Below are 56,978 nucleotides of genomic sequence, written 5' to 3'. Positions count from 1 at the left end.
CACAAAATAATCGGCGGCAATTAGGGTGCTTCGATTCAAAGATCCTAAGCTTGGACCAAGATCCACCAATATATAATCATAGTCAGAGTCAACCTTATCAATTAGCGAAGAAAACCAGTTTGTTTTTCTGAATGCACCAATCTCACCTCCTGATATTTTAACCCACGCCTCACCTAGCCTGTCCTCTAATGCAGATAACTGAGGGTGCCCCATTATCAGATGAACGCCAAATCTATTTACATCTTTACAAACAATATCTTCTTCGAAAAAAATTGACGGATCATCATCAAGTATAGGTTGAATAACATCTAAGATTGTCTTGTAATTTTGTGGGGAATCCCAATATCTTTCTGAAACTACATCTCCCCCCAAGATTAGTAGCGTTGAATTGCATTGAGGATCCAAGTCAATATATAAAACTCGCTTGTTTAATCCAGTAGCAAGACCTGCAGCCACATTTGTCGAGGTGGTTGTTTTTCCTACACCACCTTTGTTATTAAAAAAGCAAATTGTTTTAGCCATTTTTATCCCTAAAAAGAGGGGCAATAACATTGCCCCAGTTTATCTTAATTATTTGCATCACTCTCAGTGTGTGCATCTACAACTACTGATTCAATTTCTATCCTGTCTACCCGCTGCAAACCGCGGGGCAGCTTGGCGCCGCGGCGGCCGCGTTCGCCGCGGTAGTAATCGAGATCAGAGGGTTTGAGGGTCAGCTTGCGCTTGCCGGCAAACAGGGTGACCGACTGGCCCTGCGGGATCACGGCGGCCATTACCACAAACTCCTCACGCGCCTTGACGCGAGCCGACGGAATGCTGATGAGCTTGTTGCCCTTGCCCTTGCCGAGCACCGGCAGAGTGTTGAGCGGGAACAGCAGCATGCGCCCTTCATTGGAGATGGCCATGCAAAGATCGGTCTCTGGCGAGCCGATCTTCTGGGGTGCCATCACCTGACCCCCTTCCGGCACGGTGAGCAGCGCCTTGCCATTCTTGTTCTTGCCGATGAGATCGTCATAGGTGCAGACAAAGCCGTAACCGGCATCGCTGGCGATCAGATATGGCTCGCCCTCGTTGCCCATCACCAGATGGCGCACCTCTTCCCCTGCCCCCAGCGCAAAGCGGCCGGTGAGCGGTTCGCCCTGACTGCGCGCGGATGGCAAGGTGTGAGATTCGAGGGCGTAGGTTCTCCCCAAGGTGGAGAGGAACACCGCCTGCTGGTTGCTGCGGCCACAGGCGTGGGCCAGATAGCTGTCCCCCGCCTTGTAGGAGAGCCCTGCCACATCGACGTCGTGGCCCTTGGCGGCGCGCACCCACCCCTTGTCGGAGAGGATGACGGTGACCGGTTCGCTGGGAATAAGCTCTTTCTCGGTCAGCGCCACGGCGGTGGCACGCTCCACCAGCGGGGTGCGGCGATCGTCGCCGTACTTCTCGGCATCGGCCAGCAGCTCTTTCTTGAGCAGGGTGTTGAGGCGACGCTCGGAGCCCAGGATCAGCTCCAGCTTGTCGCGCTCTTCGGCCAGTTCGTTCTGTTCGGCGCGCAGCTTGAACTCTTCGAGCTTGGCCAGATGGCGCAGTTTCAGCTCGAGGATCGCTTCGGCCTGGGTCTCGGTAATGTTGAAGCGCTCCACCATCACCTTGCCCGGCTCATCCTCGGTGCGGATGATCTCGATCACCTCGTCGATGTTGAGATAGGCAATCAGCAAACCTTCGAGGATGTGCAGGCGAGCCAGCACCTTGTCGAGGCGGAATTGCAGGCGGCGACGCACAGTCTCGCGGCGGAACTGGATCCACTCGCTGAGGATGGTCTTGAGGCACTTCACCTGCGGCCGGTTGTCGAGGCCGAGGATGTTGAGGTTGACCCGGTAGTTCTTCTCCAGATCCGTGGTGGCGAACAGGTGGGCCATCAGCCCCTCCACATCCACCCGGTTGGAGCGCGGCACGATCACCAGACGGGTCGGGTTTTCGTGGTCCGATTCATCGCGCAGATCGGTCACCATCGGCAGCTTTTTCGCCACCATCTGGGCGGCAATCTGCTCCATGATCTTGGCGCCGGAGGCCTGATGGGGCAGCGCTGTGATGACGATGTCGCCATCCTCCTCGCTCCAGACCGCCCGCTGCTTGATGGAGCCCTTGCCGGTCTCGTAGATTTTGCGGATATCGTCGCGCGGGGTGATGATCTCGGCGTTGGTCGGGTAGTCCGGCCCCTGAATGTGCTGCATCAACACATCGAGCCCCGCATTGGGGTTGTCGAGCAGCTCGGCACAGGCGTAGGCCACTTCCCGCGCGTTGTGGGGCGGGATGTCGGTCGCCATCCCCACCGCGATACCGGTCACCCCGTTGAGCAGGATGTGCGGCAGACGGGCGGGCAGCACCACCGGCTCCTTCATAGTGCCGTCGAAGTTCGGCGTCCACTCCACCGTGCCTTGGCCGAGCTCTGAGAGCAGCAGCTCGGAGAAGCGCGACAAGCGCGCTTCGGTATATCGCATGGCCGCGAAGGATTTGGGATCGTCCGGCGCACCCCAGTTACCCTGACCGTCCACCAGCGGGTAGCGGTAGGAGAAGGGCTGGGCCATCAGCACCATGGCTTCATAACAGGCGATGTCGCCATGGGGGTGATATTTACCCAGCACGTCACCCACGGTACGGGCGGACTTCTTGTGCTTGGAGAGGGCAGACAGACCCAGCTCGCTCATGGCGTAGATGATGCGCCGCTGCACCGGTTTGAGGCCATCGCCGATATGCGGCAGGGCCCGATCCATGATGACGTACATGGAGTAGTTCAAGTAAGCCTGTTCGGTAAAGGTGCGCATTGGCTGGCGCTCTACCCCGTCCAGACTGAGCTCGATAGCATCACTCATGTGATTTTCTCTTTCGGTTCGGGAGCCGCCACAGGGCGACTCCGGCTAAATGCTTGCTGGCCCTGTGCGGGCCAGCCGACGGCTTAAATGATGGCGAGGTTGCCCTTCTCTTCCAGCCATTCGCGGCGATCGCTCGCCCGCTTCTTGGCCAGCAGCATGTCCATCAGCTGCAGGGTCTCGTCAGCCGCATCCCCTTCGCTCTCTCCTGCCGGATCCATGGTGAGCTGCACCAGACGGCGGGTGTTGGGATCCATGGTGGTTTCCCGCAGCTGTTTCGGGTTCATCTCACCCAGACCCTTGAATCGGGTCACCATCACCTTGCCTTTCTTCTTCTCGGCTTCGACCCGCTGCAGCACGCCGTTCTTCTCGTCCTCGTCGAGGGCATAGTAGACCTCTTTACCGATATCGATCCGGTAGAGGGGCGGCATGGCCACATAGACGTGGCCTTTCTCCACCAGCGTACGGAAGTGCTTCACAAAGAGGGCGCAGAGCAGGGTGGCGATGTGCAGACCGTCCGAGTCCGCATCCGCGAGGATGCACACCTTGCCGTAGCGCAGGCCGCTGAGATCCTCGGAGTCGGGGTCGAGCCCGATGGCGACCGAGATGTCGTGCACTTCTTGCGAGGCGAGCACCTGACCGGCCTCCACCTCCCAGGTGTTCAGGATCTTGCCGCGCAGCGGCATGATGGCCTGAAACTCGCGATCCCGTGCCTGCTTGGCACTGCCGCCCGCGGAGTCACCCTCCACCAGGAACAGCTCCCCCTGCATGGGGTCGGCGCAGTTACAGTCAGTCAACTTGCCGGGCAGCGCCGGGCCTTGGGTAATCTTCTTGCGCACCACCGTCTTGGCAGCGCGCATCCGGCGCTGGGCGCTGGAGATACAGAGCTCGGCGATCTGCTCCGCCAGCTCGGTGTTGCTGTTCAGATAGAGGCTGAAGGCATCCTTCACCACGCCGGAGACAAACGCAGAGCTCTGGCGGGAGGAGAGGCGCTCCTTGGTCTGACCGGCGAACTGTGGATCCTGCATCTTGATGGAGAGGATGTAGGCACAGCGATCCCAGATATCTTCCGGAGTCAGCTTGACCCCGCGCGGCAGCAGGTTGCGGAACTCGCAGAACTCGCGCATGGCGTCGAGCAGCCCCTGACGCAGACCGTTGACGTGAGTACCGCCCTGCGCAGTGGGTATAAGGTTCACATAGGATTCGGCGAGGCATTCGCCCCCTTCCGGCAACCAGCAGAGCGCCCAGTCCACCGCCGACTGTTCGGAGCTGAACGAGCCGATAAAGGGCTGCTCCGGCAGGCAGGTGAACTGCTTGACCGCGTCGACCAGATAATCCTTGAGGCCATCTTCGTAGCACCACTCCAGCTTGATGCCGGTGTTCTTGTCGAGGAACTTGATGGTGAGGCCGGGACAGAGCACGGCTTTGGCTTTGAGCAGGTGCTCCAGCTTGGTGACCGAGAACTTGGGCGAATCGAAATAGCTCGCCTGCGGCCAGAAGCGCACTCGGGTGCCGGTGTTGCGACGACCGCAGGTGCCGGTGATGGTCAGCTCCTGCACCTTCTCGCCACGCTCGAAGGCGATGTCGTAGACCTGACCGTCGCGGCGCACCGTCACCTCGACCCGATCAGAGAGGGCGTTCACTACCGAAATACCCACCCCGTGCAGACCGCCGGAAAACTGGTAGTTCTTGTTGGAGAATTTGCCGCCCGCGTGCAGCTTGCAGAGGATAAGCTCCACCCCGCTGACCCCCTCTTCCGGGTGGATATCGACCGGCATGCCGCGGCCGTCGTCGATCACTTCGAGGGACTGGTCTTCATGCAGGATCACCTCCAGATTGCGGGCGTGACCTGCCAGCGCTTCATCGACGCTGTTGTCGATGACCTCCTGGCCGAGGTGATTGGGCCGGGTGGTGTCGGTATACATGCCGGGGCGGCGACGCACCGGCTCAAGGCCATTGAGGACCTCAATGGCATCCGCATTGTATTGAGTAGACATGGAGGGCCTTGCGAATTGACGTTTGGAGGGAATCTTAACTGCTAGGCGGGGGTAGAACAAACTCCCCGCATCGAAAGCTTGATCTGGAGAAGAACAAGCAGGGCGAGACCGCCCTTATTGACTCAAACCTGACTATAACCCGAGGAAACGGATGATCTGGGCGGGGTAACGCTCGAACGCCATAAAGGCGTGGTTGCCGCCGCACTCCAGCGAGAGGCGGGCAAAGCGGTATTCATCCAGTGCCTTGCGGTAGTCGAGCACCTCATCCCCCTGCTGTTGCAGCACCCAGAGGCGATCGGGGGCTGTCACAGGTACCGCCAGCGCCCGCAGCTCGTCCATATGTTCAGGCAGCAGTACATACTGCTCACCGGTATAGGGATTGGTCTGGGGGCCGAGGTAATCACAGAGCAGCTCGTGCGGGCGCACCGCCGGATTGATCAGCGCCGCGCGGCAGCCGTACTGCTCGCTCACCCGGGTCGCCATAAAGCCGCCGAGGGAGCTGCCCACAGCGCCAAGCTTGAACTCGCTGCCATAGCGGCTCTGCAAATTGGCGATGGTCTGTTCGATGGCCGCCCAGGCCGCCGCTGGCGTATTGGGCTGGGCCGGAATGATCACCTCGATGTCGGGCCGGTTGGCGGCCACCCAGGCAGCCATCTGCTGCGCCTTGGCGGAGCCCGGTGAGGAGTTGAAACCGTGCAGATAAAGGAGAACCGACTTCATGGAATGCTCTCCTCAATAACCGGTGGCGTTGGGGTCGGGCACAAACTGCCCCACCGGCAGGCGCCACACCTCGCTGGCCACCCGCCCATCCGGATAGAGGGTCAGATAGCGCCAGCCCGGGCCGGATTCATCCAGCGCGAAGCCGTCGGATAGCGGTTTGAACTGAATGCAAGTCGATGGGCTGGCAATCAGCCGCACCCCGCGGTGCACCTCGTCAAACTCCTGATGAACGTGGCCGAACAGGATGGTCTTCTGCTGCGGATGACGGGCCAGTACGGCAAACAGGTCATCGGCATTCTTGAGATTGTGCTGATCCAGCCAGGCACAGCCCACCGGTACCGCCTGATGGTGCAGGGTGATAAGGGCGTGGCGATCAGGATATTGACGCAGGGCACGGTCGAGGGCGGCCAGCTGGTGATCGCCAATCATGCCGTGAGGTTTGCCGCGCACCTGGGTGTCGAGCAGGATCACCTGCCAGTGGTCGCCCACCAGCTGTTTGGATTCGCTGATCCCGGCGGCATGGAGATATTCGGTCATCAGCGGGCTGTCATCGTGATTGCCCGGCAGCCAGTAGATGGGGCGGCCAAGGGGCGCCATCATGGAGGCGAAACGCTGATAGGATTCCGGACTGTGATCCTGCGACAGATCGCCGGTCGCCAGAATCACCTCGTAGGGGTGTTCATTGGCCTGCACCTGTTCCAGCACGGCGGCCAGACTCTCTGCGGTGCGCACAGCCAACAGCCGCCCTTCGGCACTCGCGAAGAGGTGGGTGTCGGTAATTTGCAACAGGCGCACACTGCCGTCCTGCGCCTGGGGGAGCTCTGTTTCCAAAATCACGCTTCTTTATATTTGTTCAACTGGAGATATTGATCGGGCTGGTACCATGTCTGAGACAAAATTTTAGCCATTCGGCCAGAAACAGATTTACCTGCTCCTTTTCGTCCCGCTGGTGCATCTTTTTATTGGGATAATCATAACGTGGTTGCAAACGGGAAATCTGTTGCGCTGCACACACTTCCGCCATCCGCACATCATGATACAAACGAATCTCTATCTGAGCTTGTAAATATTCGGGCAATTCGGGGTTGTGCTGGCTCAGGATCACCTGATTGGTGAAGCGACTCTCGCCAATGATGGTGAGCTGGAACTGCAGATCGTTGCCGACCCGATAGCGGCGCTCGGCGCCGACTTCCCCATCAGGCGGCAGCAGTTTCATCAATGCCATGTAGTTGACCTCGCAGGTACGCTGCAAGGACATCAGATCAGGCACATAGCGCCTGCTCTGTTGCAGGGTCAGCGCCACCTCAGCGATCCGCCAGCCAGCGGGCACGCAGCTCGCCATGGTTGAGGGCCAGCCACTGCAGGGCGATGACCGAGGCCGCATTGTCGATGCGCCCCTCTTTGAGCCAGGCGTAGGCCTGTTCGCGGCTCACCACGTGCACCCGGATATCCTCGCCCTCATCCGCCAGACCGTGCAGCCCCTCGGCCTTGCTGGCATCCACCTCGCCCACAAAGACCTCGATCCGCTCGGTGCTGCCGCCCGGGCTCACCAGATAACTGATGGCATGCTCGCAGCGGGCCACCTCGATCCCGGCCTCTTCCACCGCTTCACGGCGCACCACCGCCTCGGCGGTCTCACCTTCGTCGATGATGCCGGCCACCAGCTCCAGCAGCCAGGGGGTCGGGCTGGTCTCCAAGGCGCCGATACGGAACTGCTCCACCAGCACGATCTGGTCGCGTACCGGATCATAGGGCAGCAGCGCGGCAGCATGGCCCCGCTCGAACAGCTCGCGCACGATGGGCTGATTCCAGCCGCCAGCAAATAACCGATGCTGCAAACGATAGACATTCACCTTGAAGAAGCCGTTATATCTAGCTGATTTTTCAATGATTTTCACATCATTGGCGGCGTAATGCCGATCTTGCGGCAAGGGTTGCTGCGACATCCGGGGCTCCCGTCAGCTTGACTTGTATCAGTTTGACCATAAAATCCGAGGAACATGAATGAACGTTCATTCACTCGGCGTGCCATGGTAATGAGGGGTGGATTTTAGCAGCCACAGACCATTTGGCTAGGCGCGCGGGGAGAAAACTGCGTCCGGTTCTTGACGTTCCCGTCACCGGACCTGAGACTCTTAGCATTAAATTTTGCTTATAGTAGAGTGATTAAGCTGCAATCAAGCTTGGTCGATGACAATATTTGCCTCTCCAGCAACCAGTTTGGGTTACTACATAAGGTTAAAACGATCTATGAAAAGAACACTTTTGTCAGTCATGGTGTTGCTGGGCGTCAGTGCCGGTGCCCATGCCGAAAACCTGCTCGACATCTACCAGCAAGCCCAGATCAAAGACCCGCAGTTGCTGCAGTCCAAAGCCGTTCGCGACCAGGCCTTCGAGAAGATCAACGAATCCCGTGCCCCTCTGCTGCCCCAGATCGATCTGGGTGCCGGGCTCAATTATCTGCAAAACAAGAACGATACCCAGAGCAATACCAACGCCAAGGGCGAGGTGACGCTGTCGCAATCCCTCTATCGTCGCAGTAACTGGGTCAATCTGGATATCAGCGAGAAGCAGGCCACCCAGTCAGATGTCGCCTACAACCTCGAGATCCAGAACCTGATGGTACGCACCGCCAAAGCCTACTTTGATGTGCTCAAGGCGATGGATACCCTGGAGTTCGTTCGTGCCAACAAGGTTGCGGTAGAGCGTCAGCTGGAGCAAACCCAGCAGCGTTTCGAAGTGGGCCTGACCGCCATCACCGACGTCCATGAAGCCGAAGCCTCCCGCGACCAGGCGCTGGCTGACGAGATCAATGCAGAGAACTCGCTGGACAACAGCTACGAGACCCTGCGCGAGCTGACCGGTATCGATCACCGCAATCTGGACGTGCTGAACACCGATCGTTTCAGCCCGCAGAAGACCGCCTTCGGCTCCGACAAGTGGCTGGAGCTGGCGCTGGACAAGAACCTGCAACTGCACAGTGCCCGCATCAGCAAGGACATTGCCAAGGAGCAGATCGATCTGGCCAAGACCGGCCATGAGCCGACTCTGGATCTGGGTGCCGGACTGCAAACCAGCAATACCGATTACAAGCTGGATAGTATTCAGAGCGGCGGCAATGACAATCAGGCCAATATCGGTCTGACCTTCAAGCTGCCCATCTACAGCGGTGGCGCCACCAGCTCCAAGGTGAAGCAGGCTCAATACAACTACGTAGCGGCCAGTGAACTGCTGGAGAAGAACTTCCGCTCGGTGCAGAGCACAGTGCGCTCCTCCTACAACAACGTGAACGCCAGCATCGGCTCGGTACGTGCTTACAGCCAGTCTGTGGTCTCCGCCGACAGCGCCCTGAAGGCGACCGAAGCCGGTTACGAAGTGGGTACCCGTACCATCGTCGACGTGCTGGACTCCACTCGCAAGCTGTACGAGGCCAAGCAGAAGCTCTCCGAAGCCCGTTACAACTACATTCTCAATATCCTGAGCCTGAAACAGGCTGCCGGTATTCTGGAAGCGCAGGATCTGGTGGAAGTGAACCAGGGCCTGATGCCCGCCACGGCAAAAGCCAAAGGCTGATAGCCGCTATCGGACATGAAAAAGGCGACCGCAAGGTCGCCTTTTTGTTATCCGTATTTCGGTCGGATTGCAGCCGCCGATAGTGAGCCCCGCCAGATTGCGGGGCCAGCAGCGCGTTAGCCGCGCTCGCGGATCGTCTTGATGATGTCGGTGGTGGAGCAGCCATCCTCGAAGTTGAGAACGCGCACCTCGCCACCATTGGCGGTCACCTCGGCGTAACCGGCGATATCTTCCGGCTTGTAGTCACCGCCCTTGACCAGCAGATCCGGCAGGATCTCGGCGATCAGGCGCTGCGGGGTATCTTCACCAAATGGCACAACCCAATCCACCGCGCCCAGCGCAGCCAGCACCGCCATGCGGCGCTCGGTCGGGTTGACCGGACGACCCGGCCCTTTCAGGCGGCGAACCGACTCGTCGGTGTTGACCGCCACGATCAGGCGATCCCCCAGCTTGCCAGCGTTGGCCAGATAGGAGACGTGACCGGCGTGCAGGATGTCGAAGCAACCGTTGGTCATCACTACCTTCTCGCCGCGCAGACGAGCGGCACGAACCGCCACTTTCAGTTGGGCTTCGGACATCACGCCGAAGCCGGTCTCCTGCTCGGTATAGAGGGCGTTGGCCAGCTCGACCGGGCTAACGGTAGAGGTACCCAGCTTACCGACCACAATACCGGCAGCGGTATTGGCCAGCGCACAGGCTTCGTCCAGGCTCTTGCCTGCCGCCAGTGAGGTAGCCAGAGTGGAGATGACGGTATCACCGGCACCGGTCACATCATAAACCTCGTGGGCCTGAGCTGGCAGATGCAGCTCTGGCTGACCTTCGCGGATCAGGGTCATGCCGTTCTCGGAACGGGTGACCAGCAGGGCATCCAGCTCGAAACGCTTGACCAGATCCAGCCCCTTGGCGACCAGCTCCTCTTCGCTCTTCACCTTGCCCACCACGGCCTCGAATTCGGACATGTTGGGGGTCAGCAGGGTGGCACCGCGATACTTCTCGAAGTCGGTCCCCTTGGGGTCGACCAGCACCGGAATACCGGCGGCTCGGGCGCGCTGGATCATGCCGGGCACGTCGTTGAGAGCGCCCTTGCCGTAGTCGGAGAGGATCATCACGTCACTGTTTGGCAGTGCCTGCTCGACCTTGCTCATCAGCAGGGTGGCATCGACGGAGTGGAAGGGCTCTTCAAAGTCCAGACGCAGCAGCTGCTGGTTGCGGGACAGCACGCGCAGCTTGGTGATGGTCGGGAAGTCGGCCAGACGAACGAAGTCACAGGCCACCTTGACGCCAGCCATCTGGCCAGCCAGCGCATCGGCCGCTTCATCCTGACCGGTCAGGCCAAGCAGCACGGCATGAGCGCCAAGGGCGGCGGAGTTGAGGGCAACGTTGGCGGCACCGCCCGGACGCTCCTCAATGTGTTCAACCTTGACCACGGGCACCGGTGCCTCGGGCGAGATCCGGCCGGTGGGGCCATGCCAATAACGGTCCAACATGACATCGCCAACGACCAGAACGCGGGCTTTTTCAAACTCGGGCAGGGTGATCTTCATCTGTATCGACTCTCAAAACCTGAAAAATCAGTCGCCGATTTTATCACACTCTTTTATTTGAGGGAGAAAAAGCAAACCCGTGGTTGCCATTAAGAACGCGGCAGGAAACCCATAGTTACCCTTCGCGCCACACGGACAAGATGCAAACAGCCCCTCTGACCAGCAGATAGCCATTCGCCCCCGCCACCCCTTTTCGGCTAGAATCCCCCGATTGTTTTCGCAAGCAAAGAGATTCTCCATGGCCCATGACAACGCTCCCCGCCTCGAGCCCCGCCTGTTTCATCCCCGTTACTGGGCCAGCTGGTTTGGCCTCGGCCTGCTCTGGCTGCTGACTCTGCTGCCGTGGCGCAGCCAGATGTGGCTGGGTCGCCAGCTTGGTCATCTCGCCGCCAAAGTGCTCAAATCACGGGTGAAGATTGCCCGTCGTAATCTGGAGCTGGCGCTGCCGGAGTTGACTCTGGCCGAGCGCGAGAAGCTGCTCAAGCAAAACTTCGAGAGCGTGGGCTGCGCCGTGTTCGAGGTGGGTATCGCCTGGTTCTGGCCGGACTGGCGGATGCGCAACCTGATGAAGGTGGAAGGGGAAGAGCATGTCATTGCCGCCATGGAAAAAGGTCAGGGCATGCTGCTGCTCTCCTGCCACTTCCTGACGCTGGAACTCAACGCCCGCTGTTTCGGGCTGGTCCGCCCCGGGGTCGGGGTTTATCGCCCCAACACCAACCCGGTGCTGGAGTATGCCCAGTATCACGGTCGCTGCGCCTCCAACAAATATCTGGTAGACCGGATGGATGTGAAGGGGATGATCAAGGCGCTGCGCAACGGTGACGCCCTCTGGTACGCGCCGGATCACGACTATGGTTCCCATGCCAGCGTGTTCGTGCCCTACTTCGCGGTGGAGCAGGCGGCCACCATCACCGGCACCGCCACTCTGGCGCGGGTGAAGAACACCGTCACCCTGCCCTGCTACAACATCCGCACCAGTGAGGGTTACACCCTCCATATCGGGGCGCCCCTCGCCGACTACCCGAGCGGGGATGACATGGTCGATGCGGCTCGCGCCAACCGCGAGATTGAAGCTGCCGTGCGCAAGGCACCTGAGCAATACATGTGGCTCCATCGCCGCTTCAAGACCCGCCCCTCCCCCGAGGATGCCGGCTTCTACTAAACCGCAGCCCCCGACAGGGGATAGCTCGTAAAAACCGACAAACCGCCTGCTGGCGGTTTGTTTTTATCTGCAATCTGGCCTGCGCGGAAAACAAGCGCCCCGAACACTGCCGCTCGATAGCATCCTGCATGTTGGCGCCCATTCCCATCAATCAGCCGCAAAAGAGCCCTCATCACCAACCGTAAAAACTGAAAGCGGGTTACAAATTTATTGATTCATTGATAATCAATGGAGTGTTGCGATAGATCCATCGTCAATACCCGCTGATGAGTAATTGAGTGATTTGTCCCATTCGAATACAAAAACTAAATTTGTGATGTCAATCACCTTTTCGCGAAGGAGCGGCAAAGCTGAACTGGTGATCTAAATCACAAAAAATGGTCATTCAAAACAGAAAAGATCGAAATGTAGTCGAATTACAGCTCTCGAACGTGATCAGGATCACTGGTTTGGGAGGGGGTATCGCTGGGTATCTGAGAGCTGGATCACAAGACACCCCGTTTTCAGCCTAATTTGATATCAAGCTGGTAGATTGAAGTTGCTTAGACGACCGGGATGGAGGTTCGGCAAAACCGGCCATCCCGACTACCACTTTTAATCAAACAGGCTTAAAACGGGGTCCCGACATGTTATCACCGGATACCAAAGTCAAGATACAGAATTTTGGACGCTTCCTGTCCAATATGGTCATGCCCAACATAGGCGCCTTTATCGCCTGGGGCTTTATTACCGCCCTCTTCATCCCCACCGGCTGGCTGCCCAATGAAACCTTGGCCAAGCTGGTCGGCCCCATGATCACCTACCTGCTGCCGCTGCTGATTGGCTACACCGGCGGCAAACTGATGGGCGGTGAGCGCGGCGGCGTGGTCGGTGCCATCACCACCATGGGTGTCATCGTGGGAACCGATATCCCCATGTTCATGGGTGCCATGATGGTCGGCCCGCTCGGTGGCTGGGCCATCAAGCGCTTCGACAAGGCGATGGACGGTCGCGTCAAGAGCGGCTTCGAGATGCTGGTCAACAACTTCTCCGCTGGCCTTATCGGCATGCTGCTGGCCATCCTCGCCTTCTTCGTGATTGGCCCCTTCGTCAAGGTGCTCTCCGGCCTGCTGGCCGGTGGCGTCGGCTTCCTGGTGGAAAACCACATGCTGCCGCTCACCTCCATCTTCGTCGAACCGGCCAAGATCCTGTTCCTCAACAACGCCATCAACCACGGCATCTTCTCGCCGCTGGGGATTCAGCAGGCGACCGAGCACGGCAGCTCCATCTTCTTCCTGATTGAAGCGAACCCGGGCCCGGGCATGGGTGTGCTGCTGGCCTACATGGTGTTCGGTCGTGGTGCGGCCAAGCAGTCCGCGGCTGGCGCCTCCATCATTCACTTCTTCGGCGGCATCCACGAGATCTACTTCCCGTACGTGCTGATGAATCCGCGCCTCATTCTGGCGGTGATCGCCGGTGGCATGACCGGGGTCTTTACCCTGACCCTGTTCAACGCTGGTCTGGTCTCCCCCGCGTCGCCGGGCTCCATCTTCGCCGTGCTGTTGATGACGCCGAAAGCTTCCCTGATCGGGGTCGCCCTCTCCATCATCAGCGCCACTCTGGTCTCCTTCCTGGTCGCCGCCGTATTCGTTCGCGCCCAGCAGCCGGAAGCGGACGAGGCCGATGCCCTCGGTGAAGCCACTCGCAAGATGAAAGCCATGAAGGGAGGCAAACCCGAAACCGCATCGGCCAAGAAGCCGGGCGGCGAACTGATGGCGGTACGCAATATCGTGGTCGCCTGCGATGCGGGCATGGGCTCCAGCGCCATGGGCGCCGGCATGCTGCGCAAGCGGGTGCAGGCCGCAGGGCTCGATATCAGCGTCACCAACCGCGCCATCGATCAGCTCGATGATCAGGTGGACTGGGTCATCACTCACAAGGATCTAACCGAGCGGGCCCGTCGCCATGCGCCGAACGCTCACCATATCTCGCTCACCAACTTCCTCGACAACGGCCTCTATCAGGAGCTGGTACAGAGCCTGAGCAGCGCCGCCAACGATGATGTAGCCAACCCGCAACTGTTGGTGGCCGCCAACGACGACAGCTACGAACCGCAAGCGGCCGAGGTCTTTACCCTGAGCCGTCATGACGTGCATCTGGGACTGAAAGCGGACAACAAGGAGGCCGCCATCCTGACCGCAGGCCGACTGCTGGCCGAGCGCGGCTACGTGGCGCCCGACTACGTCAACGCCATGCTGGAGCGGGAACAGCTGGTCTCCACCTACCTCGGCGAGTCCATCGCCGTGCCGCACGGCACCATCGCCGCCAAGGAGTTTGTGAAGCGTACCGGCATCGTCATCTGCCAGTACCCGGCCGGGGTCGCCTTTGGCGAGGCTGCCGATGAGGTAGCACGGCTGGTGATCGGTATCGCCGCCCGCAACGACGAACACATGCAGGTGATAACCCGCCTGACCAATGCACTGGATGAACCCGGTCTCATCGACCGGCTGGCCAGCACCACGGATCCCCAGGCCTTCCTGGATCTGCTGGGTGCCGAACAGGCTGCGTAATCATCTTTCATCGTCTTTGGTTCAAGAGGTTAATATCATGAAAACATTGCATTTTGGTGCTGGTAACATCGGTCGCGGTTTTATCGGCAAAGTGCTGGCGGATGCCAGCCATCAGGTCACCTTCGCCGACGTCAACGACACCCTGATCGACCAGCTCAACCACCGTCAGGAGTACAAGGTCCATGTGGTGGGTGCGGATCAGAAGCTGGACGTGGTGCGCAACGTGGCGGCGGTCAGTTCCGCCGGTCACGAGGTGATCGCCCGTATCATCACCGCCGATCTGGTCACCACGGCAGTGGGCCCCAACATTCTGGACAAGATTGCCAGCACTCTGGCCAAGGGGCTGCAAGCCCGCTTCGATGCCGGCAACTTGACTCCGCTCAACGTCATCGCCTGTGAAAACATGGTGCGCGGCACCAGCCACCTCAAGCGGGAGGTACTCAAGTACCTGCCGGTCGCGTATCATGCCACGCTCGAATCCTATATCGGCTTCGTCGACTCGGCGGTGGATCGCATCGTGCCGCCCGCCGCGGCTGCCAACGATGATCCGCTGGAAGTGACGGTCGAGAGCTTCAGCGAGTGGATCGTCGACCAGACCCAGTTCAAGGGAGAGCTGCCACAGGTGGCGGGCATGGAACCCACCGACAACCTGATGGCCTTCGTCGAGCGCAAGCTGTTCACCCTCAACACCGGCCACATCGTCACCGCCTATCTCGGCAAACTGCGGGGCTACCGCACAGTGCGCGAGGCGATCGAAGATCCGGTGATCCGCAGCAAGGTGCGCCGCGCCATGGAGGAGAGCGGTGCCGTACTGGTGAAACGCTACGGCTTCGACCCGCGTCTGCACGCCGCCTACATCGAGAAGATCCTGGCCCGCTTCGCCAACCCCTATCTGGTGGACGAGATTGACCGGGTCGGTCGTCAGCCGCTGCGCAAGCTGGCGGCGGGAGATCGACTGGTGAAGCCGCTGCTGGGCACCCTGGAGTACGGCCTGCCCAACGAGCAGTTGCAGGAGGGGATCGCCGCGGCGCTCCACTATCGCAATGCCGATGACCCGCAGGCGGTGGAGCTGCAAGCCCTGCTGGCGGAGCTTGGCCCGGCCAAAGCGCTGGCCCGCGTCACCGGACTGGATGAAGAGAGCGAAGTGGTTCGCGCCATCGTCGCCCGTTACGAAACCCTGTAATAACCCTGCTTGCGGCGCATTCAGCCACCACTGATAGCGCGCCAAGCGCTTGAATGGCAAGGGAATGTGCCCCATATGATAAAAACCGGGAGAGAGGCCCACTCTCTCCCTGTCAGCTGGACCCAATGCACCTATGACCACACACCAGGAAGATGAAGTACTGGAACGACTGAATGAGCAGGATGGCCCCCGCGGCTTCTTTCTCGAAGTCGTGACCATCCTGGAAGAGGCGGTCGACTCCCTGATGCGACGCGCGTTCCGTCAGGAGGAGTATGCCGTCAAATACGCCATCGAACCCCTGCTCAACCAGAGCGGCCCCCTCGGCCAGCTGGAGGTGCGCCTCAAGCTCATCTTCGCCCTCGGCCTCATCTCACTCGAGCGCTATCAGGATATCGAAGCCTATATCAAGATCCGCGACTTTCTGGTGCGCGACCCCAAGGATTACCGCTTCAGCGACAAGCCGATCCGCGATCTGCTCGACCGCCTGCACGGGGTCAATCAGGGCGGCATGATGAAGCTGGAGCCCCCCGCCAGCGAAGAGGATTGGGCCTTCTACCAGATGCAGCTCAACCGGCTCGATCAGATGGTGCGCTCTGCACTGGTACTGGCGCTGGCCGACTGTGTCGGCGAGCTCCACAAGGAGAGCCCCATCTAATCCGGCCCCGAGGCCACCCCATCACCACGGTTGGCGTCTGGCTGGCGCCCTGCACACCACAGCCAGCCACCATGACGCCGACTGTCGCACATCTCCCCATCCCGGCCATGATGCACGCTCCTTCAGGTGTCAATCTGACCAACTTAGCCACTACACTAGCTCCATACTCACTGCCTGAATCGAGGTCTGCATGATTGCCCTCTCTCTGGCCGGGATCGCCCTGGTCTCCGTGCTGGCCCAATGGCTTGCCTGGTCGCTGCGGGTACCCGCCATCCTGTTTCTGCTGCTCACCGGCCTGACTCTGGGCCCGGTCAGCGGCCTGCTCGACCCCGATGCCCTGCTCGGGGATCTGCTGTTCCCGCTGGTCTCCCTGTCGGTGGCCATCATCCTGTTCGAGGGGGCGCTGACCCTCCATCTGGCCGAGCTCAAGGGGATCGGCAAGGTGGTGCGCAATCTCTGCTCCACCGGCATGCTGGTCAGTTTCGCCGTCATCGGCAGCGCCGGTTACTTCCTGCTGGGGCTGGACTGGCGGGTCGCCACCATGCTCGGCGCTGTGCTGGTGGTAACGGGCCCGACGGTGATCGCCCCCATGCTCAACGTGATCCGCCCCACCCGGGAGGTAGACCGCATCCTGCGCTGGGAGGGGATCGTCATCGACCCCATCGGCGCCCTGTTTGCGGTGCTGGTGTTCGAGGCGGTACGCCTCGGCAGTCAGGGGGATCTCATCAGCCATACCCTGCTGGCACTGGGCAAGACAGTGCTGGTCGGTTCCCTGATCGGGGTGGCGGCAGGCTGGCTCACCACCCTGCTCATTCGCAAGGACTGGCTACCGGTCAGCCTGCACAAATTCGGCGTGCTGGCGCTGGTGCTGGTCACCTTCAGCCTTTCCAACTGGCTGAGCCACGAGTCCGGCCTGCTGGCGGTGACCGTGTTCGGCATCTGGCTCGCCAATCAGGAGGGGCTGGATCTGGAAGAGGTGCTGGCGTTCAAGGAAGATCTCGCGGTCATCCTTATATCCAGCCTGTTTATCCTGCTGGCGGCCCGCCTCGATCTGGCACAGCTCTGGCAGCTCGGCCCCATGGTGCTGGCGCTGCTGTGCGTGGTGCAGTTTGTGGCGCGCCCGCTCTGTATTCTGGTCTCGACCTGGGGCTCGGATCTCTCCTGGCGAGCTCGCGCCCTGCTGAGCTGGATCGCCCCGCGTGGCATAGTCGCAGCGGCAGTCAGTGCCTCGTTTGCCATCAGCCTGCATCAGGCCGAGATCCCCGATGCCGACAAGCTGGTGCCGCTGGTATTTGCGGTGATCATCTCCACCGTGGTGTTGCAGAGCCTCACCTCGGCACCGCTGGCCAGCCTGCTCAAGATGCGCCAGAGCGCCCCCAATACCTGGCTCATCATAGGGGCCAACTCGGTGGCGCGGGCCATCGGCCGGGCGCTGGTGGATCAGGGGGTGCCGGTACAGCTCTGCGATCCCGCCTGGGAGTTCTGCAAACAGGCGCGGATGAGCAACCTCCCCTGCTACTTCGGCAACCCCCAGTCGGAACATGCCGAGCTGCACCTGCCGCTCACCAGCATCAGTACCGTGCTGGCGCTCTCCCCCAACCGCCACAACAACGCCCTCGGGGTACTGCACTTTGCCCACCTCTACGGCGAGGAGCAGGTCTACTCCCTGCGCTCCAGCGAGCAGCACGGCAAGGCCAACCGGGAGAGCGCCACCTTTCGCGCTCGCCAGAACCTGTTCGGCCCCGACATCAACTATGCCCGGCTGAGCGGCCTGCTGAGCCGGGGTGGCCAGATCAAGGCGACCCGCCTGAGCGAGGCGTTCGACTGGGCCCAGTATCAGACCGCCAATCCCGGCGCCATCCCGCTCTTCATCATGGATGGCAAGGGCAAGCCCCAGATCGTTACCGGCCCCGTCACCCCGCAGGCGGGTGAGCTGCTGATCGCCCTGCAGCCGCCCAGAGAGCAGGGCGCCGAATGAACGAAGCCAACAACAATCCGCTGATCGCCCCTCTACTGGTGCTGCTGCAACAGGCGGCGGGCAGCTACAAGGTGCATGAACTGATGGCGGCTCTGCGCCAGCAGGGGGCGATCCCCCGGCTGGCTGACGATGAGCAACTGCAGCTGTTTCGGGTCAACTTCCTGATCATGAACGCCCTCTACCAGTTGCAGGCCGAGCTTTATGAAGAGGGATGGTGGCTGGTGATCAGCACCCTGGATATCCGGCTCGAACCGCTGGCCGAGAACCTACAAACCAACCACGGCTTTGCCCTTGGCGAAAATCTGCGTAGCTACTATCTAGACTGGCAGGTGTTCTGGCAGACCGACCGTGCCGAAGTTGAAACCCTGCTCAACCGCTTCTGGCGCGCTTATGACGGTGAGGGGCACAAAGCCGAGGCGCTGGCCCTGTTCGAGTTGAATGAGGGGGCGAGTCAGGAGGCGATCCGCCGCCGCTGGCGGGAGCTGGCATTGCAGCACCATCCGGATCGGGGCGGCAATGCCGAGACCTTTGTCCGCATCCGCTGGGCATGGGAGGTCCTGCGGGGATGATCCCGTTGCCGCATATAAAGGGCAGGCATAGACTGGAGCTGGATATTCCCCACAGGAGAGCATCATGACAGTCAGTGAACTTCGTAAGCTCTATCAGCAACAGATCCTGCAAGAGGCCGAAATACTCCACGACGTGGCTATTCCCGGCTGGCTCATCGAGTTCAGAGGCAAGGATGGCGCCCTCTACGAGCTGACCGACACCCTCGGCTGCCCGGTCAGTTTCGGCACCGTCGAGCAGGCCCGCGAACATCTGCATCAGGTGGCCGACTGCCCGGTTCAGGTGGAGCACCTCTACCGCTTCTTCGAACGCTAGCGCCACCCACCACACACTAAAAAGGCTCCCGAGGGAGCCTTTTTGTTATTCCGGTTGCTTTCTATTCCGGTTGCTTTCTATTCCGGTTGCAGCGGTTCCGCCACCTTGCCCTCCAGCTTTCTGACCGGCTTTTGCAGGATCAGGTTGGCCGGATAGGTGACCAGATCGCCGTTGTCATCACGCACCCGCACATAGAAGAGACCGATCTCGGTGATGACGCCGGTGACCGAATCATCCTTGTCGAGGATGCGGATCCGGTCGCCAATCTTGTAGGGGAAGGCGAAGAAGATGGTGATGCTGGCGGTGATGTTGGAGAGGATCGACCACTGGGCGACCATGGCGACCCCCAATACCGCAAAGAAGGAGGACGCGAGCACCACCAGTCGGGAGAAGTCGAGCCCCCATACCCCGGCCAGCACCAGCAGGGTGGCGCAGCCGAGCAGGAAGTGGAACACATGGGCCACGTAGAGCACCCGGTTCTCGCTCACCTGCCTGCTCTGACCGAGCGCCAGCAGGCTCTTGTGAATAAGCCGCCGGATCAGGGTATGACCCAGCAACAGCAGCAGGGTCAGGCCAATTGATTGCCACATGGGTTATGCCTCCTTACCACCAGCGCCGATGTTTGAGCCAGATAGCCAGCCCGCTGGCCAGCGCCACCAGCGAACCACAAAAGACCCAGAAGGCGGTCGGATTCTCGGCCCCGGGGATACCGCCGAGGTTGATGCCAAACAGACCGGTCAGGAAGCTGGCAGGCAAAAAGAGCAGCGCCATCACCGACATCTGGTAGGCGCGGCGGTTGGTCGCCTCTGCCATCAGATTGTTGATCTCGTCTGCCAGCACAGCGGTGCGCGCCACCCCGGCATCGAGGTCATCGAGCCAGCGCCGCAGCCGATCAGCGATATCGAGCAGACGACGGCGATCATCCTCATCCAGCCAGCTGATCTTCTCGTTGGCCAGCCGCGCCACCAGATCCCGCTGCGGCGAGAGGTAGCGGCGGATCATGATGAGCTGCTTGCGGATCAGCGCCAAGCGGCCATTGGCGGGCATGTCGCGCATCAGCACCATCTCCTCCAGATCGAGGATCTTGTCGTGCAACTCTTCAACAAACTCCCCCGCCCGATCGGTCAGGGCATCACAGATCTCCACCAGCCAGTCGGCCGGGGTATCGGCGCCGCCACCCAGCTTGAGCTGGTTGAAGACATCCTGTTCGGAGAGCAGCGGACGACGACGGCTGCTGATGATGAGATCCGGGGTGATGAAGATGCGCAGCGCCACCATCTCTTCGGGCCTGTGATCCTTGTTGTGGTTGATGCCGCGCAGGATCAGCAGCACCGTCTCCCCCATCCGAACCAGCTTGGGACGATTGCTCTGGCCGAGCAGCGACTCCCTGGCCGCCTCGCTGAGCAAGGGGGTCTGCAACAGCCAGCGCGCCGAATCGGGATTGCCGTAATCCAGATGCAGCCAGCCGGGATGCGCCGCCGGGACTTCGCTTCCCGCCGTCAGCGGCGCCATGCCACCCTTGCCATCCAGAGTCAGGGCATAAATCACTTCACCGGGCACCCGATCCATCTCGTCTCCTTCTCGTTTCATATGCTGGCCCCAGCTTACACCAAAGGCGGGGCCGACTCAGCCCCGCGCCGGGAAGGGAGGCTTGTGTTAACATGCCCGCTCTCGTTTTCCATCCGCTTTAACTACAGGAAACCATGCCATGCCCATCTGGGTTGATGCCGATGCCTGCCCCATTCCGGTCAAGGAGATCCTCTACCGCGCCGCCCACCGCGCCCAGGTCGTCACCACCCTGGTGGCCAATCAGGGGTTACGGGTGCCCCCCTCGCCTTTCATCAAAACCCAGCAGGTGGAGAAGGGATTCGATGTGGCAGATCATGTCATCGCCCAGCAGGTTCAACCCGGCGATCTGGTGATCACCGGCGACATCCCTCTCGCCTCCTGGGTGATCGATGCCGGTGGCGAGGCGCTCAATCCCCGCGGCGAGATCTACACCCGCGAGACCATCAAGGCGCGGCTCGGCATGCGCAACTTTATGGAAGAGCTGCGCTCGGCTGGCGTGCAGACCGGCGGCCCGGCCCCCTTCAATGCTGCCGACAAACAGCGCTTCGCCAACGCCCTCGACAAGTGGCTGGTCAAAGGCAAGCTGTAAAGAGACCCTAAAGGCGCCCAACATGGGCGCTTTTTCGCCGTAACATCCTGATTTTTAAAATAAGAGCTGACCACAACTATCAGGCTGGTAAGATGCGCCGCCATCTTGTCCACGCCGTAATCATCATGACCGCCCAAGGGCACCTGCTCTTCTCCGTTACCTGCACCCTGATCGCCCATAAACTGCAGCTAACTCCGGCACTGGCCGATGCCAGCCTGTGGCAGACCATCCCTGCCGCGCTGTCCAGCGCCCTGTTGCCCGACCTCGACCACCCCAAATCGGTGCTGGGGCAGCGCCTGCCGTGGATCTCGAAACCTCTGTCGCGGCTGTTCGGCCATCGCGGCTTCACCCACAGTCTGCTGGCGGTCGCCGCTGCCGTCTGGGGGCTGAACCAGAGCCTGCCGCCGGACACCCTGCCCATGGGAGTCAAGGATGCACTTATCGTCGGCTACCTCAGCCATCTGCTGGGGGACTGGCTCACCCCGGCAGGCATTCCGCTCTTCTGGCCCATCAAGCGCCGTTACCGCCTGCCGGGCTGGCCGCTGCGCAGCGGCGGCGCCATCGAAACCGGCTTTTGCACCCTCACTCTGCTGGTCGCCGGCTGGTGGTGCGGCTGGCGGCTATGAGCCAGAAACAAAAAAGCCCCTGACAAAGTCAGGGGCCCAAGCAGTAGCGGATGCCACTAGAGGATCAGATCATGATGCCTGCGATAACAGCAGAGAGCAGGCTGACCAGGGTGGAACCGTAGACCAGCTTCAGACCGAAGCGGGAAACCATGTTGCCCTTCTCTTCGTTCAGCGCTTTTACCGCACCGGCGATGATGCCGATGGAGCTGAAGTTGGCGAAAGAGACCATGAAGATGGAGAGGATGCCGACGGTGCGCGGAGAGAGCTCGGCAGCCACCTTGCCCAGATCCATCATCGCCACGAACTCGTTGGTTACCAGCTTGGTCGCCATGATGGAGCCCGCTTGCAGCGCTTCACCACTCGGGATACCCAGGATCCAGGCGATCGGGTAGAAGAGGTAACCCATGACGAACTGGAAGTTCACGCCAAATGCCATCTCGAACAGGTAGTTGATGAGGGCGATCAGGGCGATAAAGCCCACCAGCATGGCACCCACGATCACGGCAACGGTGAAACCGGCCATGATGTACTCGCCCAGCATCTCGAAGAAGTTCTCTTTCTTCGGCGTGTGGTGCTCGTCACCTTCGGCAATGGCCTTGATGTCGGTCACGGAGTTATCCGGCTCGTAGGGGTTAATCAGCGAGAGCACCACGAAGGTACTGAACATGTTGAGCACCAGCGCGGCAACCACGTAGCGCGGCTCGATCAGCTGCATGTAGGCACCGACGATGGACATGGAGACGGTAGACATCGCCGTCGCCGCCAGGGTGTACATCTGCTTCTCGTTCAGGTGCGGCAGGATGTTCTTGAGGGCAATGAAGTTCTCGGACTGACCGACGATCATCGAGCTGATGGCGTTGAAAGACTCCAGCTTGCCCATGCCATTGATCTTGGCCAGCACGGTACCGATACCGCGGATCACCAGCGGCAGCAGGCGGATGTACTGCAGAATACCGATCAGCACGGAGATGAAGACGATGGGCATCAGCACCATCAGGAAGAAGGAGAAGGCCCCTTCGTTGACCAGACCACCGAACACGAAGTCGGTACCCTGTTTGGCAAACTCCATCAGCTTGGTGAAGCCGGCGGCAAAGCCCCCCACCACCGCCAGACCCACTTCGGAGTTCAGCATGAACCAGGCCAGCGCCAGTTCGACCACCAGCAGTTGGCCGATATAACGCAGCTTGATCTGTTTCCAGTTGTGGCGGTTAGCCAGCAGAGAGAGAGCGAGGACCATCACCAGTCCGAGCACAAAGTGAACGTATTCCATACCTGTAGCACCTGAGTAAATTGTAATTTTTGACCGGCGCCATCATAGACATTTGCACATTTAAAAATCAGATAGCCATCACAATCCCGCGCAATATTATGGAGGCAGGATAATACAAACGTTTTTAAATTAATTGTGCAATGAACTGATATTAATCGCGCAACATGGAAAATATAAATTCCTTTAAAAACATCATGCTGAGCAAGGTTTGCGCCGTTTTCATGTTCTTTGAAAATATTTCATCAGCATTTTCGCAACATTTCCTGTGGCGCAGTAACTGCTCGTGAAATATTTTCCAGTCATTATATTAAAATAATGAAAATAGAAAACGTTTATCCGCGATAAATAATTAGATGAGTGTTTGAAAAATAGTCCTTATTGCTATGTCGGTGATCGCCCGCGATCGATTTGGCAACAAATGAACCTTTCATGGCCCCTCGTGACCAGCCGTTCAAAAATCCGCCACATCCGGTGCCACATTCTGGTATGATGCGCGGCCTTAGCGCTCGCGCATCCCCGTTTTCTCCGAAATAGAGTCCTTTTGTGAACAACAGCGAATTTAGCAGCCTCAATCTCTCCCCCGCCCTGCAAGAGAACCTCACCAGCCTGGGTTACCTGCAGATGACCCCGATCCAGGCCCAGAGCCTGCCCCTGGTGCTCGATGGCAAAGACCTGATCGCCAAGGCAAAAACCGGCAGCGGCAAGACCGCCGCCTTCGGCCTCGGCCTGCTGGCCAAGCTCAACGTCAACCGCCTCGAAGTGCAGGCGCTGGTGCTCTGCCCGACCCGCGAACTGGCGGATCAGGTGGCCACCGAGATCCGTCGTCTGGCGCGCGCCCTGCCCAACGTCAAGCTGGTCACCCTGTGCGGCGGCACCCCGACCGCACCGCAGTCCGCCACCCTGAGCTTTGGTGCCCACATCGCCGTCGGCACCCCGGGTCGTATTCTCAAGCATCTGGAGCAAGGCACGCTGGAGCTCTCCGGCCTCAAGACGCTGGTGCTGGATGAAGCGGATCGCATGCTGGACATGGGCTTTGGCGAAGATATCAACCGGGTCATCAGCTATGCCCCCCAGCAGCGCCAGACCCTGCTCTTCTCCGCGACCTATCCGGAAGGGATCGCCCAGATGAGCCGCGGCGTGCAGCGCAATCCGGTCGAGGTGAGCGTGGAGTCCCTGCACGAGGGGAGCGCCATCGAACAGAAGCTCTATGAAGTGCCTGCCGGTCAGCGCCTCGACGCCCTCACCTGGCTGCTGAGTCACTACCAGCCAAGCTCCTGCGTGGTGTTCTGCAACACCAAGCGCGCCTGTAACGACGTGGCCGACCATCTGGCCGCCAAGGGCTTCTCGGCGCTGGCGCTGAATGGCGATCTGGAACAGCGCGAGCGGGATCAGGTGCTGGTGCGCTTTGCCAACAGCAGCGCCACCATTCTGGTGGCCACCGATGTGGCGGCCCGCGGCCTCGACATCAAGGAGCTGGGCGCCGTCATCAACTACGAGCTGACCTACGATCCGGAAGTGCACGTGCACCGCATCGGCCGTACCGGTCGTGCCGGCCAGCAGGGTCTGGCCCTGAGTCTCTATCAGCCGAACGAGGCCCAGCGCGTCAACTTTATCGAAGAGTACCAGCAGGCTCCGATGCCGCTGGGTGATCTCGACAGCATCGGCCGCGACATCAAGCCGATCGCCCCGCAGATGGTGACCCTCTCCATCGATGCAGGCCGCAAGACCAAGGTGCGGGCCGGTGACATTCTGGGCGCCCTGACCGGTGAAGGCGTCATTGCCGGCGCCGATGTGGGCAAGATCCAGATCTCCGAGCAGTACTCCTACGTCGCCGTGAAGCGCAGCGTGGCGAGCGCCGCCCTCAAGCGGTTGCAGGAAGGCAAGATAAAGGGTCGCAGCTACCGCGCCCGCAAACTGGGCTAAGGTTTTTTGCAAGCCGTTAGCCAGACCACAGGCGCCTGACAGGCGCCTGTTTCATATCTCCGATGCCGCCATGCGGCAAGACAGGCACCATGACCCAAGCAATCCAAACCGATGTGAGCTGCCAGAACTGCGAAGCCTGCTGCTGCCGCCTCGAAGTGATGCTCTTTACCGATACCGGCGTGCCGGACCGTTATGTACTGGAACGGGAAGGCGAGATACCGGTCATGCGCCGGCTCGACGATGGCTGGTGCGCCGCCCTCGACCGCAACACCATGATGTGCCGTATCTACGAGGTGCGACCGCTGATCTGCCGTGAATTCGAAATGGGTGAACCCGACTGCGTTGACGAGCGGGACAAGTGGTTTATCAAGCTGGAGTAAAACCCGTCCACGCGGTGAGCGGGGTGGTCAAGCGCTCGCAGGTTCACAGGGAGCGATGTTGAGCTGCTCCCCCAGCCACTGGATGGCCGCTGCCTCCTGCTCGAAGTAACGTACCGCCCGAAAGGGTAATCCCTTGAAGATGTTATCCGCCAGATAGCGCTTGAAGCCCCCCACGAAGACCACCGCCAGAAACTGACAGCCACTCTCGGCACACCAGCCAAACTGGCGACGAAAACGGGCCAGCACCTCGGGCCCGGCCGCTTCAAACTCGGTCGCGACCTCGACAATCCCCCAGGGGCCATCCATCAATCCGGCTAGTTCGTGACGAAAGTGCGCCTCATAGGCCATGGCACCAGCCAGATTGAAGGGGCCACTCGGGCGGCAGATCAGCATCTGGCCCCTGCGCTCCATGTCAAATTGCCCATGTGGCTGCATGACTGCTCCCATTCCGTTACCACCACCATCGCCTGCAAATTGTTACCACAAGGTAATAATTTATAAGGAAAAGTCCAGTAGCAAACAGGCTTTTCCCAAAGCGTGCTCATCCTATCCAGCAAACCGTCGGCACCTCATGTTACCCACATCCCGCACGGAATCGATATCAAGATGTGCGATTGCAGTTAACGAAACGTTACTGCTATTATCCGCGCCGCCACAAACATTCCACCTGCCGAAAGGTTTGGCACCTCAACAAGGATGTGCAATGAAAAACAGGGACTCGAGTCATTACCAACGGATCTGGCGCTGGCACTTCTACGCCGGTCTCTTTGTCGCCCCTTTCCTGATCCTGCTGTCACTGACCGGGATCGTCTATCTGTTCAAACCCCAGCTCGACAACCTGATGTACCCCGAGCTGATGAAGGTCGCCCCCGCCAGCCAGACCCTGAGTGCCGACCAACTGCTGGCCAAGGCGATGATGACCATGCCCGATGCCAGCCTGCGTAAATACCTGCCGCCTGCCGCACCCGACCAGAGCGCCCAGTTCATCGTCAATCAGGGGGATCGCGAGCTGACCCTGTTTATGGACCCCGCCAGCGGCGCCCTGCTCGGCACCATGGACAACAAGTGGAATCTGCAAGCGGTAGCCCGCGCCCTGCACGCCGACCTGCTGCTCGGCACCACCGGAGATCGGCTGATCGAACTGGCTGCAGGCTGGGGGCTGGTACTGCTGCTGAGCGGCCTCTACCTCTGGTGGCCACGCAAGGGGCCCGGGGTGGGCGGCATCCTCTGGCCCAGAGTGAGCCAGCGCGGACGTCTCTGGTGGCGGGATCTGCACGCTGTGGTCGGCTTCTGGGGAGCCGGTTTCCTGCTGCTATTGCTGTTGAGCGGCATGACCTGGACCGGTTTCTGGGGCGATCAGTTCGCCGCGGTCTGGAACCGCTTCCCCGCCGCCATGTGGAATGAGGTGCCCAAATCGGCACCGCTGGCCCGCAGCCTGAATCAGGCCCACGAGCAGACCGTTCCCTGGGCGGTGGAGAACACCCCTATGCCCAGCTCGCAGCCGGTCGATGAGGGGCACGATCACGGTGCCATGAACCACGGCGAGCACGAGGGAATGGTGATGGCCAGCCAGCGGATCCCGCTGCAACAGGTGGTCGAGATCGCCCATGAGCGGAGAGTCCAACCGGGTTACAGCATCACCCCGCCGGTCGGCGCCACCGGCGTCTACACCATCGCCCTGTTTGCCGACGATCCACGCAACGATGCCACCCTGCATATCGATCAATACAGCGGCAAGGTGCTGGCCGATGTGCGCTGGCAGGATTACGGCACGGTTGCCAAGACGGTGGAGAGCGGCGTCATGCTGCACATGGGCAAGCTCTACGGCTGGCCCCATCAGCTCGCCATGCTGCTTATCTGCCTGATGATGCTGGCCAGCGCCATGAGCGGCCTCTGGATCTGGTGGTGCCGCCGTCCGCAGGGGCGTCTCGCCGCGCCGCCGCTGCGCGGTGCCATCGCCCTGCTGATCCTGCTGGGGATCGCCTTCCCGCTGGTGGGCGCCTCCATGGTCGCCATCTGGCTGCTGGATACCCTGATTTTCTCCCGCCGCCCTCTCAGGGTGGCGCGCGCCAGCTAAACCGGCCAAAACCAAAAAGGGCTCCCATCTCGGGAGCCCTTTTTATTGTTCGCCTTGGCGAGCAGCGACCAGCTGTCAGGAGAGCGCCAACCCGATGGAGAGCAGCAGGCTGAACAGAAACGCGCTGATGGCGGTCTTCTTGAGGGAACCGGTCAGCACCTCGCCATCGTAGCTTTCGCGAAGAGTCTTGGCCGCATCGCTGAGAGGCTTCATGGCGGGCAGGAAGATCCACGGCCAGAAACTGGCGGGCTGGATCAGGATAAAGGCGATGGTTGTCAGCAACGCCGCTCCCAACAGTACCCAGTGATAAGCGATGGCGCGGTTGCGGCCAAGGCGCACCGCCAGAGTGATCTTGCCGCTGGCGGCGTCGGTCTCGATATCGCGCACATTGTTGATATTGAGCACGGCGGTGGCCAGCAGGCCACAGGCGGTGGCAGGCAATAGCAGATCCCACTCCAGCGTCTTGGTGAAGAGGTAGTAGGAGCCGAGCACCCCCAGCAGGCCGAAAAAGAGGAACACCGAGATATCGCCAAACCCGCGATAGCCGTAAGGAGTCTTGCCAACCGTGTAGGTCACCGCCGCGACGATGGCCGCGCCACCCAGCACCACAAATGCCAAAATCTGCAGCCACTGGCCGCCGAAGGCACAGCCCAGCAGCAGCAGGCCACTGGCCACCGCCGCCAGCGCAGTCAGCCCCATCGCCACGCACATCTGCTTTTTGGTGATAAGACCGGAGACCACCGCCCGCTGCGGGCCGATCCGCTCGCCGTTGTCGGCGCCGGAGACCGCATCGCCGTAATCGTTGGCCAGATTGGAAAGGATCTGCAGCAGGATGGCGGTCAGCAGGGAGAGCGCCATGATGGTGCCATCGAAGGCACCACGACTGGCAGCCAGCCCCGAGCCCAGCAGGATGGAAGAGCAGGCGAGCGGCAATGTTCGCAAACGCGCCGCCAGCAACCAAACAGAGAAGGTATTTGTCATTTTGTGATGGCCAAACAATCGGATATTGATCGTGTTAAGGGTTATCGAACCGGATTTGGGTATACTTGGCCCCGGAGAGTGAAGCTCCCGCGGGCGATTTACATGGACGAATGGGCAGATAATATATAGGAAATCATCGCCCTTTGGCATAAACCTACGGCATCCAGCTACCGGATCGCTCGTTACTACCCGGCTCAGACAAGAATCCATGTTGGCTCAGACCCATATCAAGCAACAACTGGACGCCCTGCGTCACAGCAACGTCAGCGGCTTCGTACGGTTGCGAGTGGCGATCGAAATCCGCTCCTTTCTGGGCTGGCTCGCGGCGCAAACCCTCTATCCCCGCATCTACTGGCAGGCCCGTGGAGAGGCTCGTCCCGAGTATGTCGCGCTGGGCGCCATCCATGAACTGACCGAGCCGCACGCCATCAAGCAGGTGTGCACTAACACAGCCAACCAGCATCATGACGACAGCCCTCGCTACTATGGCGGACTGGCGTTTGATCCGGCCCAATCCGGCTGGCAAGGGTTTGGCCCCTGCCGTTTCGTGCTGCCCCGCATCGAGCTGGTGCGCCGTGGCGAGTGCGTCAGTCTCTGCCTCAACCTCTGGCTGGATGCAAACAATCTCGAGGCCGAACTGCAGGCGGCCGACGCCGCCCTCGATGCCCTGCGCCCGGAAGCCCCGCTGCCCGCCCTGCAAAAGCAGCCCTGGCAGCGACAGGATTGCCCCGGCCCCGCCCAGTGGCAGACACTGGTGGAGCGCGTCACCGCCCCCGATTTTCAGGCCCACACCCCCAAGGTGGTGCTGTCGCGGGAGAGCGTGCTGACCAGTCCGAACCATGATGCAGACATCAATCCCTGGGCCATGCTCGACCAGTGGGCCCGCCACGCCCAGGACTGCTTCCACTTCGGTTTTCAATTCTCCCCCGAGCAGGCCTTTATCGCCTGTTCTCCCGAGCGGCTCTACCGCCGGGAAGATCGCCACCTCTTTACCGAGGCACTAGCGGGCACCATTCGCCGCTCCGGCGATGAAGAGGTGGATGCCCAACTGGCCGCCGAGCTGCTGGCCGACAGCAAGAACCGGCTGGAGAACCGGCTGGTACATGCCGACATCCTGAGCCGTCTGGCGCCACTGACCCACGATGCCACCCTGACCGAGCCACGCATTCTGAAACTGCGGCTGCTGCAACACCTCAAGTGCGATATTGAGGCCGAACTCAAGCCCGGCGTCTGCGACTGGCACCTGCTCGACGCCCTCCACCCGACTCCCGCTGTGGGCGGCGCTCCGCGTGAGGCGGCGCTCGCCTTTATCCGCGAGTTCGAGCCCTATGATCGGGGCTGGTACGCCGGTGCCTGCGGCATGCTGAGTCGGGAGACGTCCGAGTTCTCGGTCGCCATTCGCAGCGCCCGCATTCAGCCGGGCAGCGTCACCCTGTTTGCCGGTGCCGGCATTGTCGCCGGTTCCGAGCCTGTTGCCGAGTGGGCCGAACTCGACAACAAGATCGCCAATGTGCTCTCCCTGCTGGGATAGTCATTCACCCTTTTCACGCTACGAGAGCCCCTATGCCCACCCGTAAAGAGCCTGCCAGCGAAGAGTTTGCATGCACCACGTTTTCGAGCCAGCACGCCACCTTCAATCACGTCTGGTCCTCCCTCTTGCTGGAGGAGCTCTTTCGCCTCGGGGTGCGCGACATCGCGCTGGCCCCCGGCTCCCGCTCTGCGCCGCTGACCATGGCAGCCGCGGCGCATCACGGCTTTCGTCGTCACCTGCACTTTGACGAGCGCGGTCTCGGCTTTATGGCGCTCGGGCTGGCCAAGGGGAGCAACCGGCCGGTGGCGGTGATCATGACCTCGGGCACTGCGGTAGCCAACCTCTGGCCCGCCGTGGCAGAAGCCCAGCTCACCGGCGTGCCGCTGATTATTCTCTCCGCCGATCGCCCCCACGAGCTTATCGACAACGGCGCCAATCAGGCGATCGACCAGCAGGGGATCTTCGGCCGCTACCCCGTCTATCAGCAGAACCTGCCGAGCCCCACCCCGACTATTACGGCGGCGTTTGTGCTGAGCTCGGTGGATCAGGCGCTGGCCAAACAGGCGCTCACCCCCGGGGTGGTGCACTTCAACTGCATGTACCCCGAGCCCCTCTACCCGGGCGAGCACTATCAGGATTTCTCCGACTATCTGGCCCCCCTCGGTGACTGGCTCAACTCGCAGACACCCTGGAGTCCGTGGCAACAGAGCGAACCGACCTGCCCCCCTCAGGCAGAGTGGGAAAACTTTCGGCAAAAGCGCGGCATCGTGGTAGCCGGTCGCATTGCCGACCCGAAGCAGGCACAGGCCGCCGCCGCGCTGGCGGAGCAACTCGGCTGGCCGCTGCTGGCGGATCTGCAGAGCCAGATCCGCTTCGATAGCCGCAACCTCATCCATATGGATATGGCGCTCAACGACCCTGAATTCGTCGCCGAGCTCGGCCGCGCCGAGGTGCTGCTGCAATTTGGCGCGCGGCTTGTCTCCAAGCGGCTTGGCCAGTTCATCAAGCACCATTCATGGCAGGATTACTGGCTGGTGGATCCGCAACCGGCGCGGCTGGATCCCGACTACCGGCTGCGCAACCGGCTGCTCTGCAGTGCCAGCGCCTTTGCTGCGGCCCATCCGGTCACCACACAAGCCCCTTGGCACACATTGGCCGAGCTGCAACATAACGTCAGCCAGCAGATCGCCGCTGCCTGCGAGCACTTCTCCGAGCTCGGGGTCTGCCATCGCCTCAATTCCCTTATCGAAGGACAGCTGTTTGTCGGCAACAGCATGCCAGCCCGACTGATGGATATGCTCGGCGAAACGGGCAAGGGGCCGAGCCGGGTGATGACCAACCGTGGCGCCTCCGGCATCGATGGCCTGATCGCCACCGCCTACGGGTTTGCCCAATCAATCGAGCAGGACAGTGATGAGCCCACTACCCTGCTGCTTGGGGATCTCAGCGCCCTGCACGATCTCAATAGTTTCGCCCTGCTCAGCAAGGCGAGCCGACCGCTGGTGGTGATCCTGCTCAACAACGATGGCGGCAGCATCTTTCGTATGTTGCCGGTGCCCACCGAAGGGGAGCTGCTGGAGAGCTACTATCGGCTGCCCCACGGCCTCAGCTTTGAACATGCCGCCGCCATGTTTGGCCTCGGCTATCGGGCGCCGACCACCCTGCTCGAGTTCGAGCACGATTACCGCGCCGCCCTCCAACATGGCGTTACCTTGATCGAGATCCGGGTACCGAGCGAGCAGGTGGCCGATGATCTCAAGGCGCTGGGGGCCGCCATCCGTGGCAAATAAAGATGCCAATGTGCCGCTGGTGTTGCTGCACGGTCTGCTGGGGGATGGCGGCGACTGGCAACCGGTGATCGACCGGCTGCCCGCCATCCACTGCATCGCCCTCGATCTGCCGGGTCACGGTCAGCATAGCGCTCTCAACGTCAGCGACTTTGAGCAGAGCCACCAGTGGCTGGTCACCGAGCTGGCCAGCCGCAACATTGAACGCTATCTGCTAGCAGGTTACTCGCTGGGTGGGCGACTGGCCCTCTATCACGCCAGCCGCGAGCCCGCCGGGCTGCGGGGGCTGCTGCTGGAGAACTGCCACCCGGGGCTACCGGCCAGTGAACGGGCCGCCCGCATCCAGCACGATGAACAGTGGGCGCAGCGCTTTGAGCGTGAGCCCCTGGCTGACGTGCTGGCAGACTGGTACCGGCAAGGGGTGTTTGCCGATCTTGACGATGCGGCCCGGGCCCGCCAGATCGCCCGCCGCCTTGGCAACGACGGTCAGGGCATCGCCACCATGCTGCGCGCCACTTCGCTAGGCAAGCAGCCGGATCTCGCCCCCTGGCTCATGGCGAGCCAGGTGCCGGTTACTTATGTGAGTGGCAAGCGGGATCACAAATTCCATCAGCTGGCTTGCCAGCTGGCGAACCAGGATCGCAGAATCAACCACTTGGTGCTGGATGGCGGCCATAATCTGCACGCCCATCAGCCTGATAACTTTGCCCGACTCCTTGCGGAGTGGGTCAACCAACAAGAAGAGACGAGTCATGATTGAAGCAATGACGGAAGCTGAACTGTACGCTCCGGTTGAGTGGCAGGATTGCTCCGCCGGTTACGAGGACATCCTCTATCACAAGTCCAACGATGGTATTGCCAAGATCACCATCAACCGTCCCCAGGTGCGCAACGCCTTCCGTCCCCGCACCGTCAAAGAGATGCTGCAGGCGCTGGCCGATGCCCGTTATGACGATCAGATCGGCACCATCATCCTGACCGGTTTTGGCGAGAAAGCCTTCTGCGCCGGCGGCGACCAGAAGATCCGTGGCGACTACGGTGGATACCGGGATGACGAGGGGACTCACCACCTCAATGTGCTCGACTTCCAGCGCGACATCCGCACCTGTCCGAAACCTGTGGTTGCCATGGTGGCCGGTTACGCGGTCGGTGGCGGCCACGTGCTGCACATGATGTGTGACCTGACCATCGCCGCCGACAACGCCCAGTTTGGCCAGACCGGCCCGAAAGTGGGCTCCTTCGATGGCGGTTGGGGTGCTTCCTACATGGCTCGTATCGTCGGCCAGAAGAAAGCCCGCGAAATCTGGTTCCTCTGCCGCATGTACGATGCCCAGCAAGCCCTCGACATGGGTCTGGTCAACACCGTCGTGCCGCTGGCGGATCTGGAGCGCGAAACCGTGCGCTGGTGCCGTGAAATGCTGCAAAACAGCCCGATGGCGCTGCGCTGCCTGAAAGCCGCCCTCAACGCTGACTGTGATGGTCAGGCGGGCTTGCAGGAGCTGGCGGGCAATGCCACCATGCTGTTCTACATGACCGAAGAGGGTCAGGAAGGCCGTAACGCCTTCAACGAAAAGCGTCGCCCCGACTTCTCCAAATACAAGCGGAACCCCTGATGACACTAGCCCTGTATCGCTATCAACTGCCTTTTACCCAGCCACTGACCTTTCACGGCAAGGTGGAGGTGGCGCGAGAAGGGCTGTTGGTGCGCATCAACGACGGCTGGGGGGAAATTGCCCCCCTGCCCGGCTTCTCGAAAGAGACCCTGCAACAGGCAGAGGCAGAAGCCCTTGCCACGCTGGCAACCTTGGCCGCTGGCGACACCCCGAACCCCGTGCTGCCGTCGGTGCAATTTGGCCTCGACTGCGCGCGCCGGACATGGCCGGAGCAGCGCAACCCGCTGCCGGAGCCCTATCCCCTCATTCAAGGCTCCCCCCAGGAGCTGCTGCGCAACTGGAAAGAGTGGCTGCACCGCACTCCTGGCAAGGCCAAGCTGAAGGTGGCGCGCTACCCGATGCGTGACGAGCTGGCGCTGATCCGCCTGCTGTGCGACCGCCTTCCCTCCCTCAAGCTGGTGCTGGATGCCAACCAGGGCTGGACTCGCGAGGAGGCGTGGACCTTCTGCGGCCACCTCGACCCGAATCGCATCGAGTATCTGGAAGACCCCTGCGCCGACTTTGCCGACATCGCCTTTGTCGCCAACCGCACCGGCATGCCGGTGGCGCTGGACGAACTGCTGGCACAAGGCAAGCCGTGGGAGCCGATCCCGCAACTGCGCGCGCTGGTGCTCAAGCCTACCCTGCTCGGTTCACTCGCCAACTGCGAAGCGCTGATCGCCCGCGCCCGCGAACTGCGGCTCAAGGTGATCATCTCCTCCTGCTTCGAATCGGATCTGGGCCTGAACCAGCTGTTTCATCTGGCTGGCGAATGGGCTCCCGAACAGGCGCCGGGTCTGGATACCCGCCGCTGGATGGCAGGCAACCTGCTGGGGAAAGATGGCAAACCGGATCTGAGTCGACTGGAGCAACTGTATTACCGTGATTGACCCCTCCCGTTCACCCGAACAGACACCTTGCCCGGTACGCCACCGGGCAATCTCAGCCCCGAACCGCATTGCCATCCACACCGCCTCGCCTCTCAGTTACCGCAAACTCGATGCCCGCCTCAACAGCCTGTGCCAACAGCTGGAAAAAGCCGGAGTGCGTCGTGGCGATCATCTGACAGCAGTGGTGCGCGGTGCGCTGGAAGATGTGCTGCTGGCGTGGGCCTGCGTGCGCAGCGGCGTGGTGTTCTGCCCGCTCAATCCCGCCTTTCCTCTCGAAAAGCAGCGTGAGCTGGCTGTACAACTGGATGCCGATGCCTTCTGGTCGGCAGGGGAGATCCCGGCAGGCAACTGGCAGCCCTTGCAGCTCGACTTCACACGCGAACTGCCGGCAAGAGAGGAAGCGTGGCCGCTGGCATCGACCCAGCTCAACAACATGATCCTCACCTCCGGCTCCAGCGGTACGCCGAAAGCTGTGGTGCACCGGCTCTGCAACCACCTTGCCTCGGCGCGCGGCTCTGCCACCCTCATTCCCCTCGATGATGCCTGCGGCTGGCTGCTCTCCCTGCCGCTGTTCCATGTCGGCGGCTACGCCATCCTGTTTCGGGTCTTTCTGGCGGGCGCCACGCTGGTGCTGGATCAACGTGAACGCTCCCTCAAGGAGCGGCTGGAGCGCCAGCCCATCACCCATCTCTCGCTGGTGCCGACCCAGCTCTGGCGCCTGCTGGCAGAGGGCTTTGATCCCGCCCGTACCCGCCTGCGCGAGCTGCTGCTCGGCGGTGCCGCCATCCCGCAGCCGCTGGTGAAGCGCCTCTGCGCCATGGGGCTCGAACCCAAGGTGAGCTATGGCCTCTCCGAGATGGGTAGTCAGGTCTGCACTGCGTTACCCGGCGATACAGGCGTAGTTGGCAAACCGCTACCGGGACGGGAAGTGTGCATCAAGGAGCAGGAGATCTGCGTGCGCGGCGCCACCCTGTTTGCCGGTTACTACCGGGCTGGCGAGCTGGCTCTGCCCCTCGATGGCGAAGGCTGGTTTCATACTCGCGACAAGGGGAGGTTCACTGCGGCAGGGGAGCTGCTGGTAGAGGGACGGCTCGATAACCTCTTCATCTCGGGTGGCGAAAACATCCAGCCCGAAACCATCGAGCAGCGACTGGTAGATCATCCCGCTGTAGCCCAGGCGCTGGTGGTGCCGGTACCGAGCGACGAGTGGGGGCAACGCCCCGCCGCCTTTATCGACTGGCACGGCGAACCGGTCCCCTACCCCGTGCTGGCAGCCTGGATCCGCAACACCCTGCCCGGCTTTATGGTGCCCGACCACTGGCTCCCCTGGCCCGATCTTGACGGCAATCTCAAGCCCTCTCGCCAACGGCTGGGCAAGGTAGCCCGACAACAGACCACTCGGGCACGACAAGCTGAATGAGATCGGACTCACAATTTACCGATCTTCTTTGAAAACAAAAAAGAAACATGTGAGTCCTCACTGCGGCGCCAACCCACGATAATTCGATCAGACTCAAAAAGCCACCATCTTATTGATTTATCTGATTTTTAATTGGCAATTGATATCCCTTTGGAACTGTTTAAATTGCCTTGCGATTACTCGCAAGACAATACACAAACAACAACAAAGGGATAAAAATGAACCGTTCAGGTACCGGGTGGCTGCTGCTGGCAGGCCCCCTGCTTTTGGCGACATCCTCGGCGCAAGCCAACTACTCCCCCAATGACTGGCGACAGTATCAGCTGACTGGCGAATCGAGCCGGCAACTGGCCGCTCGCATCACCGAGATCACCTACGACCTCAAGGCGCGTAGCAGCAATGCTCCTTACCAGCAGCTTAGGGTCTACCGTCGCTTCGACTGGCAGAGCAGCGATCTCGCCGCACTGGCCGAGCAACAGTGTGGCGAGCCGCAGCTCAAGGTAGATGCGGGCTGGCAGATCCGCTTCGTGCGCTGTGAAGATCGGATTCCTGCGGGCAAGCTGATCCCGGCCAGCAGTTATGACTTTGGTTATGGCCTCAAGCAGGGTCGCTGGGAGCAGCTGGCGGGCACGCCGACCGCCCAGCGCCAGGATCGTCTGCCACTGCCACAAGCCATCATCCTGGGTCAGAGCGAAAGGGAGCTGGATCGCTGCGAACTCAACGCACAAGGTCACTGCGCCGAGTCGGAGTGGCACTATCAACCGCAGGATTGGCAGCAGTTGCAGGTACTTGAAGAGACCCCGAGTGAGCGGGATGGCCGGTTGGAGCAGATCTTCTTCCGTCTGCAACCGGTGGCAGGCAGTCAGGCGGCCGCTCAGGTCAGCGAGATCCACGTCTGGCGCCGCTATCAGTGGCAGCTGGATCAACTCACGCCTCAGCAGGAGTGTGATGAGCCACAGGAGCGCAAGGAGGGGAACAACACCATCCGCTATCGCATCTGCCGTCAGGTGATCCCCGCTGGCAGCGAGGTTCAGGTAACGTTGCAAGATAGCGGCTACCAATACCCGGTCGCCGGCGGCGAGTGGCAACCCCTGCCAGAGAGCAAAGAGTGGCAGGAGAGTCGGGTGCTCAATCGCCCCATCGTGCTAGCCAGCAAGGAGGAACAGCTGGAGTGCCGCCGCGCCAACGGTCGTCTCTGCTCCGAGCCAGAGCAGCCCGATGTGGATCTGCTCGACAGCGATGCCGCCAAACTGGTGGCCGACGTGAGCGGCCAGAACAGTCCTGCCTGGCAGGCGGATTACGGCCACGATGATGCCAAGCTGATGGCGGTGGTGCGCGGCATGCGTGCCCTGCTGGCGGCCAACCAGCCGACCCATCCGGCAATGGACAAGCTGCTCTACTATGTGCGCGCCCACAACTACCATGGCGGCGTTGGCAAGGAGAGTGATCAGGTCGCCCGGGCACTGGCCGGGGTGATGATTGATCTGCTCAACCACCCATTGCTGCTGGGAGCTGAACCGCAGGATCAGGCTGGCACAGTGCTGGAAGCCTGGAGCGTAGCGGCGCAGGGACAGCTTGGCCAAGCCGCCTTCCGCCAGAGTGCCGCCCCCATGCTGGCCCAGCTCAACCAGGCGCTCGGCTATGCGGTGCAACATGCGGCGCAGATCAATGGCCACAAACCCTGGGCCGATGGCCTGTTCGAGCTGCTCAATCTGGTCGATCAGAGCGCCTCTTACGGTCAGCAGGCTGACTTCAGCGCAGCTGTGCTGCAGCAGGAGGCGGCATTGCGCCAGAGCCTGCTGCAACTGGGCCTGAGCGAGCTGGCCCTCTGGAAACAGCGCGATGGCTCACGGGATCTGTTTATCTTCAACAACATCCTCGATGCCCACAGCCGCCTCTACCAGATGATGCGCTACCTCCATCACTCCAGCCCGGATAAGGCGATCGCCTATCGCCAACAGCTGGATCGCGATGTCATCGCCATCATGCGCCAGCAGGGGTTGATCCCGGGTGGCCAACATCCGGCCGCCATGCTGGAAGAGGTCTCCCTGACCCTCTCCAGCTACTACCTCACCTACACGGATCGCACCAGCGAAGCCTGTATCAGCGGCGAGTTCGCCGGGCTTTGTACTCCGATCCGCATGGAAGATATTCTGCCGTTCGAGCACACCTGCTCGCCCACCCTGCGTCTGCGCGCCCAGGATCTGACTCAGGCTCAGGCCGAAGGGATCTGCCGCGAGCTGGGTGATGAAGAGCTGCGCTTCCACCAGCAGATGGAGACTGGCTGGCAACCGGTGGCCGATGATCACAACGAGGCGCTGGAGCTGGTGATCTTCAACTCCTCCGCCGACTGGGGCCGCTACGGCAGCGCGCTGTTTGGTGTATCCACCGACAATGGCGGCATCTATATCGAGGGGGATCCGGCTCGGCCCGGCAATCAGGCCCGCTTCTTCGCCTATGAGGCTGAGTGGAAACGCCCTGCCTTCCAGGTGTGGAACCTGCGCCATGAGTACGTTCACTATCTCGACGGCCGCTTTAACCAGTACGGCAGCTTCGGCCACTATCCGCTCAACCGCACTACCTGGTGGGCAGAGGGGATTGCAGAGTACATCGCCCACGGCCAGTGCTTTGCCCGTGGTCTGGATAACGTGGCAAACCGCCCCGCCAACCAGCGTCCGACACTGGCGGCGATCCTCCACCTTGACTACGACCAGGGTGGCGAGATGGTCTACTCCTGGTCCTATACCGTGCACCGCTTCCTCAACGATACCGGTCGCGGCGCCAGCTGGTTGGCGCTGGCACAGGCGCTGCGCAATCCGGATCGGCAGCAGGCGATGAGCGACTTCGAAGGGGAGCTGGACCGGCTGATCGCCAACGACAGCGACGCCTATCAGGCGTGGCTCGCTCGGGATCTGCTGCCCTGGTGGCAAGCCAACAAGGAGTCAGACGCCTGCAAGGGCAATGACTCCGCCCACTGATAAACCTTCACCGACCAGAGGGGCTGCCACCGCTGCCCCTCGCTTTACCCCCCGCTCTCCCAGCCTCTGCTGCGACAACCTCTGCCCGAATGAGGTGCCCGCCCGTTATCAAGCCTGACGCCAGCGGCCGAGTTGTAATAGAATGCCGATAGCCACTCCCAACTTCAGACCCTGACCGCACCGCGCATGAAGAAGTTTGCCAAGATCCTCCTCGCCTGCCTCGTTTTGCTGCTGGCCCTGATTGCCATGCTGCTGGGCTACAGCGAGTGGATCGTCTCGGATGCCCGTCACTACACCTACGATCAGGTAGACAAGGTGCCCTACAACCGGGTTGCGGTGGTGCTGGGTACCTCCAAATATCTCTCCGGTGGCGGCCCCAACCACTACTTCAAATACCGTATCAAGGCGGCGGCCGAGCTCTATAACAATGCCAAGGTGGACTTCATCATCGTCTCCGGTGACAACGCCACCGTGCAGTACAACGAGCCACGCCAGATGCGCCGCGCCCTGATCAAGGCGGGCATCCCCGCCTCCGCCATCTATATGGATTTCGCCGGATTCCGCACCCTCGACTCAGTGGTTCGCGCCAAGGAGGTGTTCGGCCAGGAGCGCTTTACCGTGGTCTCCCAGGGCTTTCATAACGAGCGGGCCATTTTCATCGCCCGCCATTTCGGTATCGATGCGGTCGGCTTCAATGCCGAGGACCCCAGCGCCTATCAGGGGATCCGCACCCGGGTGCGGGAAGTCTTTGCCCGCCTGATGGGGTTGCTCGACCTCTATGTACTGGACAAGGGGCCCAAGTTTCTCGGGGCACCGGTCCCCATCGGTCTGCCTGTGCCTTGCCAGTCACTGAGCACCATCGGCAGCCTGCAACCCTGCCTCAAACAGCCCAAACCGGCTGTGGATGAGGCAAAGCCAGCGGCAGTCTCTGCCGCGGTTGCCACCGAGTCTGCTACTCCATCAGCCTCGGCCGTGACGGAACAAGTCACGCTAGCTTTATCCGCTGCGGCAACGACTGAGCCGGTCACTCCCACCAAATCCGCGGCAGAAACCGCCGCCGAGATGCCCAGCACGGCCTTGCCCACATTGCCGATGACCCCTTCAGCCGCCAGCGTCAGCACTGCCACACCATAAACAGACGACCCGCCAACTGGCGGGTCTTGTTATTACAGCGCGGGTTGTGGCGGTGAGCCTGCCCCCCCATACCCAGCGGCCAGATCAGCCTCGCGCCGCCTGATAGCGGCGGGCCACTTCGGCCCAATCCACCACCTGATAGAAGGCTGCGATATAGTCAGGACGCTTGTTCTGGTACTTGAGATAGTAGGCGTGCTCCCACACATCCAGCCCCAGGATCGGGGTATGGCCATGCATCAGGGGACTATCCTGATTGGCACTGCTCTCCACCTGCAATCTGCCCGCCTTGTCCACCACCAGCCAGGCCCAGCCGCTACCAAAGCGGCTCAGGGCAGCCTGAGTGAAGGCCTGCTTGAAGGCATCGAATCCCCCCAATTCCCGCTCGATGGCCAGAGCCAGCTCACCACCCGGCTCACCGCCCCCCTGCGGGCTCATCACCAGCCAGAACAGGGAGTGGTTGGCATGACCGCCGCCATGGTTGCGTACTGCCCCCTGCAAGGTGGCGGGCAAAGTATCGAAGCGGCGCAGCAGCTCCTCTACCGGCAGTGCGGCCAGCTCGGGCGCCGTTTCCAATGCGGCGTTGAGGTTGTTGATATAGGTCTGGTGATGACGGCTATGGTGGATCTCCATGGTCAGTGCATCGATATGGGGTTCCAGTGCGTCGTAGGCATAGTTCAGGGCTGGCAGGGTATGTCTCATGATGACCTCTGTTCGGATTAATGGAGCCGGGATGAGGGCTCGCTCTGACACAGGCAGTGACCGAGCGAACGCATGATCCCGGCGTGGCTGCCGTGGCGCTGTACGAACGTCAGCAACTCGGCACGGGTTGTGCGGGTATGGCGCAAAGCCGCCTCTCGCAGGCGAGAGGAGCAAGCGGGGGAGTGACAGGTCGCCAGCAGGCAGTCGTGCACATAGCAGAGCAGGTCGGCGGCGCGATCGGGCAGAGTCATGGCCACCAGCAGATCCGCCAGATTGTGGTGAGCCACAACCAGCGCAGCCACCGCCTCATCGGCGTCATGCCACTGCACCAATTGCTGACGAGCCAGCCAGAGCGCCTGCTGATAATGAGCCAGCGCCTGATGATACTTGCCACAATCAAACAGCCGGTTACCCTCTCGGGTCTGCTGTTTCCAGTGACTCATGCTGCTGCCGCCTTCGGTCGACTCGACCCACCCCTTCACCCAGGTTGCTGTCATATGCTTCACACCAACAAATGATAATAATTATCATTACATGAATCATATCCAGGAGACAAGGGACGTCGGGATCGCAGCAAACAGCCAAAACAGCGCGGCCACTCCTTGGCAAGGAGTGGCCGCTTGAGGCACCGGTCAGTGAATTCGACCGGCTAATTGCAAGTTAACGGCAGGTCACATGTTGTTGGCTGGCGAAGGCGGGACGATCCCCAGCAGCATATGGTCCATCATGCCTACCATGCGCCCTATCTCGGGCTTGGTGATGGTATCGTTGGCCCCCAGTTGCAGCGCTTTCTGGCGGTTGTCATCGCTCATCAGGGAGGAAAACATCACGATGGGCATCTCCTTGTAGGAGGGGGTATCCCGCAGCCGCTTGAGCAGGTGCATACCATCCATGCGCGGCATCTCCACATCGGTGATCACCGCATTGACGAAGCCGGTCACCGGCATTCTCTCCTCCTGGGCCAGACGATCGAAATCCGTCATCATCTCCAGCCCCTCTCCCCCGTCCTTGGCCGTGATCACGTTGTAGCCAGCGGTGCGCAGGGTGGTCTCGATCATCTTGCGGATAAAGGCCGAGTCGTCCACCACCAGAATGGTTTTTCCCTGGCGCAGCGCCATCATGCGGTCGTCGATGAGCACCTTGCGGTCCTGGGTGACGTCGTACTTCTCCATGCTGAGCTCGGGGTTGATATCGGCGATGATCTTCTCGAAATCGAGGATCATGATGAGGTTACCATCACGCCTGACCACGGCCACCACGCAGTCGTTCTCCCCCGCTTCCAGAAACTGGCTGGGGGACTCCACATCCTCCCAGGAGACCCGATGGATCCTGCTGACACTGTCGATCAGAAAACCGTTGGCCATCTTGTTGAAGTCGGTGACGATCACCACCTTGTGGCTGGGGTCGGGGTTGGTCTTGATGCCGAGCCAGCCCGCCAGATCCACCAGCGGGATGAGGCGATCCCGCAGGGAGAAGACCCCCACCATATGGCGCTGGGCATTGGGGTAATCTGTGGTCTCCGGCACCCGGATCACCTCGCGCACCTTGGCGACGTTGATCCCGTAATAAGCGGTTTTTTCACGGCCGTCCGGTAGCTGCTTCTTGAGGTGAAACTCGATGATCTCAAGCTCGTTGGTGCCACTTTCGGTCAGGATAGATTTACGCTCTTCCCCATCTTTGGACATCATGGTGACTCTCATTCTGGTTGCGCGGGCAGCAGACCGCTGCGGTTTTCCCTCAGTATAGGAATGGAATTCACCCAACGGCTCGGATCTCGGCAAGATTGCAGCCTTAACCGCTTGATCCCGCAGGCTGGCGGGATCGTATCTGCCAATCAGGACAACATTGGCGGATGGTGAAATCCATCATGTACTCACAAGGAGCCTGAGATGAGTGAAGGCATTGTCGTGATTGGCGCTTCTGGCGGTATCGGGGCGGCTCTGGTGACACACTGGTTGGCGGCGGGTGTCGGGCCAGTGATTGCCATCAGTCGTCAGCCCGCACCAGCAGGGGCCTCTTCGCCGGCCTTGCACTGGCTATGTTGTGACTACAGCGATGAGCAGATGACAGAAGTGGTGGCCCGCATCGCGGAGTTGGCACCGAGACCGCACAGGGTGGTGATCTGCAACGGCATACTGCATCAGGGGGAGATCCAGCCAGAGAAGCGGCTCGAAGCAATCAATCTCGATGCCATGACCCGCCTCTACCAGACCAACGCCCTACTGCCGCTGCGCTGGATCAGCCAGTTGTTGCCGCTGTTTGGCCGCGAGCCTTGCACTTTGGCCGTTCTCAGCGCTCGTGTCGGCAGCATTGGCGACAACCGAGCGGGCGGCTGGTATGGCTATCGTGCATCCAAGGCAGCCCTCAACATGCTGCTCAGGTGTGCCGCCATCGAGCTGGCCCGGCGGGCCCCAGGCGTCAAATTGCTGGCCTTCCACCCCGGCACCTTGGATACCCAACTCTCCCGCCCGTTTCACGCCAATGTACCAGCGGGAAATGTGCAGAGTCCCGAGCTGGTAGCCGACCATCTGATTAACCTGATGAACCGGCTGCAACCGGATGGCGAGTTGAGCTTTCTCGACTGGCAGGGCAAACCTATCGAGTGGTAGGGGAACTCAAGAGACGCGCCAGCAGCGCCCGCAACCTCTTGATCACGGCGGGCTTCCCCGCCAGTTGCAACCTCGCGGCCAGCATTCCCCAGTCGGCATATAGCCAGATGGCTGCGATCAGCAGATAACGCTCGTCAGGGGTCAGCGAAGCCAGCACAGCCAGATGGCGCGCCAGCCACAGCTGCAAGCTGGATTGGCTCAGTTCGAACGGCTTGTGATGCAGGGCAAAGCACTCAACCTCATCGCGCTCGTACTCGCCAAGCTCCGGCGCGGTGACGGTGCTGCCTTGCAGGCATTGCCATACCAACTCGGGATCCAATCCTTTCAGCTCACCTGCCAGCAGGGTCGGCAACTGGCGAATGAAACGCTGCTGCCACTGATCCAACTCGGGCTCATGTTCGGGTTTCAGCGCCTTTAGCAGCAGGGCTGCGTGGCAGCCGCTGGCGGCATCCCGCTGCAGGCCGATGCGCAGCACCGTCAGTCCTGCCTTGCGCCAGAAAGGGAGCAGGTCGGCGCTGGCCGAAAAAGCCGAGCCAAGGTAATCGATCCCCGCCTGACGATAATGCTCTTCAAGCCTGCCAAGCAGTAGCGATCCCAACCCGTGTCGGTGTAGCTCGGGATGGATGGCGATACGCATCACCCGGGCGTAGCTGCGCCCCCCCGCCGTTTTGAAACCGGCGTGGGCCAGCAGCGACTGGGGCAGCAGATGGCCGCGCGGACGGCGGCGACCGGCCCAGATCGCCTCGGCCAGTTCGGGCTCTATCTCCCCTTCCCGCGCCACTAGCGCCACACCCAGCAGGCTCGCATCCTGCTCCAGCAGATGGATGTCGAGATCCGGGCTCTCCAGCAGGGATCTGAGATCGCTCGGCGTAGTCTGGTAGTGAGCCAGCACCAGCAAGCCGAACAGCTGGTTGAGCAATGTCTCATCGCTCGCCAGCGCCTCTTGACTGACCAGACGCCAGCTCGGGCTGGTCAGCGGCATAGGCACCGCCACTTCGGCATTGAGGCCGAGCAGGCGGAAAATCAGCGGCTCCAGCGGATCGCGCTTACTCCAGCGAATGGGCTCAGAGAGGTGGATCTCCTGCCACTCCGGCGTCTGGCTATCAAGCACCCGCTTGAAGCGCAGGTGAAAACCGCGCCCCGTCCCTTCGTAACCGTGCTCGGTAGTGGCAAACACGATGCGGCTGTGGCGGGCCAGCATGGCTTCGAGCAGCGGGGTCGGAATGGCGGCCGCTTCATCCACCAGCAGCAGATCGGGATTCATCGCCTCATGCACCAGCCGATCCGGCGAACAGTAGCTCAGCCCGCTCAGCTGTTCAGGTGTGGTATCTAGCCCGCTAGCAGCGTGGGCAAACAGGGTCGCTACCGTTGCCTGCGAGGGGGCCGTCGCCACTATGTTCAGCCCGGGTTGCTGGCGCAGCAGCTCGGCGGCGGCCAGCCCCAGCAGCGCACTCTTGCCTCGGCCGCGGTCGGCACTCAGCACCAGCGGCCGGCGGCGATGACCGTGCAACACCTTGTGGATGGCGGGTAGTGCCCGTGCCTGATCGCAGCTCAGCCTGCGTTCGGGCCCAATCGGTTGCCACGGCTGCGAGCAAACCGGCGGCTCCAGAGAGAGGGCTGGATCACCTTCCAGCAACCGAACCAGTCGGGCGATAAAGCCGTGGCCGGCCCGGCTCGCCTCTTCCGGCTGGGCCACCAGCCGGATCCGGTCAGGATCCGGCCATGCAGGCCACTCTACTCTTGGCGGGGTCAGCAGCAACAGCAAGCCACCGGCGCATAGAGTGCCCGCCAGCGCCCCGAAGGCATCGGGGTGAAAGCCGCTGAAGGCGTTGAATACCAGCGTGTCGCACTCCTGACCGAGCCGCTGCAGCGCCTTGGCAGCGGGTTGAGGGGCATAACACTCGGGCCCGGCACCCAGCCAAAAAACGGTCTCACCGAGCAGGGATTGGGCGCGGGCAATGCACTCGGCCTCCTCCCCCTCCAGCCAGATCAGGCGCCGCTCACCGGCGCGGGCCAGCGCCTCACGCAGCAGGGTGACCTCTTGCAGTGTCATGAAGCTTGGCTGTCAGCCGGTTTGCGGGGCTCGAACATGCGATCCCCCATCTGATCGATAAAGGTGTGGGCCTTCTGCACCATGAAACGCTCGGCATCGGCCGGATTGGCAAACAGATCGGAGCGGATGAAACGGTGAGTTTGCAACACGCCGTCCAGCTCCTTGGTGATCCGCCCTGCCAGTCGGTACTGGCCACCTTCGGCCATGGGTTCCGGATAGATGAGATAGCCGGCATATTCGGTGGGAGTGACTTCCGGCGCCTTGGTCGGCTCGCCCCCGAACAGGGCGCTGAACAGTTTCTTGAGCATGGTGATCTCCTCTGGTTGCCAGCATTGTCCCCAAGGGGTTACACAGTGGCAAGCAGGGGATCTTATTACCAATGGTTATTTGCACTACGAACCATTCTCATTTAGATTTCATCTCATTCCACAAGAGGTGACCATCATGTACGTCTGTTTGTGCCGCGGCATCACAGATACCCAGATCCGCAAAGCGGTGCAGTCAGGTAAAAGCGAATTCCGCCAGCTCAAGCAGTCGCTCGAGGTGGGCGCCCAATGTGGCAAATGCGTGCGCATGACCATGGAGATCATTGCCGCCGAGCTCGACAAGATGGAGCAGGAGCAACCCGTGCTCTACTACGAAGTGGCCTGATCCGGACACCTCTTTTCTGATGCGACCCGCCAACAGGGTCACCCCTTTTCTCAGGCGAGCTGGCTCGCCAGACCTCTTGTTGTCACTTTTCTGGACTAAGCTCTAACGATCTAAGCCTCAGGCACGAACCAAGGAGCACTGTCGATGAAAGGAGATCCCAAGATCATTGCCCACCTCAACAAGGTGCTGGCCAATGAGCTGATTGCCATCAACCAATACTTCCTGCATGCCCGCATCTACGATGACTGGGGCCTCAAGGCGCTCGGGCACAAGGAGTATCACGAGTCCATCGATGAGATGAAACACGCCGACGAGCTGGTCAAACGCGTGCTGTTTCTCGAAGGGCTGCCCAATTTGCAGGATCTGGGCAAGCTGCGCATCGGCGAGACCGTCGAAGAGATGCTGCGCTGCGACCTGTCGCTGGAGATGGATGCCATCCCAGACCTCAAGGTAGCCATCGCCTACGCCGAGTCGGTGCAAGACTACATCAGCCGCGACCTGTTCCAGGAGATCCTGGAGGATGAAGAGGAGCACGTGGACTGGCTGGAGACCCAGCTCGATCTTATCGATCGCATCGGGCTGGAGAACTACCAGCAGTCGCAACTGCACCACGGCTCCTGAGCCAGCAGGCCAGCAAATAAAGAGACCCGCCAGCGCGGGTCTCTTTATTTGGGCCGCCATATTTGAGTCGCATGACCCGAAAACTTTTCGACAGGATCACAGTTAATACGCCCGACACAGCATCTGTCATGGCTTTCGATTAGGATACGGCTCTCTTCCAATAACAATGCTACGGACGATTTCCATGGAACAGATTGCACGCGAGATGGCGCCCCACAAACGGGTGGCACTGGTGGCTCACGACAACATGAAGACCCCTCTGCTGAACTGGGTGATGCGCCGCAAGGAGGAGCTCAAGCTCCACCACCTCTATGCAACCGGCACCACCGGCACCATGCTCGGCAAGAAGGCACAACTGCCCATCACCTGCCTCTTCTCCGGCCCCATGGGGGGTGACCAGCAGCTCGGCGCCCTGATCGCCGAAGGGAAGATTGACGTGCTGATCTTCTTCTGGGATCCCCTCAATGCGGTGCCGCACGATCCGGACGTGAAGGCGTTGCTGCGGCTGGCTGCGGTGTGGAACATCCCGGTCGCCACCAACGAAGCGACCGCCGACTTCATCATGGACAGCCCCCATATGCGGCAAGCGTTCAGCGTACAGATCCCGGATTACGCCGGTTATCTGAAGGCACGCACCGAGTGATCGGCTAACCCGTCATACAAGAGGGCCGCAAAAAGCGGCCCTCTTTAATTGGGAAAATACATCAGCCAGGGAAACAAACCGGCGCCGACTTATAGCGCCCGAGCGAGAATGCGTGCCACCCGATCCGGATCGATATCCTGCAGCTCACCGAGCGCGGTGCGCCCCACCCGCTTGAGGTTGGAGCAGACCGCCGGAATGCAACTTTCGCTGAGGCCATAGTCGGCAAGCCGGGTCCCCAGTCCCATCTTCTGGAAGAACTGCTCGGTGCGGATGATTGCCTCCTCGATACGCAGGGCCTTGTCCTCACGGGTCGAATGCCACACCCGTTCGGCAAACTGCGCCAGCTTGTCCTGCTTCTGACTCGCCCGCTCACGGAGCAGCGAAGGGAGCACCACGGCCAGACTCTGGCCGTGGTCGAGCCCGTAAAGCGCCGTAAGCTGATGACCGATGGAGTGAGAGGCCCAATCCTGCGGCACCCCGCAACCGATAAGGCCGTTGAGCGCCAGACTGGCGGCCCACATCAGATTGGCCCGTACCTGATAGTTGGTCGGCTCCGCCAGCGCCCTGGGGCCGTTCTCCACCAGCACCTGCAGCAAACCTTCCGCCAGCCGATCCTGTACCTCGCCTCCCACAGGAAAGGTGAGGTACTGCTCGGCAATATGGACGAAGGCATCCACCACTCCATTGCCGGTCTGGCGAGGCGGCAGACTGTAGGTGGTCGCCGGATCGAGCACCGCAAATTGCGGCTGCACCAGCGGGCTTCTGAAGGAGATCTTCACATCCCCCCGGCTCACCACCGAGGTGGGATTGCTTTCGGAGCCGGTCGCTGGCAGGGTCAGCACACAGCCCATCGGCAGCGCCTTGTGTACACTCGCCTGCTTGCCGCAGATATCCCAGGGATCATCCCCCTCGTAGCAGGCGGCGGCCGCAACAAACTTGGTGCCATCCACTACCGAGCCGCCGCCGACGGCTAGCAAGAAGTCGATGCGATCGCGTTTAACCTGCGCCACCGCCTCCATCAACAGTTCGTATCTGGGATTGGCGCCGATGCCGGAAAACTCCTGCCACATCACCCCTTCCAGCGCCCGGGTCAGCTGCTCATAGACGCCGTTTTGCTTGATGCTGCCACCGCCGTAGAGCACCAGAAGCCGGCAGCCGGGCGGGATCAGTTCGGGCAGGCTGGCGATCTGCCCCTCGCCGAAACAGATACGGGTCGGATTGGCATATTGGAAGTTGTACACGGCGGACTCCTCGACTGGCTCAATGCGCGGACATTGTGCGCCTGTGGGGAGGTGAGGTCAAAAGAGGTGGCAGAAGCTTGCCCATCGGCGGTCGACACTGGCCCATCGGTGCCGACCGGGCATCTCTCACAACAGTGACGGGATCAGGCGGTTTTGGCCTCATCTTTGGATGAGCTCTTCTTGCCGGTCAGGCGATCCATTGCCTCTTTCAGCATCGCATCTTTCTGCTCGTTGAGCGGCTTGCTCTGCTCGGCCCGCTCTTCCGGCGTCAGCTTCTTGTTGTCGGCGATAGCCTTGAGTTTGTCTTCTATTTCGTTGAATTTCTTGCGATCAAACCCGAGTGCCTTGTCCACCAGCTGCTGCACCACGCCCCCCTTGTCGGAGCCCATATCCAGCGCCGGCGGCAGCTTGCTGTTCTTGGCCAGATGTTCATAGGTGAGCACCTGCTGGGCCTGACCGGTCATGCGCTGGGTGGAGAGGCTGACCATCTCCTCCCAGCCACCACCCTGACCACCGCTACCGGCACTGTTTAGGGTGGCGAGGGCGCGGTTGTTGGAGGCGCTCTGGGCAAGCTGCTGGCTGTAGGGTTTGATATCCATGAAGACTCCCGTTCTGTGTGCCGACCCGCCGGAGCGGGCCGACTGAATGCGGCGCTATGGGGTCTGGCCCCACCTTTGACAATAAAACCAGCAAGTTACAGGCCAACTTGTCAGATTGGGCGAGATCCCCGCGCTGGCAAGCCTGGCAGCGGTTACAGCCCCGATACAGCCCCGATACAGCGTCAGAATCATGACTCATCCGCTGCTTTTACCCCGATTTCCGACACATACCGCTGCCTCAAAAACGCGGCACCCTATAAACCGCAGGAACGCTCCGTCGATCACAAAACAAACAACCACTCAGGAATACAATTTTGGTGCACATCGCAACCAGCCAGCCGTGTCATGGATGATCTGTTCGTCAAACCAATAACAGGCAGACCAATCTGCCGAGCTCACTCCGCTGCCAGTTCGGAGTTGCAGCCTCCCCGCACCTCATCCCTCGTCTGACTCTCACTCACCTCAACCTTTCGGGCATAACTATGAAAAAACACACCTTGAGTCTTCTCTCCGCCACCCTGCTCACCCTGCTTGGCACCAGTGCCGACGCCTGTACCGGCCTTATCGTCGGCAAGGGCGCCAGTGCCGATGGCAGCGTGATGATCGCCAGAAACGAGGATTTTGGCGTCAACAACTGGAACAAGTACCTCGCCTTCCGGCCCGCGCAGCAGAACGAGGGCAAGGTCTGGAAACTGGGTAACGGGCTGGAAGTGCCGATGCCCAAGGCGTTTTTCGCCTACTCAGCCATTCGTGACTGGGATGCCACAGCCAGCGACCCGGACGGCAAGTATTACGAGGAGCGCGGCATCAACGAGTTCAACGTCGCCATTTCGGCCACCACCAGTGCCGAGGTCAACGACAAGGCCCAAAAAGCCGATCCGCTGATCGAGAAGGGAGTGATTGAAGCCATCATCCCCACCCTGATCCTGCCGCAGGCCAAAACGGCCAAAGAGGGGGTCGAGCTGCTCGGCCGCTATGTGGAGCAATATGGCGCCGGTGAGGGCAACAGCCTCTATCTGGCGGATGTGAACGAGGCCTGGCTGATGGAGATCGGCTCCGGCCACCACTGGATTGCGGTGCGGGTGCCGGACGACAGCTACGCCATGGTGGCCAACGGCCTGCGCATTCACGGCGTCAATCTCGACAGCGCCGATGTGCTGCACTCGCCCAAGCTGCTGGAGTTCGTGCGCGAGCACAAACCGCTGGATAACGCCGACCCGAACGATTTCAACTTCGCCAAGGCGTTCGGGGTGATTGCCGATCCCTACAACGTGGATCGGGAGTGGCTCGGCCAGAACATGCTGACGGCCTCCCACAAACAGGCGACCCGGCAGGCGCAATATCCGCTCTTTATGAAGCCGGATGCCCCCATCGCCGTGCCGGACGTGGCCATGGTGCTGAGCGCCACCTATGACGGTACGCCGCTCGCGGGCAAGGCGGAGCGGCCGATCCGCGTCGATCGCCAGCTGGAATCCCACGTCATCCAGCTGCGCAAGGAGATGCCCAAAGAGCTGCAGGGATTGATCTGGCAGAGCTATGGCGTGCTGGCCGAATCTGTGATGGTGCCGCTCTACAACACCCTGGAAAACTATCCCCTGCCCTATCGCACCGGCAACGACAGCTACTCCGATGATTCCGCCTACTGGCAGTTCCGCAGCCTGACCGCGCTGGCCAGCGCCGATCCGGACAAGTACCTGCCGCTGCTGCGCGGCGTCTGGAGCAAGGAGAGCAACAAGCTCTATAAGGAGGTCGCCATCCTCGACAAGAGCCTGAAGCAGGCCTACGCCAGCGACAAGGCTACCGCCATCGGGCTGGCCGCCGACTACTCCTATGGCCAGTTGGAGCAGACCTATCAGATGGCCAAAGAACTGCGCTACAAGCTGATGACGGATCTCACCAAGCGCAGCGAGAAGAAGTATTCGCCGGAGGAGTTCAAGAAGATCATGAGCCTGTGACCGGCTCGCCAATGCAAAGAGGCTCCCACGGGAGCCTCTTTTGTTTCAGCCAATGCAGCAATCAGCGGCGGCTGATATTGAGCGGGCCGAAGGTCTGGGCCACCGGCATGATCTCGATGCTGTTGATGTTGACGTGGGCCGGTTGCTGACTCACCCAGAGCACGGTATTGGCGATATCTTCCGGCTGGATCGCCTCCACCCCCTGATAGACGGAGGCCGCCTTGGCATCGTCACCGTGGAAGCGCACGTTGGAGAACTCGGTGCCGCCGCACAGGCCCGGCTCCACGTTGGTGACGCGGATGGCGGTACCCGCCAGATCAGCGCGCAGGTTGAGGCTGAACTGCTTCACGAACGCCTTGGTGGCGCCGTAGACGTTACCGCCCGGATAGGGGTAGGTACCCGCGATGGAGCCGATATTGATGACATGGCCGCGATTGCGCGCCACCATGCCCGGCAGTAGCAATCGGGTGAGCAGGGTCAGACCGCTGATGTTGGTGGCGATCATCTGCTCCCAATCTTCAAGATCCGCCTTGTGGGCCGGCTCCAACCCCAGCGCCAGACCGGCGTTGTTGACCAGCAGATCCACCTCGCTCCAGGCGGCTGGCAGGCCGGCGATGGCGGCGCGGGTGGCCGCCTTGTCCTGCACGTCGAACGCCAGCGGCAGGAACTGCTCGCCCAGCTCGTCAGCCAGCGCAGCCAGCCGCTCGGCGCGGCGACCGGTGCCGATCACCTTGTAGCCCGCCTGCACCAGCTGGCGGCTGATGGACTCACCAAAACCGGACGAGGCGCCCGTTACCATTGCAATCATCTGAACCTCCATATCTACACCGATATTGTTATTTATCTGTTTGAATCTATTCAGATTCATTCATCGCTCAATTCACGTCCGGTCGCCTTGCGCCAGACAAATACCACCAGATGGAGCAGCAACAGGCCCGAGCCACCCAGCGCAAACAGCAGGCCGGTGAGGGCGTTGACCGAGGTGTCGGCGCCGCACCACCACCAGACCAGCCAGCCAATCAGGCCGATGACGAAGGTCTGGCCGGCGCAGACCGGACAGCGCCCCAGCTTGGCCCTGATGGCGGTGGCAAGACAGTTGTCGCAGCTCATCCTGCTCCTCTATTCTGCTCGTTCAACATGATCAGTTGGCCTGTGCAGAGGGCTTGCGCGCCTGAGTGCGAGCCACTCTGCGCCGCTCACGCTCCTCGTCGCTCACCAGCGGCAGCACCAGCCGGTGGGCGTGCTGGTCGCGGCCATAGTAGTCCGCCAGCCGCTGCTGGGGGCGAAATCCCAATCCCTGATAGAGCGCCAGCGCCTCTTCGTTGGCGTCCCCCACTTCGAGGCGAATCGCCCCCCAGCCAGCGGCCTTGCCCTCGCGGATCACCTGCTCCAGCAGACGGCGGGCCCAGCCCAGACGACGCACTGTCCAGCGGATGGCCAGCGCCTGAATGACCAGCCGATCCCAGCCTCTGTGCTCCAGCAGGCAGAGATAGCCCATCAGCTGATGTTTCTCGTCCAGCAGCAACAGGGTGCGCCCCTTGGCGTGGGCCAGCAGATAGTGCCAGCGGCTGCGGCCAAAGGCGACTTCGGGAGGAAAACAGTAGCGTTCCAGATTAACGATGGCGCCCAGATCATCGGTTCGGGCCGCACGTACGGTCAACACGGGGAGTCCTTGTTCGGTTATTTATCCTCAGCACCAAAAATGCGACTTGTATCACAAGTTACCAAGGCGTCATATTAGGCACTGTAACCTCTTGTTTCCCCTCGCGCCATTGTCGTGCTTGTCGGTGCATCGAAGCCCACTGGGGATCCTGCCTGTTCAGGCAGTCTGATCTGTGGAGCCGAAAATATGAGTACCTATGTCATCGTCGAAGAGCTGGGCGACTGGCCTTGCCATGCCGATTATCTGCTGACCGCCCGCACCTATCTGCAACATGGCGTACCGACCACCGGCGGCCGACCCCGCATCATCAACCTCTGCCGCAATCTGGAGCACCTGAGCGCAGGCTACTACTGCTCGCTGCTGGCCCAGGCCCGCGGCCACCACTGCCTGCCGGGTCTGCAAGCCATCAGCCGACTGCAACCCCAGCAGCCACCGGCCAAGCTGTGGCGCAAGGCGCAGGGATGGCTGGCCCAGCAGAGCGAGGATCGGATTAGAGTGCGCGCCATCTTCGGCCAGTGTGAACAGAGCGAGCTGGCGGGGCTGGCCCGCTACTACTATGGCCTCAGCCAGTTGCCGCTGCAGGAGCTGACCCTCAAGCGCGGCCGCCACGGCTGGTCGGTGCGCCAGCAGCAGAGCCTGTCGCCGCTGGAGCTGAGCCCAAGCGAGAAGGAGTTGATGCTGCACCACGCTCAGGCACTGGTGGGGACAGGTGACGAGGAGCAGGCGGCGCCGCTCTATCAGCTCGCCATTCTGGTCGACCCGGATGACGGCCGTGCCAGCAGTGACGGGTTGGCGCTGGAGCGCTTTATCCGGGCTGCCGCCGCCCAGGGCATCCGTGCCGAGATCCTGCCACCATCGGCCATCGAGCGGCTACCGGAGTTCGATACCCTCTGGCTGCGTGCCGAAACTGCGGTCGGCCACTACACCTTCGAATTTGCCCACCGTGCCGAGCAACTGAAGATGCCGGTGATCGACAGCTCCCGCGCCATCCTCGCCTGCAGCAACAAGCTCTACCTCTACGAGCTGATGGTGCGCAGCGGCGTGCCCATGCCGCCCACCATGGTGGTGACCCGCCGCGGCCGCCACCATGTGGACGAGCTGGTGCAACGGCTCGGCCTGCCGCTGATGGTGAAGGTGCCCGACGGGGCGCAGGGGCGCGATCTCGCCATGGCCAGCGACGAGCAGCAGCTGGCCCGCCTGCTGGACGAGGGGCTGGCCCGCTCCGCCCTGCTGCTGGTGCAGAGCCGGATCCCCGCCGAGTTTGACTGGCGCATCGGCTTTCTCGACGGCTCGCCGTTGTTTGCCTGTCGCCGCTACCGGCCCGAGCCCGGCAACCGCATCCGCCGGCGCAAGCACCCCCTCGACATGAGCCGCATCGAGGCGCTGCCGCTCAACGAAGTGCCGGAGCGGGTGCTGCAGACCGCCCGCCGCGCCGTCCATCAGCTCGGCAATGGCCTCTACGGGCTCGATTTGCGCCAGCAAGGGCGTGACTGCGTGCTGCTGGAGATCGTCGACAACCCCTGGATCCGCGGCGATATCGAAGACAAGGAGGCGCAGGATCTCTACGAGCGACTGGCCCGCGCCTTCCGTCAGCGGCTGGAAAACCGGGGCCAGAGCACCGCATAACCCCGCCATGACTTTGTCGCCCACAATGACAGAGAGGGCCCCGCGATGGGGCCCTCTCTCATATCAAAGCGTGCTGTGGCTGACTTATTGCAGACGCAGGAAACGCCCGCTCAAGGGCGGTATCTCCACCGTCACACTGCTGCCGCCAATGGCCAGACTCTCCCCGCTCTGCAGATCCACCAGCGCGCTGCCACTGCGCAGTTTGCCCGTAGGCAGGTTGTAGCTGAGCGCCGTGGTGGAGAGGTTGAGCAGGTAGACTATCTGCTCCCCCGCCGTCTGCTTGATGTCACCATAGAGACTGCCCTCGGCCACCAGTTTGACTCGCTCTCCCTGATAGAGCGCGGGCTGGGCGGCGCGCATCGCCAGCAGCTGGGCCAGCCACTCTTTCAACTCAGCCTGTTCGCTACCCGGCACAAAACCGGTGACAGCGGGCACCTTGCCGTCGCTGCGGGCCACATGATCGTCGCACAAGCCCTGCGCCGCACAGTCACCGCCGACCTTGGCAGCAAAGCCCGGCACCTCGTCGCCAAACTCCTCGCCATAGTAGAAGGTAATCGGGCCGGAGCGAGCCGCCATAAAGCTGAAGGCCGCCTTGTGGCGCTGCCAGTACTCGGTCGATTTAAAGTTGCCGCGCTCCAGCAAATCACCAAAACGCACCAAATCGTGGTTGCCCAGCATCAGGTTTGGCATGGCGTGATTCGGGTAGTTCTCCACCTTGTTCCAGCTGGCATCGAGCACGCTGGCCCCCTGCCCGCCCTTGCCGGACTCCTCCACCGCCAGCGCCTGCACGATGCCGTAGCGCAACGGGAAGTCAAAGGCCGAGGAGAGCGCCGGATTGTCGCTGCTGCCATAAGCCTGAGCGCGAATATCGTCAGCCCCCTTCCACACCTCGCCCACCATGTAGCCAAGGGTGCCCCACTGCTGCCCGGCGGCCTTGCGCGCTGCGCTGGCCTGCTCCACATCGCTGCGAATGGCGCGCCAATCATCCAGCCCAAGCTGATAGGCCTGATCGAGGCGCCAGCCGTCGATGCCGTACTGCTCGACCCAATAGCGGGCCACCTCCTTGAAGTAGGCGAGGCTCTCCGGCTTGCTGTAATCCACCAGCTGGCCGGGATAACCCGCACCGCCGCTGGTGAGGGCTGGCAGACGCCCCTCTGGCGAGGGCTTGCTCACCCCCACCTTGTTGACGTGGCCAAACACCCCGTCGAGGAAAACATAGAAGCCGCGCTGGTGCGCCCCGTCCACCAGCTGTTTGAGCTTGGCATTGCTGCCAAAGTTGGGATCCACGGTGAAAAAGTCGCAGGCGAAGTAGCCGGTGGCATCGAGCTTGTTATCGCCGCCTTGCCCCGCGCAGGAGTCGAACACCGGGGTGAGCCAGATGGCGTTGACGTTGAGACTCTTGATGTGGTCGAGACTGTCGATGATCCCCTGCAGATCGCCGTTGTGCTGGGAGGGGCCATAGCCGACGCCGTAGTTGGCAGTGCCGTCACCATCGGCAAACGACTCCACCATTACCTGATAGATGCGCAGGTTGCAGGCGGGTTGATCGTCGCCATAGCAGGCACGACTGGCCGTGGCGACCGGAGGGTGGGTGACCGGCCAGGGCGGGATCGCACTTTGTTAATGAAATTTGAACAGGCAGATCGTCTGTGATCTAATCGCGTCTCCATGCAGGAGGCACGCGCTATGACGTTGATTGAACACCTTACCCTTGTCGAAGAAACTCGCTCTGAGATCAATCGTAAACATAACCTGGTTGATGTCATGTTCCTTGTCATCAGTGCCATCATGAGTGGTGCCGAGGGCTGGAATGACATCGAAACCTATGGCGATTCAAAGATCGATTGGCTCCGTCAGCATCGCCCCTTTGCCAACGGCATCCCGCGGCGTCACACGGTTGCCCGCATTCTGCGCTGCATTGTCATCGATACCTTGCTTGAAGCGTTGCTGTGCTGGGTCAATGAACAGCGCACTCATCAGGGCAAACCCATCATTGCCTTTGATGGCAAGGTGTTACGCGGCTCCTTTCGGGGAAATGCCAAGGATGCGCTTCAGTTGGTCACGGCTTACGATACCGAAAATGGGCTGGTGTTAAGCCAGAAAGCAACCCCTAACAAGAAGGGGGAAATCGAAACCGTCAAAGATATGCTGGACATTCTTGAGCTAAAAGGAGCCGTTGTCACACTCGATGCGTTGCATTGTCAGCGTGAGACACTGGAGAAAATCAGCGAGAAGAAGGCTCATGTAGTGGTACAGGTCAAGAATAATCAACCGAAGCTGTATCAAGCGGTTCAATCGCAATTCCAGTCACTGTTTGACGCCCAGAAAGAGAAGATTGTCGTCGAGCACAAAGAGAGTGGACATGGCCGCCAGGAAGAGCGTTATGTGTTTCAATTAAAAGCCAAATTACCGCCAGAGTTGACGGAGAAATGGCCGACAATCCGCAGCATCATTGCCGTTGAGCGTCACCGCAGCGCCAACGGAAAAGGAACGGTAGATACCTCTTACTATGTCAGCTCGTTATCCCCCAAGCACAAGCTGCTAGGGCACTATATACGGCAGCACTGGCGGATAGAGAACAGCCAGCATTACATTCTTGATGTGGTGTTCAACGAGGATGCTTCCAGGATAGCGATGGAGGATGCGGTCGAGAATATGGCGCTATTCCGGCGGTTCGTATTGAATATCGTAAAACAGAGCAATTGTGGTGCTC

Annotated in this window: 51 protein-coding genes and 1 pseudogene (1 of these 52 running past the window's edge); 28 read left to right on the top strand and 24 right to left on the bottom strand. The window is 61.1% G+C overall.

The genetic code is table 11. The features are described from left to right. The 7 genes from AB5Y90_RS14340 to nudF form a co-directional block, all read right to left on the bottom strand. Positions 1-522: the 5' portion of a ParA family protein gene (locus AB5Y90_RS14340; RefSeq protein WP_368167049.1), read on the bottom strand. Its footprint begins 516 nt before the window's first position; only the first 522 of its 1,038 coding nucleotides appear in the window; the start codon lies at positions 520-522; the stop codon falls past the left edge of the window. Between the two features lie 44 nt (positions 523-566). Continuing rightward, on the bottom strand, positions 567-2,858 hold the full coding sequence (gene parC / locus AB5Y90_RS14335; RefSeq protein WP_368167047.1) for a DNA topoisomerase IV subunit A: 2,292 nt from the start codon (positions 2,856-2,858) through the stop codon (positions 567-569). Positions 2,859-2,941: 83 nt separating this feature from the next. Next, positions 2,942-4,852, bottom strand: a complete 1,911-nt coding sequence (gene parE, locus AB5Y90_RS14330; protein WP_368167045.1) for a DNA topoisomerase IV subunit B — start codon at positions 4,850-4,852, stop codon at positions 2,942-2,944. A 132-nt stretch (positions 4,853-4,984) separates the two neighbouring features. Next, a complete protein-coding gene (locus AB5Y90_RS14325) occupies positions 4,985-5,572 on the bottom strand; it encodes a YqiA/YcfP family alpha/beta fold hydrolase (RefSeq protein WP_368167044.1) in 588 nt (195 codons plus the stop codon). A 12-nt stretch (positions 5,573-5,584) separates the two neighbouring features. Next, positions 5,585-6,403 carry a 3',5'-cyclic-AMP phosphodiesterase gene (gene cpdA / locus AB5Y90_RS14320; RefSeq protein WP_041202814.1) on the bottom strand — a complete coding sequence of 273 codons (819 nt, stop codon included), beginning with the start codon at positions 6,401-6,403 and terminating at the stop codon, positions 5,585-5,587. Positions 6,404-6,425: 22 nt separating this feature from the next. Continuing rightward, complete coding sequence (locus AB5Y90_RS14315) at positions 6,426-6,875, bottom strand: DUF1249 domain-containing protein (RefSeq protein WP_005335899.1); 450 nt, start codon at positions 6,873-6,875, stop codon at positions 6,426-6,428. Position 6,876: 1 nt separating this feature from the next. Further along, complete coding sequence (gene nudF, locus AB5Y90_RS14310) at positions 6,877-7,518, bottom strand: ADP-ribose diphosphatase (protein WP_368167042.1); 642 nt, start codon at positions 7,516-7,518, stop codon at positions 6,877-6,879. 304 nt (positions 7,519-7,822) lie between these two features. Between nudF and tolC the strand changes: the two genes are divergently transcribed. Beyond that, the gene (tolC, locus tag AB5Y90_RS14305) at positions 7,823-9,145 is read left to right on the top strand and encodes an outer membrane channel protein TolC (protein ID WP_058057939.1); all 1,323 of its coding nucleotides are present in this window, start codon (positions 7,823-7,825) and stop codon (positions 9,143-9,145) included. A gap of 116 nt (positions 9,146-9,261) precedes the next feature. Here the strand turns inward: tolC and hldE are convergent, their stop codons facing one another. Beyond that, complete coding sequence (gene hldE / locus AB5Y90_RS14300) at positions 9,262-10,689, bottom strand: bifunctional D-glycero-beta-D-manno-heptose-7-phosphate kinase/D-glycero-beta-D-manno-heptose 1-phosphate adenylyltransferase HldE (protein ID WP_040067070.1); 1,428 nt, start codon at positions 10,687-10,689, stop codon at positions 9,262-9,264. 238 nt (positions 10,690-10,927) lie between these two features. Here hldE and lpxL point away from each other — a divergent pair, with 238 nt between their 5' ends. From lpxL to AB5Y90_RS14265, 7 genes are all read left to right on the top strand, one after another. Beyond that, a complete protein-coding gene (lpxL, locus tag AB5Y90_RS14295; protein ID WP_139735514.1) occupies positions 10,928-11,851 on the top strand; it encodes an LpxL/LpxP family Kdo(2)-lipid IV(A) lauroyl/palmitoleoyl acyltransferase in 924 nt (307 codons plus the stop codon). Positions 11,852-12,477: 626 nt separating this feature from the next. Beyond that, entirely contained in the window at positions 12,478-14,400 is a 1,923-nt protein-coding gene (locus AB5Y90_RS14290; RefSeq protein WP_270656567.1) for a PTS mannitol transporter subunit IICBA, read from the top strand. Positions 14,401-14,437: 37 nt separating this feature from the next. Next, complete coding sequence (locus tag AB5Y90_RS14285; protein ID WP_368167040.1) at positions 14,438-15,583, top strand: mannitol-1-phosphate 5-dehydrogenase; 1,146 nt, start codon at positions 14,438-14,440, stop codon at positions 15,581-15,583. 133 nt (positions 15,584-15,716) lie between these two features. After that, complete coding sequence (locus AB5Y90_RS14280) at positions 15,717-16,238, top strand: MltR family transcriptional regulator (protein WP_206901058.1); 522 nt, start codon at positions 15,717-15,719, stop codon at positions 16,236-16,238. A gap of 190 nt (positions 16,239-16,428) precedes the next feature. Then, positions 16,429-18,216 (top strand): sodium:proton antiporter, encoded by a 1,788-nt coding sequence (locus AB5Y90_RS14275; protein ID WP_139461389.1) that lies wholly within the window; start codon positions 16,429-16,431, stop codon positions 18,214-18,216. Continuing rightward, entirely contained in the window at positions 18,213-18,785 is a 573-nt protein-coding gene (locus AB5Y90_RS14270; protein ID WP_307896190.1) for a DNA-J related domain-containing protein, read from the top strand. Before AB5Y90_RS14275 ends, AB5Y90_RS14270 begins: the two co-directional genes overlap by 4 nt. Positions 18,786-18,849: 64 nt before the next feature. Continuing rightward, positions 18,850-19,098, top strand: a complete 249-nt coding sequence (locus AB5Y90_RS14265) for a hypothetical protein (RefSeq protein WP_005363113.1) — start codon at positions 18,850-18,852, stop codon at positions 19,096-19,098. Between the two features lie 77 nt (positions 19,099-19,175). Here the strand turns inward: AB5Y90_RS14265 and AB5Y90_RS14260 are convergent, their stop codons facing one another. Beyond that, the gene (locus tag AB5Y90_RS14260) at positions 19,176-19,688 is read right to left on the bottom strand and encodes a mechanosensitive ion channel domain-containing protein (protein ID WP_005354921.1); all 513 of its coding nucleotides are present in this window, start codon (positions 19,686-19,688) and stop codon (positions 19,176-19,178) included. Between the two features lie 13 nt (positions 19,689-19,701). Next, on the bottom strand, positions 19,702-20,667 hold the full coding sequence (gene zntB, locus AB5Y90_RS14255; RefSeq protein ID WP_005341467.1) for a zinc transporter ZntB: 966 nt from the start codon (positions 20,665-20,667) through the stop codon (positions 19,702-19,704). A 139-nt stretch (positions 20,668-20,806) separates the two neighbouring features. Here zntB and AB5Y90_RS14250 point away from each other — a divergent pair, with 139 nt between their 5' ends. Continuing rightward, positions 20,807-21,256, top strand: coding sequence for a YaiI/YqxD family protein (locus tag AB5Y90_RS14250; protein WP_005335916.1), 450 nt, complete (start codon positions 20,807-20,809; stop codon positions 21,254-21,256). Between the two features lie 125 nt (positions 21,257-21,381). Then, positions 21,382-21,882, top strand: a complete 501-nt coding sequence (locus AB5Y90_RS14245) for a metal-dependent hydrolase (RefSeq protein WP_201953541.1) — start codon at positions 21,382-21,384, stop codon at positions 21,880-21,882. 64 nt (positions 21,883-21,946) lie between these two features. Here AB5Y90_RS14245 and AB5Y90_RS14240 read toward each other — a convergent pair whose 3' ends face one another. Then, positions 21,947-23,152 carry a NupC/NupG family nucleoside CNT transporter gene (locus AB5Y90_RS14240; RefSeq protein WP_005363118.1) on the bottom strand — a complete coding sequence of 402 codons (1,206 nt, stop codon included), beginning with the start codon at positions 23,150-23,152 and terminating at the stop codon, positions 21,947-21,949. A 543-nt stretch (positions 23,153-23,695) separates the two neighbouring features. Between AB5Y90_RS14240 and dbpA the strand changes: the two genes are divergently transcribed. Together dbpA and AB5Y90_RS14230 are read left to right on the top strand one after the other, a co-directional pair. Next, the gene (gene dbpA / locus AB5Y90_RS14235) at positions 23,696-25,075 is read left to right on the top strand and encodes an ATP-dependent RNA helicase DbpA (RefSeq protein WP_307896189.1); all 1,380 of its coding nucleotides are present in this window, start codon (positions 23,696-23,698) and stop codon (positions 25,073-25,075) included. Positions 25,076-25,164: 89 nt separating this feature from the next. Next, the gene (locus AB5Y90_RS14230) at positions 25,165-25,455 is read left to right on the top strand and encodes a YkgJ family cysteine cluster protein (protein WP_058059358.1); all 291 of its coding nucleotides are present in this window, start codon (positions 25,165-25,167) and stop codon (positions 25,453-25,455) included. A 27-nt stretch (positions 25,456-25,482) separates the two neighbouring features. Here the strand turns inward: AB5Y90_RS14230 and AB5Y90_RS14225 are convergent, their stop codons facing one another. Continuing rightward, complete coding sequence (locus AB5Y90_RS14225; protein WP_058059359.1) at positions 25,483-25,890, bottom strand: hypothetical protein; 408 nt, start codon at positions 25,888-25,890, stop codon at positions 25,483-25,485. A 268-nt stretch (positions 25,891-26,158) separates the two neighbouring features. On the opposite strand from AB5Y90_RS14225, the gene AB5Y90_RS14220 reads away from it, so the two are divergent. Beyond that, positions 26,159-27,532 carry a PepSY-associated TM helix domain-containing protein gene (locus AB5Y90_RS14220; protein WP_368167038.1) on the top strand — a complete coding sequence of 458 codons (1,374 nt, stop codon included), beginning with the start codon at positions 26,159-26,161 and terminating at the stop codon, positions 27,530-27,532. A gap of 75 nt (positions 27,533-27,607) precedes the next feature. Here AB5Y90_RS14220 and AB5Y90_RS14215 read toward each other — a convergent pair whose 3' ends face one another. Next, entirely contained in the window at positions 27,608-28,513 is a 906-nt protein-coding gene (locus AB5Y90_RS14215; protein ID WP_307896187.1) for a 1,4-dihydroxy-2-naphthoate polyprenyltransferase, read from the bottom strand. Between the two features lie 208 nt (positions 28,514-28,721). Here AB5Y90_RS14215 and AB5Y90_RS14210 point away from each other — a divergent pair, with 208 nt between their 5' ends. The 8 genes from AB5Y90_RS14210 to AB5Y90_RS14175 all read left to right on the top strand — a co-directional run bounded on the left by AB5Y90_RS14210 (position 28,722) and on the right by AB5Y90_RS14175 (position 39,905). Then, positions 28,722-30,044 (top strand): isochorismate synthase MenF, encoded by a 1,323-nt coding sequence (locus tag AB5Y90_RS14210; protein WP_236367937.1) that lies wholly within the window; start codon positions 28,722-28,724, stop codon positions 30,042-30,044. 32 nt (positions 30,045-30,076) lie between these two features. Beyond that, positions 30,077-31,834 (top strand): 2-succinyl-5-enolpyruvyl-6-hydroxy-3-cyclohexene-1-carboxylic-acid synthase, encoded by a 1,758-nt coding sequence (menD, locus tag AB5Y90_RS14205; protein WP_307896185.1) that lies wholly within the window; start codon positions 30,077-30,079, stop codon positions 31,832-31,834. Next, the gene (gene menH / locus AB5Y90_RS14200; protein WP_307896183.1) at positions 31,794-32,591 is read left to right on the top strand and encodes a 2-succinyl-6-hydroxy-2,4-cyclohexadiene-1-carboxylate synthase; all 798 of its coding nucleotides are present in this window, start codon (positions 31,794-31,796) and stop codon (positions 32,589-32,591) included. The genes menD and menH overlap by 41 nt, the downstream gene beginning before the upstream one ends. Before the next feature lie 4 nt (positions 32,592-32,595). Continuing rightward, positions 32,596-33,444 (top strand): 1,4-dihydroxy-2-naphthoyl-CoA synthase, encoded by an 849-nt coding sequence (gene menB / locus AB5Y90_RS14195; protein ID WP_197724797.1) that lies wholly within the window; start codon positions 32,596-32,598, stop codon positions 33,442-33,444. Beyond that, positions 33,444-34,373, top strand: a complete 930-nt coding sequence (menC, locus tag AB5Y90_RS14190) for an o-succinylbenzoate synthase (RefSeq protein WP_127006041.1) — start codon at positions 33,444-33,446, stop codon at positions 34,371-34,373. The genes menB and menC overlap by 1 nt, the downstream gene beginning before the upstream one ends. Next, complete coding sequence (gene menE / locus AB5Y90_RS14185; RefSeq protein WP_307896181.1) at positions 34,366-35,793, top strand: o-succinylbenzoate--CoA ligase; 1,428 nt, start codon at positions 34,366-34,368, stop codon at positions 35,791-35,793. The genes menC and menE overlap by 8 nt, the downstream gene beginning before the upstream one ends. Positions 35,794-36,011: 218 nt before the next feature. Continuing rightward, positions 36,012-38,771 (top strand): collagenase, encoded by a 2,760-nt coding sequence (locus tag AB5Y90_RS14180; protein ID WP_307896180.1) that lies wholly within the window; start codon positions 36,012-36,014, stop codon positions 38,769-38,771. Positions 38,772-38,957: 186 nt separating this feature from the next. Next, complete coding sequence (locus tag AB5Y90_RS14175) at positions 38,958-39,905, top strand: vancomycin high temperature exclusion protein (protein ID WP_307896179.1); 948 nt, start codon at positions 38,958-38,960, stop codon at positions 39,903-39,905. 84 nt (positions 39,906-39,989) lie between these two features. Here AB5Y90_RS14175 and AB5Y90_RS14170 read toward each other — a convergent pair whose 3' ends face one another. The 3 genes from AB5Y90_RS14170 to AB5Y90_RS14160 form a co-directional block, all read right to left on the bottom strand. Beyond that, a complete protein-coding gene (locus tag AB5Y90_RS14170; RefSeq protein ID WP_368167035.1) occupies positions 39,990-40,604 on the bottom strand; it encodes a superoxide dismutase in 615 nt (204 codons plus the stop codon). Between the two features lie 17 nt (positions 40,605-40,621). Further along, on the bottom strand, positions 40,622-41,101 hold the full coding sequence (locus AB5Y90_RS14165) for a hypothetical protein (protein ID WP_005341499.1): 480 nt from the start codon (positions 41,099-41,101) through the stop codon (positions 40,622-40,624). 174 nt (positions 41,102-41,275) lie between these two features. Next, complete coding sequence (locus tag AB5Y90_RS14160; protein WP_307896176.1) at positions 41,276-42,292, bottom strand: chemotaxis protein; 1,017 nt, start codon at positions 42,290-42,292, stop codon at positions 41,276-41,278. 201 nt (positions 42,293-42,493) lie between these two features. Here AB5Y90_RS14160 and AB5Y90_RS14155 point away from each other — a divergent pair, with 201 nt between their 5' ends. After that, positions 42,494-43,213, top strand: a complete 720-nt coding sequence (locus AB5Y90_RS14155) for an SDR family NAD(P)-dependent oxidoreductase (RefSeq protein ID WP_307896174.1) — start codon at positions 42,494-42,496, stop codon at positions 43,211-43,213. On the opposite strand, the gene AB5Y90_RS14150 is transcribed toward AB5Y90_RS14155, so the two are convergent. Next, positions 43,200-45,266, bottom strand: a complete 2,067-nt coding sequence (locus tag AB5Y90_RS14150; protein ID WP_307896172.1) for a tRNA(Met) cytidine acetyltransferase TmcA — start codon at positions 45,264-45,266, stop codon at positions 43,200-43,202. The genes AB5Y90_RS14155 and AB5Y90_RS14150 overlap by 14 nt on opposite strands. Continuing rightward, positions 45,263-45,574, bottom strand: coding sequence for an HlyU family transcriptional regulator (locus tag AB5Y90_RS14145; protein ID WP_005354958.1), 312 nt, complete (start codon positions 45,572-45,574; stop codon positions 45,263-45,265). The genes AB5Y90_RS14150 and AB5Y90_RS14145 overlap by 4 nt, the downstream gene beginning before the upstream one ends. Positions 45,575-45,710: 136 nt before the next feature. Here AB5Y90_RS14145 and AB5Y90_RS14140 point away from each other — a divergent pair, with 136 nt between their 5' ends. The 3 genes from AB5Y90_RS14140 to AB5Y90_RS14130 all read left to right on the top strand — a co-directional run bounded on the left by AB5Y90_RS14140 (position 45,711) and on the right by AB5Y90_RS14130 (position 47,181). Continuing rightward, on the top strand, positions 45,711-45,917 hold the full coding sequence (locus AB5Y90_RS14140) for a bacterioferritin-associated ferredoxin (protein ID WP_005335965.1): 207 nt from the start codon (positions 45,711-45,713) through the stop codon (positions 45,915-45,917). 144 nt (positions 45,918-46,061) lie between these two features. Next, positions 46,062-46,538: a bacterioferritin gene (bfr, locus tag AB5Y90_RS14135; RefSeq protein ID WP_005354959.1), complete on the top strand. Its 477-nt coding sequence runs from the start codon at positions 46,062-46,064 to the stop codon at positions 46,536-46,538. A 184-nt stretch (positions 46,539-46,722) separates the two neighbouring features. Then, on the top strand, positions 46,723-47,181 hold the full coding sequence (locus AB5Y90_RS14130; protein WP_005363178.1) for a methylglyoxal synthase: 459 nt from the start codon (positions 46,723-46,725) through the stop codon (positions 47,179-47,181). An 89-nt stretch (positions 47,182-47,270) separates the two neighbouring features. Here the strand turns inward: AB5Y90_RS14130 and AB5Y90_RS14125 are convergent, their stop codons facing one another. Together AB5Y90_RS14125 and AB5Y90_RS14120 are read right to left on the bottom strand one after the other, a co-directional pair. Continuing rightward, positions 47,271-48,422: an iron-containing alcohol dehydrogenase gene (locus AB5Y90_RS14125; protein ID WP_307896169.1), complete on the bottom strand. Its 1,152-nt coding sequence runs from the start codon at positions 48,420-48,422 to the stop codon at positions 47,271-47,273. Positions 48,423-48,565: 143 nt separating this feature from the next. After that, positions 48,566-49,021 (bottom strand): hypothetical protein, encoded by a 456-nt coding sequence (locus AB5Y90_RS14120; protein WP_279500819.1) that lies wholly within the window; start codon positions 49,019-49,021, stop codon positions 48,566-48,568. A gap of 482 nt (positions 49,022-49,503) precedes the next feature. On the opposite strand from AB5Y90_RS14120, the gene AB5Y90_RS14115 reads away from it, so the two are divergent. Next, a complete protein-coding gene (locus AB5Y90_RS14115; RefSeq protein WP_368167032.1) occupies positions 49,504-50,976 on the top strand; it encodes a C69 family dipeptidase in 1,473 nt (490 codons plus the stop codon). Between the two features lie 61 nt (positions 50,977-51,037). Here AB5Y90_RS14115 and AB5Y90_RS14110 read toward each other — a convergent pair whose 3' ends face one another. From AB5Y90_RS14110 to AB5Y90_RS14100, 3 genes are read right to left on the bottom strand one after another with little or no spacing between them, the layout of a single operon-like run. Next, positions 51,038-51,784, bottom strand: coding sequence for an SDR family oxidoreductase (locus AB5Y90_RS14110; RefSeq protein ID WP_005335978.1), 747 nt, complete (start codon positions 51,782-51,784; stop codon positions 51,038-51,040). Positions 51,785-51,840: 56 nt separating this feature from the next. Then, complete coding sequence (locus AB5Y90_RS14105; RefSeq protein WP_005363187.1) at positions 51,841-52,086, bottom strand: DUF3624 domain-containing protein; 246 nt, start codon at positions 52,084-52,086, stop codon at positions 51,841-51,843. Positions 52,087-52,117: 31 nt separating this feature from the next. Next, complete coding sequence (locus AB5Y90_RS14100) at positions 52,118-52,639, bottom strand: GNAT family N-acetyltransferase (protein ID WP_005363198.1); 522 nt, start codon at positions 52,637-52,639, stop codon at positions 52,118-52,120. A 186-nt stretch (positions 52,640-52,825) separates the two neighbouring features. Between AB5Y90_RS14100 and AB5Y90_RS14095 the strand changes: the two genes are divergently transcribed. Continuing rightward, positions 52,826-54,265 carry a RimK family protein gene (locus AB5Y90_RS14095; RefSeq protein ID WP_307896166.1) on the top strand — a complete coding sequence of 480 codons (1,440 nt, stop codon included), beginning with the start codon at positions 52,826-52,828 and terminating at the stop codon, positions 54,263-54,265. Between the two features lie 84 nt (positions 54,266-54,349). Here the strand turns inward: AB5Y90_RS14095 and AB5Y90_RS14090 are convergent. Next, a pseudogene (locus AB5Y90_RS14090) lies at positions 54,350-55,864 on the bottom strand (alpha-amylase family glycosyl hydrolase); the annotation flags it as partial. 87 nt (positions 55,865-55,951) lie between these two features. Here AB5Y90_RS14090 and AB5Y90_RS14085 point away from each other — a divergent pair. After that, a partial coding sequence (locus AB5Y90_RS14085) for an ISAs1-like element ISAs1 family transposase (protein ID WP_368166602.1) occupies positions 55,952-56,978 on the top strand: 1,027 nt, incomplete at its 3' end.

It is taken from the genome of Aeromonas sp. R4-1 (genome assembly GCF_040908325.1).
Taxonomy (GTDB): Bacteria; Pseudomonadota; Gammaproteobacteria; order Enterobacterales; family Aeromonadaceae; genus Aeromonas; species Aeromonas veronii.
Note: the sequence above shows the minus strand (reverse complement) of the source record. Positions and strands in the feature narration are given on the sequence as shown.

Excerpts from the sequence above, each read along its gene's own strand:
- parC (WP_368167047.1), bottom strand. The coding sequence starts at position 2,858 with ATGAGTGATGCTATCGAGCTCAGTCTGGACGGGGTAGAGCGCCAGCCA.
- parE (WP_368167045.1), bottom strand. The coding sequence starts at position 4,852 with ATGTCTACTCAATACAATGCGGATGCCATTGAGGTCCTCAATGGCCTT.
- AB5Y90_RS14325 (WP_368167044.1), bottom strand. The coding sequence starts at position 5,572 with ATGAAGTCGGTTCTCCTTTATCTGCACGGTTTCAACTCCTCACCGGGC.
- nudF (WP_368167042.1), bottom strand. The coding sequence starts at position 7,518 with ATGTCGCAGCAACCCTTGCCGCAAGATCGGCATTACGCCGCCAATGAT.
- tolC (WP_058057939.1), top strand. The coding sequence starts at position 7,823 with ATGAAAAGAACACTTTTGTCAGTCATGGTGTTGCTGGGCGTCAGTGCC.
- hldE (WP_040067070.1), bottom strand. The coding sequence starts at position 10,689 with ATGAAGATCACCCTGCCCGAGTTTGAAAAAGCCCGCGTTCTGGTCGTT.
- lpxL (WP_139735514.1), top strand. The coding sequence starts at position 10,928 with ATGGCCCATGACAACGCTCCCCGCCTCGAGCCCCGCCTGTTTCATCCC.
- AB5Y90_RS14290 (WP_270656567.1), top strand. The coding sequence starts at position 12,478 with ATGTTATCACCGGATACCAAAGTCAAGATACAGAATTTTGGACGCTTC.
- AB5Y90_RS14285 (WP_368167040.1), top strand. The coding sequence starts at position 14,438 with ATGAAAACATTGCATTTTGGTGCTGGTAACATCGGTCGCGGTTTTATC.
- AB5Y90_RS14280 (WP_206901058.1), top strand. The coding sequence starts at position 15,717 with ATGACCACACACCAGGAAGATGAAGTACTGGAACGACTGAATGAGCAG.
- AB5Y90_RS14275 (WP_139461389.1), top strand. The coding sequence starts at position 16,429 with ATGATTGCCCTCTCTCTGGCCGGGATCGCCCTGGTCTCCGTGCTGGCC.
- AB5Y90_RS14270 (WP_307896190.1), top strand. The coding sequence starts at position 18,213 with ATGAACGAAGCCAACAACAATCCGCTGATCGCCCCTCTACTGGTGCTG.
- AB5Y90_RS14265 (WP_005363113.1), top strand. The coding sequence starts at position 18,850 with ATGACAGTCAGTGAACTTCGTAAGCTCTATCAGCAACAGATCCTGCAA.
- AB5Y90_RS14260 (WP_005354921.1), bottom strand. The coding sequence starts at position 19,688 with ATGTGGCAATCAATTGGCCTGACCCTGCTGCTGTTGCTGGGTCATACC.
- zntB (WP_005341467.1), bottom strand. The coding sequence starts at position 20,667 with ATGGATCGGGTGCCCGGTGAAGTGATTTATGCCCTGACTCTGGATGGC.
- AB5Y90_RS14250 (WP_005335916.1), top strand. The coding sequence starts at position 20,807 with ATGCCCATCTGGGTTGATGCCGATGCCTGCCCCATTCCGGTCAAGGAG.
- AB5Y90_RS14245 (WP_201953541.1), top strand. The coding sequence starts at position 21,382 with ATGACCGCCCAAGGGCACCTGCTCTTCTCCGTTACCTGCACCCTGATC.
- AB5Y90_RS14240 (WP_005363118.1), bottom strand. The coding sequence starts at position 23,152 with ATGGAATACGTTCACTTTGTGCTCGGACTGGTGATGGTCCTCGCTCTC.
- AB5Y90_RS14230 (WP_058059358.1), top strand. The coding sequence starts at position 25,165 with ATGACCCAAGCAATCCAAACCGATGTGAGCTGCCAGAACTGCGAAGCC.
- AB5Y90_RS14225 (WP_058059359.1), bottom strand. The coding sequence starts at position 25,890 with ATGCAGCCACATGGGCAATTTGACATGGAGCGCAGGGGCCAGATGCTG.
- AB5Y90_RS14220 (WP_368167038.1), top strand. The coding sequence starts at position 26,159 with ATGAAAAACAGGGACTCGAGTCATTACCAACGGATCTGGCGCTGGCAC.
- AB5Y90_RS14215 (WP_307896187.1), bottom strand. The coding sequence starts at position 28,513 with ATGACAAATACCTTCTCTGTTTGGTTGCTGGCGGCGCGTTTGCGAACA.
- AB5Y90_RS14210 (WP_236367937.1), top strand. The coding sequence starts at position 28,722 with ATGTTGGCTCAGACCCATATCAAGCAACAACTGGACGCCCTGCGTCAC.
- menD (WP_307896185.1), top strand. The coding sequence starts at position 30,077 with ATGCCCACCCGTAAAGAGCCTGCCAGCGAAGAGTTTGCATGCACCACG.
- menH (WP_307896183.1), top strand. The coding sequence starts at position 31,794 with ATGATCTCAAGGCGCTGGGGGCCGCCATCCGTGGCAAATAAAGATGCC.
- menB (WP_197724797.1), top strand. The coding sequence starts at position 32,596 with ATGACGGAAGCTGAACTGTACGCTCCGGTTGAGTGGCAGGATTGCTCC.
- menC (WP_127006041.1), top strand. The coding sequence starts at position 33,444 with ATGACACTAGCCCTGTATCGCTATCAACTGCCTTTTACCCAGCCACTG.
- AB5Y90_RS14180 (WP_307896180.1), top strand. The coding sequence starts at position 36,012 with ATGAACCGTTCAGGTACCGGGTGGCTGCTGCTGGCAGGCCCCCTGCTT.
- AB5Y90_RS14175 (WP_307896179.1), top strand. The coding sequence starts at position 38,958 with ATGAAGAAGTTTGCCAAGATCCTCCTCGCCTGCCTCGTTTTGCTGCTG.
- AB5Y90_RS14170 (WP_368167035.1), bottom strand. The coding sequence starts at position 40,604 with ATGAGACATACCCTGCCAGCCCTGAACTATGCCTACGACGCACTGGAA.
- AB5Y90_RS14165 (WP_005341499.1), bottom strand. The coding sequence starts at position 41,101 with ATGACAGCAACCTGGGTGAAGGGGTGGGTCGAGTCGACCGAAGGCGGC.
- AB5Y90_RS14160 (WP_307896176.1), bottom strand. The coding sequence starts at position 42,292 with ATGATGTCCAAAGATGGGGAAGAGCGTAAATCTATCCTGACCGAAAGT.
- AB5Y90_RS14155 (WP_307896174.1), top strand. The coding sequence starts at position 42,494 with ATGAGTGAAGGCATTGTCGTGATTGGCGCTTCTGGCGGTATCGGGGCG.
- AB5Y90_RS14150 (WP_307896172.1), bottom strand. The coding sequence starts at position 45,266 with ATGACACTGCAAGAGGTCACCCTGCTGCGTGAGGCGCTGGCCCGCGCC.
- AB5Y90_RS14145 (WP_005354958.1), bottom strand. The coding sequence starts at position 45,574 with ATGCTCAAGAAACTGTTCAGCGCCCTGTTCGGGGGCGAGCCGACCAAG.
- AB5Y90_RS14140 (WP_005335965.1), top strand. The coding sequence starts at position 45,711 with ATGTACGTCTGTTTGTGCCGCGGCATCACAGATACCCAGATCCGCAAA.
- bfr (WP_005354959.1), top strand. The coding sequence starts at position 46,062 with ATGAAAGGAGATCCCAAGATCATTGCCCACCTCAACAAGGTGCTGGCC.
- AB5Y90_RS14130 (WP_005363178.1), top strand. The coding sequence starts at position 46,723 with ATGGAACAGATTGCACGCGAGATGGCGCCCCACAAACGGGTGGCACTG.
- AB5Y90_RS14120 (WP_279500819.1), bottom strand. The coding sequence starts at position 49,021 with ATGGATATCAAACCCTACAGCCAGCAGCTTGCCCAGAGCGCCTCCAAC.
- AB5Y90_RS14115 (WP_368167032.1), top strand. The coding sequence starts at position 49,504 with ATGAAAAAACACACCTTGAGTCTTCTCTCCGCCACCCTGCTCACCCTG.
- AB5Y90_RS14110 (WP_005335978.1), bottom strand. The coding sequence starts at position 51,784 with ATGATTGCAATGGTAACGGGCGCCTCGTCCGGTTTTGGTGAGTCCATC.
- AB5Y90_RS14105 (WP_005363187.1), bottom strand. The coding sequence starts at position 52,086 with ATGAGCTGCGACAACTGTCTTGCCACCGCCATCAGGGCCAAGCTGGGG.
- AB5Y90_RS14095 (WP_307896166.1), top strand. The coding sequence starts at position 52,826 with ATGAGTACCTATGTCATCGTCGAAGAGCTGGGCGACTGGCCTTGCCAT.